At 65.6% G+C, this 57,671-nt stretch carries 25 protein-coding genes, 1 tRNA gene, 1 other RNA gene and 1 pseudogene (2 of these 28 running past the window's edge); 12 read left to right on the top strand and 16 right to left on the bottom strand.

Translation table 11 applies throughout. The features are described 5' to 3' along the window. From H7K34_RS10155 to H7K34_RS10145, 3 genes are all read right to left on the bottom strand, one after another. Positions 1–723 carry the 5' portion of a catalase gene (locus H7K34_RS10155; RefSeq protein WP_264061775.1) on the bottom strand. 729 nt of this gene lie to the left of the window's left edge, so 723 of the gene's 1,452 nt are visible here — the first part of the coding sequence; the start codon lies at positions 721–723; its stop codon lies off the left edge, out of view. A gap of 162 nt (positions 724–885) precedes the next feature. After that, complete coding sequence (locus H7K34_RS10150; RefSeq protein ID WP_264061773.1) at positions 886–1,284, bottom strand: hypothetical protein; 399 nt, start codon at positions 1,282–1,284, stop codon at positions 886–888. Between the two features lie 221 nt (positions 1,285–1,505). After that, positions 1,506–1,877: a hypothetical protein gene (locus H7K34_RS10145; RefSeq protein WP_372510731.1), complete on the bottom strand. Its 372-nt coding sequence runs from the start codon at positions 1,875–1,877 to the stop codon at positions 1,506–1,508. 670 nt (positions 1,878–2,547) lie between these two features. On the opposite strand from H7K34_RS10145, the gene H7K34_RS10140 reads away from it, so the two are divergent. After that, entirely contained in the window at positions 2,548–3,348 is an 801-nt protein-coding gene (locus H7K34_RS10140) for an MlaE family ABC transporter permease (protein WP_264061771.1), read from the top strand. A gap of 86 nt (positions 3,349–3,434) precedes the next feature. Here the strand turns inward: H7K34_RS10140 and H7K34_RS10135 are convergent, their stop codons facing one another. The 5 genes from H7K34_RS10135 to H7K34_RS10115 all read right to left on the bottom strand — a co-directional run bounded on the left by H7K34_RS10135 (position 3,435) and on the right by H7K34_RS10115 (position 9,417). Continuing rightward, positions 3,435–3,740: a hypothetical protein gene (locus H7K34_RS10135; RefSeq protein WP_264061770.1), complete on the bottom strand. Its 306-nt coding sequence runs from the start codon at positions 3,738–3,740 to the stop codon at positions 3,435–3,437. Positions 3,741–4,355: 615 nt separating this feature from the next. After that, a complete protein-coding gene (locus H7K34_RS10130; protein ID WP_264061769.1) occupies positions 4,356–5,840 on the bottom strand; it encodes a putative alpha/beta hydrolase in 1,485 nt (494 codons plus the stop codon). A 141-nt stretch (positions 5,841–5,981) separates the two neighbouring features. Continuing rightward, positions 5,982–7,109, bottom strand: coding sequence for a DUF4185 domain-containing protein (locus H7K34_RS10125; RefSeq protein WP_372510730.1), 1,128 nt, complete (start codon positions 7,107–7,109; stop codon positions 5,982–5,984). Positions 7,110–7,116: 7 nt separating this feature from the next. After that, positions 7,117–8,151 (bottom strand): aspartate-semialdehyde dehydrogenase, encoded by a 1,035-nt coding sequence (locus tag H7K34_RS10120; RefSeq protein WP_264061768.1) that lies wholly within the window; start codon positions 8,149–8,151, stop codon positions 7,117–7,119. Continuing rightward, the gene (locus tag H7K34_RS10115; protein ID WP_264061767.1) at positions 8,152–9,417 is read right to left on the bottom strand and encodes an aspartate kinase; all 1,266 of its coding nucleotides are present in this window, start codon (positions 9,415–9,417) and stop codon (positions 8,152–8,154) included. Between the two features lie 242 nt (positions 9,418–9,659). Between H7K34_RS10115 and leuA the strand changes: the two genes are divergently transcribed. Next, a complete protein-coding gene (gene leuA / locus H7K34_RS10110) occupies positions 9,660–11,531 on the top strand; it encodes a 2-isopropylmalate synthase (protein WP_264061766.1) in 1,872 nt (623 codons plus the stop codon). 42 nt (positions 11,532–11,573) lie between these two features. Here the strand turns inward: leuA and H7K34_RS10105 are convergent, their stop codons facing one another. After that, the gene (locus H7K34_RS10105) at positions 11,574–12,575 is read right to left on the bottom strand and encodes a DEDDh family exonuclease (RefSeq protein ID WP_264061765.1); all 1,002 of its coding nucleotides are present in this window, start codon (positions 12,573–12,575) and stop codon (positions 11,574–11,576) included. 172 nt (positions 12,576–12,747) lie between these two features. Between H7K34_RS10105 and H7K34_RS10100 the strand changes: the two genes are divergently transcribed. From H7K34_RS10100 to H7K34_RS10085, 4 genes are all read left to right on the top strand, one after another. After that, on the top strand, positions 12,748–14,013 hold the full coding sequence (locus tag H7K34_RS10100; RefSeq protein ID WP_264061764.1) for a Mur ligase family protein: 1,266 nt from the start codon (positions 12,748–12,750) through the stop codon (positions 14,011–14,013). Beyond that, the gene (locus H7K34_RS10095) at positions 14,006–14,713 is read left to right on the top strand and encodes a type 1 glutamine amidotransferase (protein ID WP_264061763.1); all 708 of its coding nucleotides are present in this window, start codon (positions 14,006–14,008) and stop codon (positions 14,711–14,713) included. The genes H7K34_RS10100 and H7K34_RS10095 overlap by 8 nt, the downstream gene beginning before the upstream one ends. A gap of 2 nt (positions 14,714–14,715) precedes the next feature. Continuing rightward, a complete protein-coding gene (locus H7K34_RS10090) occupies positions 14,716–15,159 on the top strand; it encodes a hypothetical protein (protein WP_264061762.1) in 444 nt (147 codons plus the stop codon). A gap of 122 nt (positions 15,160–15,281) precedes the next feature. Beyond that, positions 15,282–15,950, top strand: a complete 669-nt coding sequence (locus tag H7K34_RS10085; protein WP_264061761.1) for a C39 family peptidase — start codon at positions 15,282–15,284, stop codon at positions 15,948–15,950. Positions 15,951–15,965: 15 nt separating this feature from the next. On the opposite strand, the gene recR is transcribed toward H7K34_RS10085, so the two are convergent. Next, positions 15,966–16,577, bottom strand: coding sequence for a recombination mediator RecR (gene recR / locus H7K34_RS10080; RefSeq protein ID WP_108920183.1), 612 nt, complete (start codon positions 16,575–16,577; stop codon positions 15,966–15,968). Positions 16,578–16,590: 13 nt separating this feature from the next. Next, positions 16,591–16,950 carry a YbaB/EbfC family nucleoid-associated protein gene (locus H7K34_RS10075; protein ID WP_108920182.1) on the bottom strand — a complete coding sequence of 120 codons (360 nt, stop codon included), beginning with the start codon at positions 16,948–16,950 and terminating at the stop codon, positions 16,591–16,593. Between the two features lie 98 nt (positions 16,951–17,048). Between H7K34_RS10075 and H7K34_RS10070 the strand changes: the two genes are divergently transcribed. Then, positions 17,049–17,810 (top strand): Rv3717 family N-acetylmuramoyl-L-alanine amidase, encoded by a 762-nt coding sequence (locus H7K34_RS10070; protein ID WP_201263390.1) that lies wholly within the window; start codon positions 17,049–17,051, stop codon positions 17,808–17,810. 504 nt (positions 17,811–18,314) lie between these two features. After that, positions 18,315–49,511, top strand: a pseudogene (locus tag H7K34_RS26755) (non-ribosomal peptide synthase/polyketide synthase). 3 nt (positions 49,512–49,514) lie between these two features. On the opposite strand, the gene H7K34_RS10040 reads toward H7K34_RS26755, so the two are convergent. Then, positions 49,515–49,952: an SRPBCC family protein gene (locus H7K34_RS10040; protein ID WP_108920527.1), complete on the bottom strand. Its 438-nt coding sequence runs from the start codon at positions 49,950–49,952 to the stop codon at positions 49,515–49,517. A 72-nt stretch (positions 49,953–50,024) separates the two neighbouring features. Here H7K34_RS10040 and H7K34_RS10035 point away from each other — a divergent pair, with 72 nt between their 5' ends. Then, positions 50,025–51,416 (top strand): FAD-binding protein, encoded by a 1,392-nt coding sequence (locus H7K34_RS10035; RefSeq protein WP_372510761.1) that lies wholly within the window; start codon positions 50,025–50,027, stop codon positions 51,414–51,416. Next, positions 51,413–52,723, top strand: coding sequence for a class I SAM-dependent methyltransferase (locus H7K34_RS10030; protein WP_264061751.1), 1,311 nt, complete (start codon positions 51,413–51,415; stop codon positions 52,721–52,723). Before H7K34_RS10035 ends, H7K34_RS10030 begins: the two co-directional genes overlap by 4 nt. Here the strand turns inward: H7K34_RS10030 and H7K34_RS10025 are convergent. From H7K34_RS10025 to ffs, 3 genes are all read right to left on the bottom strand, one after another. Then, the gene (locus H7K34_RS10025; RefSeq protein ID WP_264062416.1) at positions 52,720–54,588 is read right to left on the bottom strand and encodes a DNA polymerase III subunits gamma/tau; all 1,869 of its coding nucleotides are present in this window, start codon (positions 54,586–54,588) and stop codon (positions 52,720–52,722) included. The two genes, H7K34_RS10030 and H7K34_RS10025, sit on opposite strands and share 4 nt — an antisense overlap. 198 nt (positions 54,589–54,786) lie before the next feature. Beyond that, the gene (locus H7K34_RS10020; protein WP_264062415.1) at positions 54,787–56,073 is read right to left on the bottom strand and encodes an aminotransferase class I/II-fold pyridoxal phosphate-dependent enzyme; all 1,287 of its coding nucleotides are present in this window, start codon (positions 56,071–56,073) and stop codon (positions 54,787–54,789) included. 85 nt (positions 56,074–56,158) lie between these two features. After that, an RNA gene (ffs, locus tag H7K34_RS10015) (signal recognition particle sRNA small type) lies at positions 56,159–56,255 on the bottom strand. Between the two features lie 78 nt (positions 56,256–56,333). On the opposite strand from ffs, the gene H7K34_RS10010 reads away from it, so the two are divergent. Together H7K34_RS10010 and H7K34_RS10005 are read left to right on the top strand one after the other, a co-directional pair. After that, positions 56,334–56,419: transfer RNA gene (locus tag H7K34_RS10010), tRNA-Ser, on the top strand. A 100-nt stretch (positions 56,420–56,519) separates the two neighbouring features. Continuing rightward, the gene (locus tag H7K34_RS10005; RefSeq protein ID WP_264061750.1) at positions 56,520–57,338 is read left to right on the top strand and encodes an ICP22 family protein; all 819 of its coding nucleotides are present in this window, start codon (positions 56,520–56,522) and stop codon (positions 57,336–57,338) included. On the opposite strand, the gene H7K34_RS10000 is transcribed toward H7K34_RS10005, so the two are convergent. Continuing rightward, positions 57,339–57,671, bottom strand: the end of a protein-coding gene (locus tag H7K34_RS10000; protein ID WP_264061749.1) for an enoyl-CoA hydratase/isomerase family protein. The gene runs 408 nt beyond the window's last position; the window shows 333 of its 741 coding nt (coding positions 409–741); the start codon falls outside the window, past its right edge — the gene reads right to left on this strand; the stop codon is at positions 57,339–57,341.

Below are 57,671 nucleotides of genomic sequence, written 5' to 3'. Positions count from 1 at the left end.
CCGCTGGTGGTAATCGCCGTCTTCGCCGGCCAATTGGTCGGCATCCTCTTGGGTCAGGAAGTCGACACCCTGATCGGTGATGAAGTGATACTTCACCCAGAAGATCTCGTCGGCGGCGTTGATCCAGCTATAGGTGTGGCTACTGTAGCCATTCATCTGCCGCCAGCTCTTGGGGATTCCGCGATCACCCATCAGCCAGGTCACCTGATGCGCGGACTCCGGCGACAGGCTCCAGAAGTCCCACTGCATGTTGTTGTCGCGCAAATTTGTTGCCTGCATCCGCTTTTGGGATCGGATGAAGTGTTGAAACTTCAATGGGTCGCGCATGAAGAAGACGGGCGTGTTGTTACCGACCATGTCGAAATTGCCCTCGGTCGTGTAGAACTTCAACGCGAATCCGCGTGGATCCCGCCAGGTGTCTGGGCTGCCGCGCTCGCCGGCCACGGTCGAGAACCTGGCCAGCATCTCGGTTTTGGTTCCGGGCGCGAACACCGCGGCCCTGGTGTACTTGCTGACGTCGTTGGTCACCTCGAAATGACCGAAGGCGCCGCCGCCCTTGGCGTGCGGTTGGCGTTCCGGGATGAGCTCCCGGTTGAATTGGGCCATCTGCTCGATCAGGTAGTGGTCTTGCAGCAGGATCGGACCATCGGGACCGATCGTCAGCGACTGGTCGTCACTGGGCGCAGCAATGCCCGCGTCGGTCGTGGTGAAGCGCTCCGTCATCTCGACATCTCCTCGCTAAATGGGCTGAATCCGAGGGCAGTGCGACGTGTACCCATTCAGTGTGAACCCAAATCGATGGCATGCGCTTCCACTGCACAAAAGCGAACGGTCCGGCGCCCCTTTCGGGGAGCCGGACCATAGCTATCGGCGTGCCTTCAGGTGCTATGGACGTGGTGCGGGAGCACTGCTCGACGGGGCCGCGGGTCCAGCCGGACCACTCGGTCCTGCGATCGGGCCACCGGGACCACCCGGTCCGTATCCCGGCGGCGGACCGTACTGATAGGGCGGCGGCATTCCGGGACCACCCGGTCCACCGTACTGCCACTGCGCGGGGCCGCCCGGGCCTGCGGGGCCGCCGGGCTTGAACATCATGCCGTGGTGATGGTGGCAGTGGTGGTAGTGATATCCGAAGATCATGGCGCCGGAGAAGAAGACGACCGACAAGATGAAGACGATCCCGGCAACGATCACCACCCACGCCGCGGCCGCGTAGACCTTGGGCGGCTTAGCCCGCTGGGGTGGTGGAGCCGTGGCTGTTGCGCGTTCAGGTGTTTCACTCATGTCTCGATACTGCCCCTGAATGCAACTGCTGCAACAATTTCCGGCAACAAAGTTGCTGTGAATTCATCCAAACGCGATCTGGGTTGCGCTCTCGCTGAACCACTGGTAGCCCGGCGCTCGGGTGAGCGCCGGGCTACTGCGTATGGAATTAGTGGCCCCCCGGGGATCCTCCTGTTACCCCGTGAGCATCTGAACAGGTGAGGTCTGTGGCCTCGTAGCGGCTACGGCGTGCGAGACGGAGCGACCGACGACGGGATCTGGCTCGGCCCCGGGGCGCCGGGAGCCACGGACGCAGGTGCACCCGGCTGGTTGGCTCCGGGCCAGCCCGGACCGCCCGGGCCACCCGGACCGCCGAATCGGTGCGGATGCACCATCGCGTGGTGCTTGTGGTGGTGGCCGTGGTGGTGGTGACCGGTCGACCTACCGAGCAAGAAGCCCGTGAAGAAGATGACCGCGATGACGAACACGGTCCCGGCCGCGATGGCGACCCAGGCCGCCGCTTGGAAGACCCTGGCGGGCCTGTGAACCACCGGCTCTGCCGGCGCAGTTGCGGTCGAGGACCGCACAGTGGGGGTTTCAGATGTTTCACTCATGAGACACATGATGCGGGGGTAAACAATAGTTATGGCTATGCGCTACTTATGTAGCAGCTGTGAGCCAAAACCCCCGTCTCACCAGGCGAAATCGTAATGGTGACGGGTGACCACGACGGGTTCGGGGGTCTATCTGGCGCCGGGGCTGACTGCTGGCCCGACCGAGGCGGCCGGCCGAGGTCGTCAAAGCGGATGATCAGGGGCCATACGAAAGCGGCTGCGGCCGAAACAGAACCCCGAGCCATCCGGCGGCGGTATCGCGCGCTCGTTGCTCGATATCGAAACCGTCCTCTCGCCACGGGCCCGATCATCTGACGCATCCACCGCGTCGAACTACCCATTCGCCGTGAGACACCCCTACCCCCAATACATTTCCGTTGCATATCGGGCGCGAGACATCAATATTGCTGTGGCACAAGGTATAACGACTACTGACAACCTACCTTGTCGACGTACTCCTCGGCCCGGGCGGAGTTGGCGAGAGTACTGGTTGCACGGCTCTCGATATCCGCTCAGCGATTACTTACAGCCACATAGCGCATTGAGCGCATTCAGATATCGCCGAATCTAGCAGCAAGCGATAACCGTTGAGCATGCGTTGAAATATCTGCTCACGTATCAGTGCTCTGTGCCCACAAACCCTACCGAATCGCGGCGCGAGGAACCGACCATGGCGACGAAGTCGACCGACCTCACCAGCTACCTGCGTGACCAACTCCATCCGGCACTGATGACGTTCGGCGGATTCTTCCTGATGTGTGCATTGACGGGAAGAGTACTGGTACGTAGACCAATTCACTGGCGCGAGTTCGTCCTGCAATGCTGGTTCATCCTGAGAGTGGCCTTGCTGCCCACGCTGATGGTGTCTATCCCATTGACGGTGCTGTTCGTCTTCAGCCTCAACATCCTGCTATCCGAGTTCGGTGCGGCCAGCCTGTCCGGGGTGGGGGCAGCTCTCGGTGCGGTCACCCAACTCGGGCCTGCGGTCACCGTTCTCGTAGTGGCCGGCGCCGGCTCGACCGCCATCTGCGCGGATCTCGGAGCGCGCACCATCCGAGGAGAAATCGACGCCATCGAAGGTATGGGCATCGATCCCATCTACCGGTTGGTGGCCCCCAGGGTGGTCGCCGCCATCGTCATCTCGACTCTTCTCAACAGTCTGGTGATCACCGTGGGGCTGGTCGGGGGATACCTTTTCAGCGTTTGCTTGCAAAACGTTTCGGGCGCCGATTACCTGGCCACCTTGACCACCATCACCGGGCTGCCGGAGGTCATCATTTCCATGATCAAAGCGGCGTCGTTCGGGCTGATCGCCGGCTTGGTCGGCTGCTATCGCGGATTGACCACTCGCGGTGGACCCACCGGACTTGGCCGGGCTGTCAACGAGACCGTGGTGCTGTGCGTGCTTGCGCTCTTTGCGGTCAACGTCGTGCTCAGCAGCATCGGTGTACGCTTTGGGACCGGGCGCTGAGGCAGTCGATCAGCCGTAATTCCAAGTCGCCATCCGGGTTTGGGCTGTGCAGCCCACCGACAGCCGGAGGCCGGGCTAGCCGTCATTCATTGCGGCGCTAGGAGTGCGCGGCCCTCGTCCTGACAACCGGCTATGAAATCTGTTCCAGAATCCACTCGGGCTATCTTGCCGCTTTTGAGATCGCTCATGAGAACCTTTTGGCAGTACTGATTCAGGTCGGTGCTGGGACTCAACTGCACGTGGTACTGCTGAACCTGTTCATCAATGGCCTGTTTGCCCTGACCGTAAGAAGGCGAGCCGGGATCGGCCGCTGCCGCAGGCGCGAAGACAAAGGCGACGGCGCCAATAACCGCTACCAACGTCGATCCGCGATGACAACTCACGGAGGACATCTTACCTCCACACTGGCAGAATCACGACAGGGATGTTTGCCACATGCTATGACCACTCCTAAAAGGTCCACGAACCGGAGGATTGAAGTACAAACCCGCGGTTCGTGATTGGGTCGATGCAAGCAGTCAGTCGGTCCGCACCCACCAAGCAGGTGGTGTTTGCGGCAGTGATTTTTTGACCGACGTTCAGCACAGGCGCGGTGATGACCGGGCAGGTGCCTTGATAGAAACCGTAGGGGCCCAGATCCGAGTGCAGCGAGCTTGCCACCCCAACCCTTTCGCAGCCAGCTTGTCCACGGGGGGCGTTTTCCGGCAGGCCCGGTAGTGGCCCGTTGCACTCGGCACTGATGTGATCTGCCGGCCCGTTAGCCAGTGAACCCCATCCGCACTGCAATCCGTCGGGGGTTGCGAAAAATACCCCGCCGCCACCCCGCCCGAAGTGCATTGTGTACGGCACGGGATCAATTGATTGAAAGGCGTTGAGGTCGGGGAATTTTGGAGGCGCTGCTGTCGCAACGACATTTCCGGCGTGGCAAGAGCCCAGCCCCAGAATCGCGAAGGTCCCGCTTGCTACAGCAATGGCCATCCGTATCAGCATGCGACGCCGCCTTCTGCTCAGTGTTGGACGGTAAAGGTTGTCGTCCACGTGTTGGGGTCGTAGAAATTGGGATCGGCCGGGTTGAAAGGCCAAGTGCTTACCCGCATTTGAATCGTCTCGAGCCCTGTCACCGGATCCAGCGTGGTGCCCGTGACGGTGGGTCCGTACACGCTCGGTAGGGTGCCCTGGGTCACCAGCGGAACCGGTGCAGCGGTAATCAGTCCTTGTGGGGTAGCCGCAGTTATCGCTTGCACTGCGTCGCCGTTGGTCGCGCCGACAAGCATGAAACCGCCACCCTTGAGTGAAACCAGTTGGCTTTCACGATCACCGGGAAGGCTGACATTGCCGGCGGGCTGCAACGAAGTGACCCAGCCGTTGGGGTTAGCCGGGTCGATTGGTCCGGACACCCACATGCCGCGGTTGAGATCGCCCGTCCTGTTGCTGGTGTTGCCGACGATCACCATCCGTCCGGTGGCAGGGTCATAAGCGCCGCTTGCCTGGAATATCCCTGGCAGGTCACCAACTTTCACGGGATGAGCGGGATCCGTGTAATCCCACACAGATCCGTTGGTCGCGAACTGGGTGACCCCTTCTTGGACACTGCCGTCTGGGTTGCTGAAAAACGCGTACCGGTGGCCATCTGGCCCGAGCGCGGTCCCCGTCGGCAGCGGCCGGGTGCCCGGGGGGCCTTGAGCCAGCTGGGAAGCCGGACTCCGGGGCAAGCCATCTCGGGGATCGCCACCGAAGATGGGACCTTGGCCGTCTTGGAATTGGTCTTGCAGGTCGTAGGTGTTCTGCTCGTGTTGAGGCTGGCCGGCTGGACCGGTGATCCTGGGGTCGCCGGGCGGATCTCCTTGGCCTTCGCCGAAGTCGGCAGGCTTGAACTCGGTGGTGAGGACAGCCTCCTGTGGGCTGAGGTTTCCGTTTGCTTGCGCTTGGTGCAGCAATCGCGTGTAGGTGTCCCGGGTTGACTGCAGATCGCCGAGCGCGGCCTTGGTGTCGCGGATGGCATCGTCTTCACGGCCGGTGATAAACGCATTCAGCGTTTGTCTATCCGCGGCGGTGAGGGTCGGGTCTTTCTCCATCTCCACCGCCTGGCCGATCATATTGTCGAGCGTCTGCAATTGAGTCTCGAGAGCGGCGATTCGTCCGGCCGCGGCCTTTTGTGCCTCGGCCAGCGCGGCGGCGATGTTTTCCAAGTCGACCCCGATCTTGGGCAACTGCAGCGACTGCGCACCGAGCAGCTTCGTCACCCGCTGCACTTCAGCGGAATCATTGATCGGGTGCTCGCCACCCTCCCGGTTCCACGAGGCCTCGAAGCGGCGACTGGCTTCCTCAAAGGCTTTGCTGGACTCCGCCGTACAGACACCCGCGGCGTGAAACGCCTCGGCAAGGTCAGAAATCTGAGCGGGGCGGCCAGCTTGCAGGCTTTGATTGAGTTTCCAGGGATCACCGCCGGCCTCTGCGACCAGAAGCGGAATGCTTATGTAGCGGAGCTGCATCGCGCAACCCGCAGTTTTGCGGCGTTGCGTAACATCGCCACCCCTCCCCTGCTGGCCGTAAGACTACCGCGACGGACTAGTCGCCGATTGCAAAATGGCGTTCAGGGATGGGAGGTGCCGGAGGCCACGAAAGGTCTCTGACTAAGGCTTGAACGGGTTGACCGCGAACTGGATCACCCGATAGGGCGCGGCCACCCGGGCCCGAGTGTCCCACTGGCTGACAAAGATTCGTAGCTCGTCGAGCATGGAGCCGGGCGAGATATACCCGCCATAGGGTTGTGCCAGCCGGTTATCAGTAGGTGGCGGAAGGCTTTCCGCCGGCTCCGGCCACTCGTCGTGCTGCACCACCGTGGTCACCGGAGCGTCGCCCAACCCCGTCGGGCCGTCCGCCACCCGGACCTCCATGTTGAGGGTGCTGGCATTGAAGTAAGACAGCACCGCCTTGCCGTCGATCTGCCTGACGGACATCTCGCCCACCTGATCGGGCCACAACGGCGTCGGTGGTTTGTTCCACCCGCCGCCCGGCCCGGCCGCCCAGCCCTGCCAGCGCGACCGGTCCGTGAAGTTCTGCGGCGTAACCCGATACAGCACCACCGGCTGACTGCGGGTGAAGCTGTTGGCCACGATGTACACCCACCCCGTCGTCGAATCGGCGGTCGGGATCGGGTCGTAGTACCCGCTGATCTGCGTCTGGGAGCCGCCCTGAAAGGAGCTGTCGCGCTTGGACCCCGGAACCGTCTGCCAACCGGCGCGCGCCGCTTCGGCCATCACCAGCCGCGAGCTCTGCGGCGCGAGGTCCTTCGTGGTCGTCACCATCAGGTAGTTGCGCCGGTTGATCTGCACCACACCGGCCGGCAACTGTGAGTCACCCGGGGGCGCGGGGTCGGCCAGCAGCGGCTTGCTGATCCCGGTGACGCCTGTGTAGCGCACCCCGGCCGGATCATCGACCGACGAGGTATCGACGTGCAGGGCGACCGGCGAATACCAGCCGCCGAACCCCACGCCCTGTCCTGCGAAGCTGTCGCCGCAGACCTGCAGCAGTTCGGTTGGAAACTCCAGGAATTCACAGAGATCTGTGGCTCCGATTCCGTAATCCTTTGTGGGAGTGCCAGTTCCGGCCGTCGGGCCGATTCGCAGCACCTGACCCGGCGCCAGCGGTGCCACGATTGGCCCCGGAGCGGGTGCCGGAGGATCGGCATGCACGACCCAAACAGATTGTGAGACAAGCAAACACAGCGTAGCGAACAGCGAGATCCGCGCGCTGCTCACCCGCACGTCACAGCTGGGCGGCCAGCAGCTCGGCGATCTGAATGGTGTTGAGCGCGGCACCCTTACGCAGATTGTCCCCCGAGACGAACAGCGCGAGTCCCCGCCCGTCCGGCACCCCTTCGTCGCGGCGGATCCGGCCGACCAGCGATTCGTCGACTCCGGCGGCATCCAAAGCGGTCGGTACGTCCACGACCTTCACGCCGGGTGCGACACTGAGCAGTTCGGCCGCCCGCTGCGGCGAAAGTGGCCGGGCGAACTCGGCATTGATCGACAACGAGTGCCCGGTGAACACCGGAACCCGCACGCAGGTCCCGCTTACCAGCAGCTCGGGAATGCCGAGGATTTTGCGGCTCTCGTAGCGCAGCTTCTGGTCCTCGTCGGTCTCCCCGGAGCCGTCGTCCACCAACGACCCGGCCAGCGGCAGCACATTGAACGCGATGGGCGCGACGTAGGTCTTCGGCACCGGAAAATCCAGGGCCCGCCCGTCGTGCACCAGTTGCTCGGCGTCGTCGATGGCCGCACGCGCCTGCGTCACCAGCTCCTCGACACCGGCCACCCCGCTACCGGACACCGCCTGATAGCTCGACACCACCAGGCGCTGCAGCCCGGCTTCCTCGTGCAGCGGCTTGAGCACCGGCATCGCGGCCATCGTGGTGCAGTTCGGGTTGGCGATGATGCCCTTCGGCCGGTTGGCAGCGTCACGGGCGAAGTTGACCTCCGACACCACCAACGGCACATCCGGGTCCTTGCGCCAGGCCGAAGAGTTGTCGATGACAATCACCCCGGCTGCCGCGAACCGCGGGGCCTGCACCAGTGACATCGTCTTTCCGGCCGAGAACACCGCGATGTCCAGGCCGGTCGGGTCCGCCGTCGCGGCGTCTTCAACCTCGATCTCCTGGCCGCGGAACGGCAGTTTGCGGCCCTGCGAGCGGGTGGACGCGAAGAACCGCACCGTCGTCGCCGGGAAATCGCGCTCGTCGAGCAGATTGCGCATCACCTGGCCCACCTGACCGGTGGCGCCTACTACCCCTATTGCAACCATCTAACGGCCCGTCCCCGCATACACCGTGGCCTCCTCGTCGCCGCCGAGCCCGAACGCCTCATCCAACGCCACGACGGCCTTATCTAGTTCGGTGTCGCGGCACAGCACCGAGATGCGGATCTCGGAGGTGGAGATCAGCTCGATGTTGACGCCGACGGCGGCCAGCGCCTCACAGAAGGTCGCGGTAACGCCGGGGTGGCTGCGCATGCCCGCACCGATCAGCGACACCTTGCCGATGTGGTCGTCGTAAAGCAGTTGGGTGAAGCCGATCTCGTCTTGGAGTGAGTCCAGCTTGGCCACCGCGGTGGGCCCGCTGTCGCGCGAGCAGGTGAACGTGATGTCCGTCTTGCCGTCCTCGACCTTGGACACGTTCTGCAACACCATGTCGATGTTCACGTCGGCCTCGGCGATGGCGCGAAAGACCCGGGCCGCATAGCCGGGGATGTCCGGAATCCCGACGACGGTCACCTTGGCCTCGCTGCGGTCGTGCGCAACTCCGGTCAGCAGGGGGCTTTCCATAGTTATGTCCTTGATCGATCCGACGACGACGGTGCCTAGTTTGTCCGAGTACGACGACCGGACGTGTACGGGCAAGTTGTACCGGCGGGCGTATTCCACGCAGCGCAGCATCAGCACCTTGGCTCCGCACGCCGCCAGCTCAAGCATTTCCTCGAAGGTGACGGTGTCCAGCTTGCGAGCGGTACGCACGATCCGCGGGTCCGCGCTGAAGATGCCGTCCACGTCGGTGTAGATCTCGCAGACGTCGGCATTCAGGGCGGCGGCCAGCGCGACGGCCGTGGTGTCCGAGCCGCCGCGGCCCAGCGTGGTGACGTCCCGGCTGTCCTGGCTGACGCCCTGGAAGCCGGCGACCAACACGACGTCGCCTTCGTCGAGCGCGGACCGCAACCGGGTCGGCGTGACGTCGATGATCTTCGCGTTCCCGTGCGTGCCGGTGGTGATGACACCGGCTTGCGAGCCGGTGAACGACCGGGCGCGGGCGCCGAGCGATTCGACCGCCATGGCCACCAGCGCGTTGGAGATGCGCTCACCGGCCGTGAGCAGCATGTCCAATTCGCGGGCCGGTGGCACCGGGCACACCTGCTGGGCCAGATCCAGCAGGTCATCGGTGGTGTCGCCCATCGCTGAGACCACCACGACGAGGTCGTTGCCCTGCTTCTTGGTCTCGACGATGCGTTCCGCGACACGGCGGATCCGGTCGGCGTCGGCCACCGAGGATCCGCCGTACTTCTGTACGACGAGCGCCACTGTTTCTCTGCCTGCCCTTCCACACCCACAGACGTGGTTCAAGTTCACAACAGGATACGTGGCGGCGCATCTTGTTTTTTGACCCGATGGCGAGTGCCACAGCCTGCGGTTTTGGTCTCGATGCGGCGTAGTTTTCGCCCAGGCGCTGATCGCGGTAGAGTTCACAACGTGCAGCGGATGCTCCTTCTCGGACGCCGCGACGGGGTCTGATCCAGACCGGCCTCCCGTCGCGGGTGTTCGCGATGCGCCGGTTTGAAGCCCCTTCTGACACCCCCGGAGCAATTACCGTGACCAACTTCTCTGAACCTGCCCACCCCGACGCGTACACGTCGTCGCCTGTCAGGGCCCGCACCATCCAAAAGCCCGCGGGCCCGCACCGATCTGATCAGCCCACGTGGAACCCCCAGCGTGGCTCGTCGATGCCGGTGAATCGATACCGACCGTTTGCCGACGAAGTCGAGCAGATCCAGGTCGCCAACCGCGGCTGGCCGGACCGCGTCATCAATGGCGCCCCGTTATGGTGTGCGGTGGATCTGCGCGACGGCAACCAGGCGTTGATCGACCCGATGAGCCCAGCTCGTAAGCGCCGTATGTTCGAACTGCTGGTTACCATGGGCTACAAGGAGATTGAAGTCGGATTCCCGTCGGCCAGCCAAACCGACTTCGACTTCGTTCGCGAGATCATCACCGACGGCGCCATTCCCGACGACGTCACCATCCAGGTGCTGACGCAGTGCCGCCCGGAGCTGATCGAGCGCACCTTCCAGGCGTGCCAGGGCGTGCACCGGGCGATCGTGCACTTCTACAACTCGACGTCAATCCTGCAGCGGCGCGTGGTATTTCGCGCCGATCGCGCCGCGGTGCAGGCCATCGCGACCGAGGGCGCGCGCAAGTGCGTCGAAGAGGCGGCCAAATACCCGGACACGCAATGGCGATTCGAGTATTCGCCGGAGTCCTACACCGGAACGGAATTGGAGTACGCCAAGCAGGTGTGCGACGCCGTTGGCGAGATCATCGCGCCGACACCACAAAACCCGATCATCTTCAATCTGCCCGCCACGGTGGAGATGGCCACCCCGAACGTCTACGCCGACTCGATCGAGTGGATGAGCCGCAACCTGGCCAACCGGGAGTCGGTGATCCTGAGCCTGCATCCGCACAATGACCGCGGAACCGCTGTTGCCGCAGCCGAATTGGGCTATCAGGCCGGCGCTGACCGGATTGAGGGCTGCCTGTTCGGCAACGGGGAGCGCACCGGCAACGTGTGCCTGGTGACGCTGGGGCTGAACCTGTTCTCTCGCGGCGTGGACCCGCAGATCGACTTCTCCAACATCGACGAGATCCGCCGCACGGTGGAGTACTGCAACCAGCTTCCGGTGCATGAGCGTCACCCGTACGGCGGCGATCTGGTCTACACCGCGTTCTCGGGCAGCCACCAGGACGCCATCAACAAGGGCCTGGACCAAATGAAGGCCGACGCCGACGCCGCGGACAGCGATGTCGAAGAGATGCTCTGGCAGGTGCCGTACCTGCCGATCGACCCGCGCGATGTCGGCCGCACCTATGAGGCGGTGATCCGGGTCAACTCCCAGTCCGGCAAGGGCGGGGTGGCCTACATCATGAAGGCCGACCACGGTCTGGCCCTGCCGCGACGGCTGCAGATCGAGTTCTCGCAGGTGATCCAGAAGATCGCTGACGGCGAGGGCGGCGAGGTGTCGCCGAAGGAGATGTGGGGCGCGTTCTCCGAGGAGTACATCGCCCCGATCCTGCCGCTGGAGCGGATGAAGCAGCGCGTCGACGCCGATGAGGAAGACAGCGGAACGACCAGAATCGCCGCGACCGTCAAGATCAACGGCGTCGAGACCGAGATCACCGGCACCGGCAACGGCCCGCTCGCCGCGTTCGTCGACGCCCTGGGAGACGTCGGGTTCGACGTTGCCGTCCTGGACTACTCCGAGCACGCGATGAGTTCCGGCGACGACGCGCAGGCCGCGGCGTACGTGGAGGCGTCCGTGGGTGGCCGCACGGTGTGGGGGGTGGGCATCGCCCCGTCGATCACCACCGCGTCGCTGCGTGCCGTGGTGTCGGCGGTCAACCGGGCGTCGCGCGGCTAGCGGCGCTGGGCGTCGAAGAACGCGTGCACCGCAAGGTTCGGTCTAGAACAACGCGAGCTGGTCGTCGGCCGTCGTAGCGTCGACGAACTCCTCCATGTTGGTGCCGCCGATCACGGCCCCGACGCCGTCCATGAACTGGGCGTCGGATACCACCGGAACCCCCAGCTGCTGGGCCTGATAGCCCTTGCCCTGCTCGGGGGCATCGTGGTTGCAGACCACCAGCGAGGTCTCGCGGTCGACGACATCGGTGTAGGCCAGCCCGGCGTGCAGGATCCGTTCGACAAGCTCCTCGTGGGTGCGCCGCACCTCGGCGGCCAGCGCCACCCGCATGCCCTGGACCAGTGGCCGGCCGCGGACATAAGGCCCCGGGTTGAGATATGGGCAGGGCATCCGGGATGCCAGCGACTTCAGCGGGCGCAGCTCGTCATGGGTCACGCGGCCGTTGGGCCAGCGGCGCCGGGTGACCGGATGCACCGGCAACCAGATGTCATGTTCGCGGGCGCGGGCGAGCGCCGACGCGAGCACCCCGGTCAACACCATCGCGTCGTCGAAGGCGTCGTGCGGCCGCTCCTGGATCACGCCCCAATGCGCGGCGAGGGTCTCCAACCGCAGGTTCTCGACGCCCAGATTGAGTCGCCGGGCCAGCTCGACCGTGCACATGACACTGTCGACGGGCAACTCGGTGGCGGTGAGCTCGGCCTCCGCGGCCAGGAATGCGTAGTCGAATGCGACGTTGTGCGCCACCAGCGTGCGGCCGCGCAGCACCCCGATCACGTCGCCGATGATGTCGCCAAACTGCGGCTGATCCTCCAGCATGGCGGCGGTCAGCCCGTGTACGTGGGTGGGGCCGGGGTCGACGCCGGGGTTGAGCAGGCTGACGACGGATTGCTCCACGCGGCCGTCGACGTCGAGTCCGAGCACCGCAAGGCTGATGATCCGGGCCTGACCAGGCCGGAAACCCGAAGTTTCGACGTCGATGACGGCCCAACCCGCGTCCGGATCGCTCGCGGGCCGGCCCCAGGGCGTCGGATTTTTGGGGCTCATGAACTGAGAATGGCACGTCTAACCGACATCATCCGGTCGCTGCGCAGCCGTGTCGGCCGTTAACTCGAGCTGGCAAAAGGTGCCGCGCTGGCGATCGCCCTCGACTTGCTCAGGGCGACCCGCTGCACCCGGCAAAAAGCGCCGCGCTGGCGATCGCCCTTAAACTGCGCGGGTGGTCACCACCCGTGCGCGTCTAGCCCTCGCCGCAGGGACGAGCGCGCGCTGGGCATCGCGGGTGACCGGGCGCGGCGCCGGGGCGATGATCGGCGGCCTGGTCGCGATGACACTGGACCGCTCGATCCTGCGCCAGCTCGGTGCGGGACGGCGCACGGTCGTCGTCACCGGCACCAACGGAAAATCCACGACCACCCGGATGGCCGCGGCGGCCTTGGGCACGCTGGGGTCGGTGGCCACCAACGCCGAAGGCGCCAATATGGACGCTGGCCTGGTGGCCGCGCTAGCCGCCGACCGCGGCGCCGGGCTGGCGGCGCTGGAAGTCGACGAGATGCACGTGCCGCACGTGTCCGATGCCGTCGAGCCCAGCGTCATCGTGCTGCTCAACCTGTCGCGCGACCAGCTGGACCGGGTCGGCGAGATCAACGTCATCGAACGCACGCTGCGGGCCGGCCTGGCCCGCCACCCGAATGCGGTCGTCGTCGCCAACTGCGACGACGTGCTGATGACGTCGGCAGCCTACGACAGCCCGAACGTGGTGTGGGTTGCCGCCGGCGGCGGGTGGGCGAACGACTCGGTCAGCTGCCCGCGCAGCGGTGAGGTGATCGTCCGCGACCAGGGCCACTGGTATTCCACCGGCGCGGACTTCAAACGGCCCAGCCCGCAGTGGCGTTTCGACGAGGACACGTTGTATGGACCCGACGGGCTGGCCCTGCCGATGCGGCTGGCGCTGCCGGGCGCGGTGAATCGGGGCAATGCCGCCCAGGCCGTCGCAGCCGCCGCCGCGCTGGGCGCCGACCCCGCGAAAGCCGTCGCCGCGGTGTCGGGAGTCGACGAGGTCGCGGGTCGCTACCGGACCGTGCGGGTCGGCCGGCACGACGCGCGAATTCTGCTGGCCAAGAACCCGGCCGGCTGGCAGGAAGCGCTGTCGATGGTCGACAAGCACGCGGCCGGGGTGGTCATCTCGGTCAACGGGCAGGTGCCCGACGGCGAGGACCTGTCGTGGCTGTGGGATGTGCGCTTCGAGCATCTCGCTGGTGAGCCTCGTGCGCCACGAGGCGAATCAAGCGAGGAGACCGCCGTGGTGGCCGCCGGCGAACGCGGCACCGACCTGGCGGTGCGGTTGGGGTACGCAGGCGTCAAGCACACGCTGGTGCACGACACCCTGGCGGCGATTGCGTCCTGCCCACCGGGGCGAGTCGAGGTCGTCGCCAACTACACCGCCTTCCTGCAGCTGCACCGAGCATTGGCCCGGCATGGCTGAATCGGCGGTGCGGATCGGGCTGGTGCTGCCCGACGTGATGGGCACCTACGGCGACGGCGGCAACGCGGTAGTGCTGCGCCAACGGCTCCGGCTGCGGGGTATCGACGCCGAGATCGTGGAGATCACGCTGGCCGACCCGGTGCCGGAAGACTTGGACCTGTACACCCTCGGCGGCGCCGAGGACTACGCCCAGCGGCTGGCCACCCGGCACCTGCAGCGCTACCCGGGCCTGCAGCGCGCGGCGGAACGCGGCGCACCCGTGCTGGCGATCTGCGCCGCCGTCCAGGTGCTCGGGCACTGGTACGAGACGTCGTCCGGGGAACGGGTCGACGGTGTGGGCATGCTGGACGCCACGACCTCCCCGCAGGATGCGCGCAAGATCGGCGAGCTGGTGAGCAAGCCGCTGCTGGCCGGACTGACCCGGCAGCTCACCGGCTTTGAAAACCACCGCGGCGGCACGGTGTTGGGCCCGGCCGCCGCACCGCTGGGCGCGGTCGTCAAGGGGGCCGGCAATCGGCTCGGCGACGGCTTTGACGGCATGATTCAGGGCAGCGTCGTGGCGACGTACATGCATGGGCCGTGTCTGGCCCGCAACCCGGAGCTGGCCGACCTGCTGCTGAGCAAGGTGGTGGGCGAGCTGGCGCCGCTGGAGCTGCCCGAAGTGGACCTGTTGCGCCGCGAACGACTGGCGGCGCGCTAGCCGTGCGAGCAGCGACGACGAAGATCAGCCCGAGACTGGCCGCCGGTGCCGCACTGCTGGCAGGTGCCGCGTTCATCACGTCGTCAACGCCGGCGAACGCCAACCCCGAAGTCCTGAACGGCCGGTACAACGTGCGCTACGCGGACAACGACAAATCGACGGCCTGGCTTTTCGTCCCGTGCGGATCGGACTGCATCCTGGCGACGTCGCAAGATGGCGGGACATTCGTCATCAGCTGGGAGTTCCACCTGGCGAATGGGCGATGGACTCACACCGGCACGGCCCAGGTGCCGTGCCCGAACGGGGCATCGGCCCCGGTGACCGTCGACTACAGCTTCGATGCCGTGTCGCTTGCCGGCGAAGGCCAGCAGACGACGACGTCCGATGCGTGTGGTGCAGAGCCGGGCAAGACCTTTACCAGACCATTCCAATTGAGCAAGGCCTGAACCGCCGGCTCGCGGCCGGCGAGTACTCGGCCCTACCTGCACAACAAGATTCCTTATAGGCCCATATCGAATCCTTTCCTCGACACCGACGCGTCTCGCGGCGGCTCGAGAAAGGGGCTCCGATGACCAGCACCGCAGGAACCGTGGCCCCGACGGCACGCCTCGGCGCACTCGCGGCGTTGTTGACCGCGGCCGCCGCCGGCTGGGCGATCGGAATCACCGGTGTGGCCAACGCCGCTCCGAGAGTGCCCGCCCCACACATCGCCCCCGGGATGCATAGCGACCCGGCCGCCGCCGCACCCTACTGGCGCTATCAGCAACAGAAACTCGACTGTGGGGAGATGGCGGTGGCCGACGTGATCGGCCAGATCAGCGGGCACGAGCCCAGCGAGGACGAGATCACCGCCGCGGCCGAAAACATCCCGAGCGCCGCCCATCCCGGGCCGATCTACCACCCCGGCGGCCGGACGAGCAATCGCGACATCGTCCCGCTACTGGCGCACTACGGCATCCACGCCGACGCACTGCACCCCGACACCGACACGCTGGCGCGCGATCTGGACCGCGGGCGCAAGGTGATCATCGGGGTCAACGACAACGTCATCTGGAACAGGCCCGGCGATCGCACCAGGGAAAACCACTTCGTGGTGGTCATCGGTATCGACACCGACGCCGGTGTGGTGCACCTCAACGACAGCGGCGTGCGCACGGGCCGCGACGAGCAGGTTTCCCTCGCGACATTCGAAGAAGCGTGGGCCGCCAGCGATAACTTCGCCGTCGTGACGACGTGACGGACGGCCCAGCGATCAGACCATGGACCGGCGGCCGGTGAGCGCGCGCCCCAATGTCAGCTCGTCGGCGAACTCCAAGTCGCCGCCCATCGGCAGCCCGGACGCGATTCGCGTCACCGTCAGACCGGGGATGTCGCGCAGCACCCGGACCAGGTAGGTAGCCGTCGCCTCCCCCTCGGTGTTGGGGTCGGTCGCGATTATCACCTCGGTGATGTCCACTCCGTCGACTCGCTCACCGATGCGGCTCAGCAGCTCGCGGATCCGCAGCTGATCGGGGCCCACGCCGGACAGTGGATCAAGCGCACCGCCCAGCACGTGGTAGCGGCCGCGGAATTCGCGAGTGCGCTCGACGGCCGCGACGTCCTTGGGCTCCTCGACGACACACACCTGCGAGCCATCCCGGCGAGGATCGCCGCAGATCCGGCAACGCTCGTCGTCGGAAACGTTGCCGCACACCGCACAAAAGCGCACGCCGTCGCGGACCTTCGACAGCACGGCGGTGAGTCGGTCGATGTCCGGCGGTTCGACCGACAACAGGTGAAAAGCGATGCGCTGCGCGCTCTTTGGCCCGATACCCGGCAGCTTGCCGAGCTCGTCGATCAGATCCTGGACCGGTCCCTCGAACATGGCGGTAAGTGAGTTAGAGCCCCGGGATCTGGGTCGGCGAGCCGGGGGGAGCCGGTGGGGCCGGCGGGCCGCCCAAGCCGGCCGTCAAGGACCCCAACTGCTCCTGTGCCATCCGGGTGACCTGCTTGGAAGCATCGACCATGGCGCCGACGATCAAGTCCTGCAAGGTCTCGATGTCCGAGGGGTCGACGACCGAAGGATCGATCTTCACCGCGATGACCTCGCCGCTGCCTTTGACGATGGCCTCGACCAAGCCGCCACCGGCCTGACCGCGGATCTCGGCGTTCGCGAGTTGTTGCTGAGCCTCCATTAGCTTTTGCTGCATCTGCTGCGCCTGGGCGAGCAGCGCCGACATATCGCCTCCGGGTTGCATGACAATCCCCTCGCATCTTGGTCTCGAGTTGGTTTCGCCTGTGGGTGTCGGGCGATTCGAAACACCCAGCGTAGACCGCGCGGCGTTACCTTTGCGCCGTGGACCTACCAGTGAGCAGGCGTGTCGGGATCCGAACGCTCGTCGGCATGATTGTTGCTGTTTCGACGATCATCATCCCGACCGCCACCGCAACCCCTTCCAACATCGCGGGCATGGTGGTCTTCATTGACCCCGGCCACAACGGGGCGAACGACGCGTCCATCGGCCGACAGGTCACCACCGGTCGCGGCGGCACGAAGGATTGTCAGACCAGCGGCACCGCGACCAACACCGGCTACATGGAGCACACGTTCACCTGGGACACCGCGTTGCGGGTGCGCGCCGCGTTGACAGCACTCGGTGTCAGGACCGCATTGTCCCGCGGCAACGACAACGCGCTGGGGCCGTGTGTCGATGAGCGCGCCAACATGGCCAATTCGTTGCGGCCCAACGCGATCCTGAGCATCCACGCCGACGGCGGCCCATCGTCGGGGCGCGGGTTCCACGTCAACTATTCGGCCCCGCCGCTTAACCAGGTGCAGGCCGGCCCGTCAGTGCAGTACGCGCGGATCATGCGCGACCAGATGGCGGCCGCCGGCATCCCGCCGGCCACCTACATCGGCCAGAATGGGCTGTACGGACGCTCGGACCTGACCGGTCTCAACCTGGCGCAGTACCCCTCGATCCTGGTCGAGTGCGGCAACATGAAGAACCCCGTCGATTCGGCTCTGATGGAGTCCGCGGACGGCCGCCAGAAGTACGCTGACGCGCTTGTCCGGGGCGTCGCGGGCTTCCTGGCCACCCAGGGCCAGGCGCGCTGAACCCCGGGGCGGGGCTGCAGCATGACTGTCCGGGTGGCGGACACGCCTTACAGTCGGTAGCCTGGACACAACTTTGCAGGATCTTCGCTCCTGCCGACTAGGAGGCGGGATCACTTGCGACGCTGGCACTTTCGCAACGCGAAATTGGCCGGGCAAAATACTGCGCCGTACGCCGAGCGAAGATCGCGAACTTTGCCGAATCCTTGTTCGTGCCCGATTTTTTCCACTAGCGTTTGTTCCACTCATGTCGATTAGACGTGTGGGGAGTACTGGTGAGCAACAATTCGTCGGCGCCGACAAGGACAGCCTCGAGGCGAGGGTCAACGACGACCAGCGGCACCGCCCGGAGTGAGCTTTCGCAGATATCAGTGCCCATGGTGAAGCGGTTAGCCAAGCGGCGAATCATGCCGCCGTTTGCGACTGCGCCGCACGCTATTGCACCGAAGTACGGCCAACGAATCTGCGGAACCCGGCACCAGATAAGGCCGTTATCACGTAGGCCATTTGGGTAGGGGCAATCGAATGAAACTTGACGCCCGTGCCCTTCCGCTGACGCGCCGGCAATTAGATATTTGGCTCTCGCAGGAAACGGGTCGCTCCGGCACTGACTGGCAACTCGGCCTATTCATCAGAATCGAAGGCTCAGTTGAGCCCGATTTACTCAAGCAGGCAATCAGCAAAGCCCTGCAAGAGGCCGAGCCCTGTCGCGCTACCTTTTTCGAGGCCGACGGTCAGGTCTTCCAAAAGGTGATCGATTACCCGGATTTCGAGCTGGCCGTCCACGATCTCAGAGGTTCGCGCGACGCCGTGGCCGAAGCCCGAGAAATTGCGTCATCTATCCAACACACACCGATGCCGCTCACCGGCCGGTTACTCAAATTTGCTTTATTCCGAACGAAACTCGACGAATACTATTGGTTTGCCTGCTGCCACCACATAATCCTCGACGGATTGGGTATTGGACTGGTTGGCCGCCGGATTGCAGCTATCTACACCGCAATTGTTTCGGGTACGCCCGCCTCTCCGCCGTTCTTCGGCTCACTGCAGGACCTGGTTCGCAGCGAGCTGGAGTACGAGGCGTCGACCGACTACTCCGAAGATCAGGCCTACTGGCGAACAAACCTCCCGCCGGAAACCGGCCCAGACTATCGATTGCCTCAGGCCACCGGCCGGCAGCAATCGAATCAGCCGACCACACCGGTTCAGTTGGACCCGTCCCTCGTCGGCCGAATCAAACAGCTAGCCAAGGCGCTGGGTGTCCGTCGAACCTCGATCATCACGGCCGCGTGCGCCCTGTTGGTGCGGGGGTGCGCCGGCGGTTCGGAGGTCGTGCTCGACTTCCCGGTCAGCAGGCGCGTGGATCCCAAGTCGAAGACGCTTCCCGGGATGGTTGCCGGGGTGGTGCCACTCGTCCTGAAGGCGCCACCAGGGTTGACGGTGGCCGACTTTTGCAAGCATGTCGACGCCCAAGTACGAGAAGCGTTGCGGCATCAACGATTCCCGGTGCAGGTTGCTGGGACCGGTCGGGTGGTAGTCAATTTCATCCCGTCCAGACTCACCCTGAATTTCGCCGGGGTACCGGCGACGGCGACCTACACGAGTTTTGGACCAATAGGCCACTTCGGGCTTTTCTTCGTCGGTGCCGGTGACGAACAGTTCCTTACCACGGCCGGCGCGGGACAGCCGTACGCGAATTTCGCCGTCGCGGAACTGACGCAGCGGTTGCAACGCGTGTTGGCGGCGATGATCGCCGACCCCGGCCTGGCGCTTTCGTCGATGGACCTGCTCGATGTAGACGAGCAGGCACGCCTCGACGAGATCGGTAATCGGGCGGTGCTGACCCAACCCGCCCCGATAGCGGTATCGATTCCGGAGTTGTTCGCCGCGCAGGCGACCCGTACTCCCGATGCGGTGGCGATCACCTTCGAAGGCCGCTCGATGACTTACCGCGAGCTCGAGGCCGCGGCAAATCGGGCGGCGCACCTGCTCGCCGACCGGGGAGCAGGTCCGGGACAGTCAGTGGCGCTACTGTTTTCGCGTTCGGCCGAGGCCATCGTCGCGATACTAGCGATATTGAAGACCGGCGCGTCCTATGTGCCGATCGATCCAGCTCACCCCGCGGCGCGGATCGAGTTCATGCTCGCCGATGCGGCGCCGACGACCGCACTGACCACCGCCGCGCTGTCCGACCGATTGGGCGGCTACCACCTGCAGGTCATTGATATCCGAGACCCCGCCGTCGCTGCTCAAGCCGCCACCGCGCTGCCGATGCCGGAGCCCGACGATATCGCTTACATCATCTACACCTCTGGCACCACCGGCGTGCCCAAGGGCGTGGCCATCACCCAACTCAACGTCACTCAGAAGCTCGAGTCCTCAGATGCCGGCCTGCTACCGGGACAGGTGTGGACTCAGTGCCACTCCTATGCGTTCGACATCTCGGTGTGGGAGATCTGGGGTGCGCTGCTGCACGGCGGACGGCTGCTGGTGGTGCCCGAGGCGGTGACCGCCTCGCCGGAGGACTTCACCACCCTGCTAGTCGACGAACGCGTGACCGTGTTGACCCAAACTCCCTCCGCCGTGGGGGCGTTGTCTCCGGAGGGCTTGGGCTCGGCGGCGTTGGTGATCGGCGGGGAGGCCTGCCCGGCCGAGGTGGTAGATCGCTGGGCGCCCGGGCGGACGATGATCAACGCCTACGGCCCCACCGAGACCACGATCTATGCCGCGATGAGCGCGACCCTGACCCCGGGGGCAACGGTGCCGATCGGTGCGCCGTCGTCGGAGGCGGCGCTGTTTGTGCTCGACGACTGTTTGCACCCGGTGCCCGCCGGGGTGGTCGGCGAGCTGTACGTAGCGGGCCGCGGCGTGGGATATGGCTATATGGGCCGAGCTACGTTGACCGCATCACGGTTTGTGGCCTGTCCCTTCGCCGGCGCCGAAGAGCTCGGGCAACGGATGTATCGCACCGGGGACCTGGTCCGGTGGCGCGCCGATGGGCAGCTGGACTATATCGGCCGCGCCGATGACCAAGTCAAAATCCGCGGTTACCGCATCGAACTCGGCGAAATTCGTTCCGCCCTAGCCGAATTGGATGGGGTGGAGCAGGCGGTGGTGCTCTGTCGCGAAGACCGCCCCGATGACTTGCGCTTGGTGGGTTATGTCACCGGAACCGCCGATCCGGCCGTGCTGCGCGGCGCGTTGGCCCAACAGTTGCCGGCGTACATGGTGCCGGCCGCGGTGATGGTGATCGACGCATTGCCGTTGACGGTCAATGGCAAACTCGACACACGAGCCCTGCCGGCACCGGACTATCGCGACATTGAGCACTACCTCGCGCCGGCCACCGCGGTCGAGGAGATCTTGGCCGGGATCTACGCCCACGTCCTCGGTGTCGAGAGGGTCGGAATCGAGGAGTCCTTCTTCGATCTGGGTGGTGACTCACTCTCGGCCATGCGGGCGATCGCCGCGATCAATCATGCACTCGAAGGCGGACTTTCGGTGCGGACATTGTTCGAGGCTCCCACGATCGCGGAGCTGGTACCCCGCGTCGGCACGGGCCACGACAGGCTGGAGCCGTTGGTGGCTTTCCAGCGGCCCGCAATGGTGCCGTTGTCGTATGCCCAATCGCGGTTGTGGTTCCTGGGCCAGTTACAGGGACCATCCGCGGTGTACAACATCGCGGTGGCATTGCGGCTGTCCGGCCACCTTGATTCCGGCGCATTGGCCACCGCACTGGCCGATGTGATCGCCCGTCACGAGAGTCTGCGGACGGTGTTCCCGGCGGTCGAGAGCACCCCACGGCAAGAGGTGCTCGCCGCTGGTAGCGCCGAGTTCGGTTGGCAGATTATTGATTCCAATGGATGGACCGCAGCCCGGCTAGCTGAGGCTGTCGACGCGGCGGCAAGCTACGCCTTCGACCTGTCCACCGAGATCCCACTGCGAGCAACCCTTTTCCACCTCGACAAGGACGAGCACGTGCTGGTGGGCGTGGTCCATCACATCGCTGCCGACGGCTGGTCTATCGCTCCGCTGGTGCGGGATCTGGGCGAGGCCTATACCGCCCGATGTGCGGGACAAGCACCGGGTTGGCCCGCATTAGCGGTGCAGTACGCCGATTACACGCTGTGGCAGCGTACGCAATTCGGCGATCTCGACGACCCCGCCAGCCCGATCGCGACGCAGTTGGCCTATTGGGAAGATGTCCTGGCAGGAATGCCCGAGGTGTTGGCGCTGCCCAGCGATCGGCCTTACCCACCGGTGGCCGATCAGCGCGGCGCCAGTGTGGCCGTCGCGTGGCCGGCCGAGTTGCAACAGCAAATACGTGCGCTGGCACGCGAACACAATTCGACTAGCTTCATGGTGGTCCAGGCCGCCCTTGCCGTGCTGCTGTCCGCGCTGTCCGCGAGTAGTGACGTGGCAGTGGGATTCCCGATCGCGGGACGCAGTGACCCCGCTCTCGACGAGCTGGTGGGCTTTTTCGTCAACACGCTGGTGCTGCGTGTCGACACGGCCGGAAATCCCACTGTCGGCCAGTTGTTGGCCCAGGTTCGCCAGCGAAGCCTGTCCGCCTATGAACACCAAGACGTGCCCTTCGAGGTCCTCGTCGAACGCCTCAACCCCATCCGGTCCCTGGCCCATCACCCACTCGTGCAAGTGATGTTGGGCTGGCAGAACGCCGATCCAGCCGAACTGACGTTGGGTGATCTGCAGGCCACTCTGATACCGATCGAAACCCACACCGCACGAACGGATTTGGCTTTCACCCTGACCGAACGCTTCACCGCATCCGGTGAGCCCGGCGGGATTTCCGGAACAGTGGAGTATCGGACCGACGTGTTCGACACGGGAACCATCGAGGCGCTGCTCGGGCGGCTGCATCGGGTGTTGGTGGCGATGACCGCTGATGCGGCACAGCGACTTTCCTCGATCGAGATGCTGGGTGCCGACGAGCGCTCCCACCTCGACGAAATCGGCAACCGCGCGGTCCTGACCCGGTCAGCGGCCTGGGTATCTGTTCCGGCGCAGTGGGCCGCGCAGGTTACCCGCGCTCCGGAGGCGGTGGCGATCACCTTCGAGGGTCGATCGATGACCTACCGCGAGGTCGATGTGGCCGCCAACCGGTTGGCGCACCTACTTGCCTCCGAAGGGATAGGCCCCGGTCAGTTTGTCGCACTGCTATTTTCACGATCCGCCGAAGCAATCATCGCAATCTTGGCGGTGCTCAAGTCGGGCGCGGCATACTTACCGATCGACCCGGCCCACCCCGCGGCGCGAATCGAGTTCATGGTGGCCGATGCCGCGCCGATCGCCGCGATCACCACCCCCGAGCTGCGACCGCGGTTGCAACAGTGCGGCCTACGGATCATCGATGTCGACGACCCGCGCATCGACACCCAGCCCGACACCGCGCTGCCCGCGCCGTCGCCCGATGATACCGCCCACATCATCTACACCTCGGGTACCACCGGCGTGCCCAAGGGTGTTGCGGTCAGTCATCACAACGTCACTCAACTGTTCGACTCGTTGGATGTCGGGCTGGACCTGTCGGCCGAACAGGTGTGGACACAGTGCCATTCGTATGCGTTCGACTTCTCGGTGTGGGAGATCTGGGGCGCGCTGCTGCACGGCGGACGGTTGGTGGTGGTACACGAGGCTGTGGCCGGTTCACCAGAAGAGTTCCACGCCCTACTCGTCGCCGAACAGGTCACCGTTCTCACCCAGACCCCGTCGGCGGTCGGGATGCTCTCGCCACGGGGGTTGGAGTCGACCGCGCTGGTGATCGGCGCCGAACCCTGCCCGCCCGACTTGGTCGATCGGTGGGCGCGCGGACGGGTGATGGTCAACGTCTACGGCCCGACCGAGACAACGATGTGGGCATCCAAGAGTGCACCGCTCGTACCGGGTTCGGGTGTGCCGCCGATCGGTTCGCCGGTGACAGGTGCGGCGTTCTTTGTTCTCGACGAATGGTTGCGCCCGGTACCCGTCGGGGTGGTCGGTGAGTTGTATCTGGCCGGCCGCGGCGTGGGACACGGGTATTGGCACCGGGCAGGGTTGACCGCGTCGCGCTTCATGGCGTGCCCGTTCGCGGAGGCCGGCTCCCCGGGACAAAGAATGTATCGCACCGGGGACCGGGTGCGATGGCGCACCGACGGGCAGCTCGACTACCTGGGCCGCACCGATGAGCAAGTCAAGATCCGCGGCTACCGCATCGAACTCGGCGAAATCCGGTCAGCTCTAGCCAATTTCGCGGGAGTGGAGCAGGCCGCCGTCGTCGCCCGCGAGGACCTTCCCGGGACGAAGCGCCTCGTCGGCTACATCACCGGGACTGCCGACCCCGCCCAAGCACGCGCGGCACTGGCCGATCGGTTGCCCACGTATATGGTGCCGTCGGCAGTGGTCGTGATCGACGTGTTGCCGATGACGGTCAACGGCAAACTTGACACCCAAGCCTTACCCCCGCCCGAGTATCACGATGCGGATCACTACCGCGCTCCCACCGACGCCATCGAGGAGATCCTGACCGAGATCTACGCCCAAGTTTTGGGGTTGGAGCGAGTGGGGGTCGATGAGTCCTTCTTCGACCTGGGTGGCGACAGCATCTTGTCGATGCAGGTGGTGTCCCGGGCGCGCGCGGCCGGGGTGGTGTGCCGTCCGCGGGATATCTTCGTCGAACAGTCCGTCGCCCGGGTGGCTCGAGTAGCCAGTGTCTCGACGGATGAGGCCGGTGTAGTTGACGAGGGTGTGGGCGAAGTCCTGGCCACACCGATCGTCCGCTGGCTAGAGGACGTAGCGGGTCACGTCGAGCAGTTCAACCAGGCAGTGGCCATTGCGGCCCCGGTCGCGGCGACTGAGGCCGACGTGGTGGTGGTGTTGCAAGCGTTGCTCGATCGACACGCGACGCTGCGGCTGCGCGTCGACGAAGACGACGCCGGGAGCTGGTCATTGTGGGTCCCCGACCCCGGCGTGGTGGATGCGCGCGGCTGCCTGAACACCGTCGAAGAGCTATCCGACGAGGCGCTGGTCCGGGCGCGGGCCCGGTTGAATCCGGCCACCGGAACGATGCTGAGCGCACTGTGGGTGGCGCCGATCGGTGAGCTGGTGTTGATCATTCATCATCTGGCCGTCGACGGAGTCTCGTGGCGAATCCTGTTGGAAGACATCAACCTTGCCTGGGCCCAGCTGTGCGCCGAGCAAGAGGTGGCCTTGCCGGCGCCGGGGACCTCGTTTGCCCGGTGGGCGTCGTGGCTCAATGAGCACGCGCGGGCTCCCGAGGTAGTAGCTCAGGCCGAGGTGTGGCGGCAGGTGGCCGCGACCCCGGCATTACTGCCCGCACCCCAGCCCGAGCTGGATACCTACGCCAGCGCGGGACGCTTATCGGTGGATCTGGACATCGAGACAACCCGGATGCTGCTGAGAGAGGTGCCCGCGGCGTTTCACGCTGGGGTGCAAGACATTCTGCTGGTCGCATTCGCGTTGGCCTGGGCCGAGTTCTTGGGTACCGGCCGTGCGCCGATCGGCATCGATGTGGAGGGCCATGGGCGCTACGCCGATCTGGCCGGCGACGTGGACTTGTCGCGCACCGTGGGTTGGTTTACCAGCAAATATCCAGTAGCCCTGAACGTTGGCGGGCTGAGCTGGGCGCAGGTGATCTCAGGTGAGTCGGCACTGGGCGCGTTGATCAAAGACGCCAAAGAGCAACTGCGCGCGCTGCCCGACGGCCTGAACTACGGACTGCTGCGCTACCTCAATCCGGAGGTGAATCTGGATTCGGCCGACCCGGCGATCGGGTTTAACTATTTCGGGCGCCTGGGCGCCGGTGCCGTCGAGCACTCCGACGACTTGTGGCTGATCAGTGAGGACGGTGTGTCGGTGGCCGCCGTGGCCTCGGCGATTCCAATGCCGTTGGGGCACAGTGTGGAACTCAATGCCGGCACGCTCGACACGGACGCCGGGCCGCATTTGCACGCAACCTGGACCTGGGCAGTCTCGGCGCTCGACGTCGAGCAAGTCAGCCGGCTGAATCAATTGTGGTTTACCGCTCTGGCCGGGATCTGCGCGCATGTCCGCGGCGGCGGCGGCGGCTTGACGCCGTCCGACATCTCGCCGGCCCGACTCAGCCAGCAGCAGATCGATGAGCTGTGCCGGCGCGAGCACATCGCCGACATCTTGCCGCTGACTCCGCTGCAGCAGGGTCTGCTTTTCCACGCCAATAGCCACGGCCGCAGCGCTTTGGGCGAGTTGTATGCGGTGCAGCTGGACATCACCGTCGCCGGCTCGCTGGAGCCCGACCGGCTGCGGAAGGCGGTCGACGTCGTGGTCGGCCGCCATCCCAACCTGGCAGCCCGATTCTGCCCGGAGTTCGATCCGCCGATCCAGGTCATTCCCGCCGATCCCGTATTAGCTTGGCACTACCCCGAACTCGCTGACGACGTCGATATCGAGGAACAGATCCAGCGGCTATGCACCGCCGAGCGTGCCGCGGTCGCCGACCTGACCAATCCGCCCGCATTCCGAGTCGCGTTGACGCTCATCGACAAAGACTTGCACCGATTGGTGCTGACGAACCATCACATTGTGCTCGATGGCTGGTCACTGCCAATCCTGTTGCAGGAGATCTTCACTACATACTGCGGACAGCGGCTTCCCGCACCCGCGCCCTATCGCCGGTTCGTGGCCTGGCTGAGCGAACAAGACCGTCACAGCGCCGCGACGGCCTGGCGTGAAGTTTTCGCCGGCTTCGAGGTCCCCACCCTGGTAGGTCCGCCCGGCCGGGTCGGGCTCGGCCGGCGAGAGGTGGCCACATCGCGGGTCTCCGCCGAAACGACGCGGGCCGTGGTCGAACTGGCGCGCGGGCACCACACCACCATCAATACCGTCTTGCAGGCGAGTTGGGCGCAGCTGCTGATGTGGCTGACCGGTCAGCGTGACATCGCCTTCGGCACCGCGGTATCCGGGCGCCCCGTCGAGCTGGCCGGTTCGGATTCAATGGTGGGCCTACTGATCAACACCATTCCGGTCCGGGCCACCATCACCACGACCACCACCACCGCCGACCTACTCGAGCAGTTGCACCGGGCCAACAACCACACACTTGAGCACCAGCACCTGGCGCTACCCGACATTCACCACGCTGCCGGACACGACCAACTCTTCGACACGCTGTTCGTCTACGAGAACTACCCCGTCGACCCCGCTCTTTTCGGCGTCGACGGTTTGACCGTCACCGGGTACACCGCCCGCGAGAACAACCACTATCCCCTGACGCTGCAGGCCATGCCCGGCGACGAACTCGGCCTGCGCGTCGAGTACGACAGCGAGATCTTCACCGCCGACAGCATCGACACACTTATCCGGCAATTGGAGCGAGTGCTGGTGGTCTCGACCACCGTACCTACCCGCAGGTTGTCGTTGATGGACCTGCTCGACGCCGAAGAGCACATCCGCCTCGACGACATCGGCAACCGGGAAACCTTGGCCAGGAACGGTATTGGTGTATCGATCCCGGAGTTGTACGCCGCGCAGGCCGCGCGTACACCCGATGCGGTGGCGATCACCTTCGAAGGCAGCTCGATGACTTACCGCGAGCTCGACGAGACGTCCAACCGGCTGGCACACCTGCTCGCCGACCGGGGAGTATGCCCGGGACAGTCTGTGGCGTTACTGTTTTCGCGTTCGGCCGAGGCCATCGTCGCGATATTGGCGGTATTGAAGACCGGGGCGGCGTATGTGCCGATCGATCCGGCTCATCCCGCGGCGCGAATCGAATTCATGCTGACCGACGCCGCACCGATCGCCGCACTGACCACCACCGAGCTGCTCGTGCGGCTCGACGGGTACGACTTGGTCACGGTTGATGTCCGCGACCCCGCCGTCGCTACTCAACCTGCCACCGCGCTACCGATGCCGGCACCCGACGATGTCGCCCACATCATCTACACCTCAGGTACCACCGGTGTCCCCAAAGGCGTCGCGGTCAACCACGCCAACGTCACCCAGCTGTTCGACTCGCTGGAAGCCGGACTGGAGCTGACAGAGGAACAAGTGTGGACGCAGTTCCATTCGTATGCGTTCGACTTCTCGATCTGGGAGATCTGGGGTGCCCTGCTACACGGCGGACGGCTGGTGGTGGTGCCCGAGCCGATGACCCGCTCACCGCAGGACTTCCACGACTTACTCGTCAACGAACACGTCACCGTGCTTACCCAGACTCCGTCTGCGGTGGCGGCGCTTTCGATCGACGGTCTGGGCTCGGCGGCATTGGTGATCGGTGCCGAGGCTTGCCCACCCGAGGTGGTGGATCGATGGGCGCCCGGTCGAACGATGATCAACGTCTATGGCCCCACCGAGACGACGATGTGGGCATCCAAGAGTGCGCCTCTGGCCCCGAAAGCCGGTGCAGTGCCAATCGGTTCGCCGATTGCCGGCGCAGCCTTCTTTGTGCTCGACGGCTGGTTGCGCCCGGTGCCCATCGGGGTGGTCGGCGAATTGTATCTGGCCGGCCGCGGTGTGGGACACGGGTATTGGCGCCGGGCGGGTTTGACCGCGTCGCGGTTCATAGCGTGTCCCTTCGCCGGCGACGAAGCGTCTGGACAACGGATGTACCGCACCGGGGACCTGGTGCGGTGGGATGCCGACGGGCAGCTGCAGTACGTCGGGCGGGCCGATGAGCAAGTCAAAATCCGGGGCTACCGCATCGAGCTCGGCGAAATCCGGGCGGCCCTAGCTGGTTTGGAAGGTGTCGAACAGGCTGCCGTGATCGCCCGTGAGGACCGCCGCGGGATCAAGCATCTCGTCGGGTATGTCACGGGAACCGCCGATCCGGCCCTGGTACGCACTCAACTCGCCGAGCAGCTGCCGCCCTACATGGTGCCGGCCGCGGTACTGGTGATCGACGCGTTGCCGATGACGGTCAACGGCAAACTCGACACACGGGCCCTGCCGGCACCGGACTATCGCGACGCCAATCACTATCGCGCGCCGGCGACCACCGTCGAGGAGATCCTGGCCGGGATCTATGCTCAAGTGCTCGGTGCGGAGCGGGTCGGAATAGACGATTCCTTCTTCGACCTGGGTGGAGACTCGCTATCGGCAATGCGGGTGATCGCCGCCATCAATACCCTCCTCGACGCCGATCTGAAGGTGGGCAAGCTTTTCGACGCACCGACGGTCGCCCAGTTGGCATTCCAACTCGACGTAGAGGCGAGTCACCGTGAGCCGCTGGTGGCTTTCGAGCGGCCGGCGGTGCTTCCCTTGTCATTTGCCCAGTCGCGGTTGTGGTTCCTGGAGCAGTTGCAAGGGCCTTCTGCCGTCTACAACATGGCGGTGGCGTTACGGCTGTCCGGCCGGCTTGAGGTCGACTCACTGGCTGCCGCTCTGGTCGACGTGGTGGCACGGCATGAGAGTCTGCGAACAGTGTTCGTGGCTCCCGACGGCATACCCGAGCAAGTGGTGGTGGCGGCCGATCGGGCCGAATTCGGTTGGCAAGTAATCGATGCCAGCGACTGGTCCGCAGCCCGACTTCACCGGGCAATCGACGCCGCGGTGAGCCACCCATTCGATTTGACCGCCGAACTCCCACTGCGGGCCACGCTCCTGCGCGTTAGCGAAGACGCGCACGTGCTGGTGGGAGTCGTGCACCACATTGCCGCCGACGGCTGGTCGATCGCACCACTGGTGCGCGATCTGGGCCAGGCGTACGCCGCCCGATGCGCAGGACAAACCCCCGGGTGGGCCGGACTGCCCGTGCAGTATGCCGATTACGCCCTGTGGCAGCACACCCATTTCGGCGATCTCAACGATGCCGACAGCCCGATCGCCGCCCAGCTGGACTTTTGGCAGGATGCCCTGGCCGGGATGCCCGAACGCACCGCGCTGCCAACCGATCGGCCCTACCCGCCGGTGGCCGACCAACACGGGGCAACTGTGGCCGTGGATTGGCCCGCCGAACTGCAGCACCGGGTGCGCGAGGTGGCTCGCGAACACAACGCGACCAGTTTCATGGTGGTCCAAGCTGCCTTGTCGGTTCTGCTATCGGCCGTCAGCGCGAGTTCAGATGTGGCCGTCGGGTTTCCGATAGCCGGACGCCGCGACCCCGCACTCGATGAGCTGGTGGGCTTTTTCGTCAACACCCTGGTGCTGCGCCTCGACGTGGGCGGCAACCCAACGGTCGCAGACCTGCTGGCTCAAGTCCGCCAGCGCAGCCTCTCCGCCTACGAACATCAAGACGTGCCCTTCGAGGTCCTCGTCGAACGCCTCAACCCGATCCGGTCCCTGGCTCACCACCCGCTGGTACAGGTGATGTTGGGCTAGCAGAACACCGAGCCCGCAGACCTGGCTTTGGGCGAAGTACGGGCCACCCCGCTGCCGATCGACAGCCATACCGCCCGAATGGATTTGTCGTTCTCACTGACCGAACGCTGGACCCAAAGTGGTGAGCCCGGCGGCATCTGCGGGATGGTGGAATACCGCACCGATGTGTTCGACGCCGAAACCGTCGAGGCACTCGTCAGCCGGCTGCAGCGGGTACTGACGGCCATGACCACCGATGCGGCGCTGCGGCTTTCCTCGATCCAGTTGCTGGGCGCAGACGAGATCGCACGGCTGGATATCCAGGGCAATCGCACGATGCTGGCGTTGCCCGCTCCAGCGACGGTGTCGGTGCCGGAGTTGTTCGGCCAGCACGTGCAGCGGACCCCGGATGCGGTGGCGGTGACTTTCGAGGGCGGCACGCTGAGCTATCGGGAACTCGATCGAGCCGCTAACCGGATAGCAAATCTCTTAGCCAGCCGCGGCGCCGGCCCGGGGCAGTTTGTGGCGCTGCTGTTTTCGCGCTCGGCCGACGCGATTATCGCGATGCTGGCGGTACTCAAATCCGGCGCGGCGTATCTGCCGATAGACCCGGCCCACCCTGACGCCCGCGTCGACTTCATGCTCACCGACGCCGCCCCGGTCGCCGCGCTGACCACCGGCGAGCTGCGGTCACGCCTGGACGGGAACGGCCTGGCAGTCATCGATGTCAACGACCCGGTCGTCGACCGCCAGCCCGTGAGCCCGCCACCGGCACCCGCACCCGCACCCGCACCCGACGATCTCGCCTACCTGATTTACACCTCGGGCACCACCGGCATTCCCAAAGGCGTTGGTGTCAGCCACCGCAACCTTGCCCACCTGGCTGTGTCAACACCAACCCAGCTGTGTGTGGCGCAGGTGTGGACGCAGTGTCACTCGTATGGCTTCGACTTCTCGGTCTGGGAAATCTGGGCCGCGCTGCTCAGTGGTGGACGCCTCGTCGTCGTACCAGAATCGGTGACTGCCTCACCGGAAGACTTCCGCGCCCTGCTCATCACCGAGCACGTGAATGTGCTCACCCAAACACCTTCGGCCGCAACGGCATTGAGGCCGGACGGGTTGGAATCCGTGGCGCTGTTGCTCGGCGGAGAGGCCTGCCCCGCCGAAGTGGTGGACCGGTGGGCTCCCGGCCGGGTGGTGCTCAACGCCTACGGCCCCACCGAAGGTACGGTGTACGCATCCATGAGCGCGCCGTTGGCAGCGGGATCGGGCGCCGCACCCATCGGCGCAGCGGTGGCCACCGCGGCCCTGTTCGTCCTGGATCCTTGGCTGCGCCCGGTACCGCCGGGGTGATCGGCGAGTTGTACATTGCCGGTGCCGGAGTGGCGTGCGGATATCTCGGCCAGGCCGAGTTGACCGCATCGCGGTTTATCGCCTGCCCGTACGGCTACCCCGGCACTCGGATGTATCGCACCGGCGACCTGGTTCGCTGGCGCACCGACGGCCAACTGGACTACCTCGGCCGCGCTGACGAACAAGTCAAGATCCGCGGCTACCGCATCGAACTTGGCGAAATCCAAACGGCTCTAGCCGGTTTGGAAGGCGTGGAGCAAGCTGTCGTCATCACCCGCGACGAGCACGCCGCAACCCGTCTTGTGGCCTACATCACCGGCGCCGCCGACCCCACTGCGATACGTGCGCAGCTGGCCGAACAACTCCCCGCCTATATGGTCCCGTCTGCTGTCATGGTCCTCGACGAGCTACCGCGAACCGTCAACGGAAAACTCGACACTCGCGCCCTACCCGCCCCTGACTACCACAGCGCCGATCACTTCCGCGCGCCCACCGATGCCATCGAAGAAATCCTGGCCGGCATCTACGCCCAAGTACTCGGCCTCGAACAGGTCGGCGTCGATGACTCATTCTTCGACCTGGGCGACGACAGCATCCTGTCGATGCAGGTCGTCGCGCGAGCGCGGGCGGCCGGCGTATTGTGCCGTCCACGTGACATTTTCGTCGAACAGACGGTTGCCCGACTGGCGGGCGTAGCCAGCGTGGTCACCGGTGACGGCGACGTCGTCGATGAGGGCATCGGTCCCCTGCCGGCGACACCGATCATGCGCTGGCTGCAGGGCGTGGATGGCCCCATCGAGCAGTTCAACCAGACGATCGTGGTGCAAGCACCCGCCGGAGCGACCGAGACTGATGCGGCGGTCATGTTGCAGGCCTTGCTGGATCGGCACGCCATGTTGCGGTTGCGTGTCGACATCGACGACAACGGTGTCTGGTCGTCTCATGCACCCGAGGCCGGGTCGGTCGATGCGCAAGGCTGCCTTCAATCCGTGGAAGTGTTCTCCGGCGAGGCGCTGGCGGGAGCACGGGCCCGGCTGAACCCGGCCACCGGGGCGATGGTGAGCGTGCTCTGGGTTACCTCGACGTCGCAATTGGTGTTGATCATTCACCATCTGGCCATCGACGGGGTGTCATGGCGAATTGTGTTGGAAGACCTCAATATCGCCTGGTCTCAGCATCGCAGTGGGCAGCCGGTGGTGCTGCCGGCTCAAGGAACCTCATTTGTCCGGTGGGCGTCGCTGCTTGAAGAACACGCCCGCACCCCGGAAGTCCTAACCCAGGCCGAGGCCTGGCGTGAAGTGGCGGCTGTGCCGGCCGCACTGCCCGCAACCCAGCCCGAGGTGGATACCTACGCCAGTGCGGGACAGCTGTCGGTGAAATTGGATGTCGAGACCACCAGCATGCTGCTGGGTGAGGTTCCCGCCGCGTTTCATGCTGGGGTGCAAGATATTCTGCTGATCGCATTCGGGCTCGCCTGGGCCGAGTTCTTGGGTCTGAGCTCGCCAATCGGTATCGATGTCGAGGGTCATGGCCGCCACGAGGAGCTAGCTCCGCACGTCGACCTGTCGCGCACCGTGGGGTGGTTCACCACTAAATATCCAGTGGCCCTGGGTTTTACGGGCCTTAACTGGGCGCAGGTGCTCGCGGGAGATACCTCCTTAGGCGCGGTGGTCAAGGACGCCAAAGAACAATTGCGCGCGCTGCCCGACGGACTGAACTACGGCCTGCTGCGCTATCTGGACCCCGAAGCGGATCTGGACGGCGCCGACCCCGCGATCGGGTTCAACTATCTTGGGCGACTTGGCGCTGGGGCCGCCATGCTGTCCGACGATGTCTGGCGGGTCAGCCAGGACGGCGCGTCAGTGGCGGCCGTGGCCGCGGCGATTCCAATGCCGTTGGGGCACAGTGTGGAACTCAATGCCGCCACCATCGACGCCGATACCGGCCCACATCTGCAGGCGACGTGGACATGGGCAACTTCCGCGCTCGATGATGAGCAGGTCGGCCGCGTGAGCCGGCTGTGGTTCGAGGCCTTGGCCGGGATCTGTGTACACGTGCGGCGCGGCGGCGGCGGGCTCACTCCGTCCGACATTCTCCCGGCACGCTTGAGCCAGCAGCAGATCGATGAACTGTGCCGGCACGAGCGCGTCGCCGATATCCTGCCGCTCACCCCGCTGCAGCAGGGGTTGTTGTTCCACGCCAACGCAACCACTGGTAATGCCGACGACCTCTATGCGATGCAGCTCGATATCACCATCACCGGTCCGCTGGATTCGGACCGGCTACGTGCGGCCGTGCACACCGTGGCCACTCGCCATCCCAACCTGACCGCGCGCTTCTGCCACCAATTCGACGAGCCGGTGCAGATCCTGCTCGCCGAACCCGTTGTGCCCTGGCGGTATTGCGAATCGCACTCCGAGGAACAGATCCAGCAGATCTGCGCAGCCGAACGCGCCGCTGTCTGCGACCTCAGCCAACCGCCGGCCTTCCGAGTGGCGTTGATCCGCACCTCCGACGGCCTGCACCGGTGCGTGCTGACCAATCACCACATCGTGCTGGACGGCTGGTCGCTGCCGATCCTGGCGCAAGAGATCTTCGCCAGTTATTTCGGGCAGCGACTCCCCGCCCCCACGCCCTATCGTCGATTTGTCGGCTGGCTGGCCGAGCGAGACGTAGCAGCCGCAGAGGCGGCCTGGCGTAAGGCGTTGGCGGGCTTCGATTCCCCAACACTGGTGGGTCCGCCGGACCGCGTGGGGCTAGGACGACGCGGCATCGCCACCTCTTCAGTTTCGGCGCAGACAACCGGGACTCTGGGTGACTTGGCGCGTACGCATCACACCACCGTCAACACGGTGTTGCAGGCCGCCTGGGCGCAGCTGCTGATGTGGCTGACCGGCCAGCACGACGTCGTCTTCGGCACCGCGGTCTCCGGCCGGCCCACCGAAGTTCCCGGCGCCGACGCGATGGTGGGCCTGTTGATCAACACCGTTCCGGTCCGGGCAGTCGGCACGGCGGGCACGACGACCGCCGACTTGCTCGACCAATTGCACCGGGCCAACAATCACACTTTCGACCACCAGCACCTGGCGCTCACCGATATCCACCGCGCCACCGGACACGACCAACTCTTCGACACGCTGTTCGTCTACGAGAACTATCCGATAGACGCGTCGACGATGCTCGGCGACGGGCTGGCCATTACCGCGATGACCGCCCGCGAATACAACCACTACCCGCTGACCCTGCAAGCCATGCCCGGTGACGAAATCGGTCTACGCGTCGAATACGACACCGCCCTGTTCGACGCGGAAGTCATTGAGTCACTGGTACGACGGCTGCACCGGGTGCTGGTAGCCATGGCCACCGCGGCGGCACAACCGCTTTCCTCAATGCAGCTGCTGGACCACGACGAGCACGCCCACCTCGACGAGATCGGGAATCGCGAGGTGCTGACCCGACCCGGCCCGGCAATCGCGTCGGTTCCGGCGTTGTTCGCCGACCAAGTCGCGCGCGCTCCCGATGCGGTGGCGGTGAGCTTTGCGGGCCGCTCGCTCACCTACCGCCAGCTTGACGACGCAGCCAACCGAATGGCACATCTATTGGCCGATCGGGGAGCCGGCCCGGGACAGTCCGTGGCACTGCTGTTTTCCCGGTCCGCCGAGGCCATCGTCGCGATGCTGGCGGTGCTCAAGGCTGGGGCAGCGTACCTGGCGATCGACCCGGCCCACCCCGACCCTCGGATCGGGTTCATGCTCGCCGATGCCGCGCCGATCGCCGCGCTCACCACTGCACAGCTGCGACCGCGGCTGCACGGGTATGATCTACGGATCATCGACGTTGATGACCCCGCTATCGACCGCCAACCCGCCGCGCCACCACCGTCACCGAGCCCGGAAGATATCGCGTATCTGATTTACACCTCGGGTACCACCGGCGTCCCCAAAGGCGTTGCGGTCAGCCACCGCAACCTGGCTCACCTGGCTGCATCAACACCCCACGAGCTACCCGTCGCACAGGTATGGACGCAGTGCCACTCCTATGGCTTCGACTTCTCGGTGTGGGAGATCTGGGCCGCCCTGCTCGGCGGCGGACGGCTGGTGGTGGTACCCGAATCGGTGACTAGTTCACCGCGGGACTTCCATGCACTGCTTGTCGCCGAACACGTCAATGTGTTAACGCAAACCCCCTCGGCTGCAGCACTATTGAACCCAGAAGGCGTGGAATCCGTGGCGCTGTTGCTCGGCGGGGAGGCCTGCCCCGCCGAAGTGGTGGATCAGTGGGCGACCGGCCGGCTGGTGATCAACGCCTACGGCCCGACCGAAGCCACCGTGTACGCCTCTATGAGTGTGCCGTTGACACCGGGTACGGCCGTGGTGCCGATTGGCGCGCCGGTATCGACCGCCGCGATGTTTGTACTCGACGGCTGGTTGCGCCCGGTGCCGGCGGGGGTCGCCGGCGAGTTGTATGTGGCCGGCGCGGGAGTGGCGTGCGGATATCTCGGCCGGTCCGACCTGACGGCGCCGCGGTTTATCGCCTGCCCATACGGCGACCCCGGCACCCGGATGTATCGCACCGGCGACCTGGTTCGCTGGCGCACCGATGGCCAACTGGACTACCTCGGCCGCGCCGACGAACAAGTCAAGATCCGCGGCTACCGCATCGAACTTGGCGAAATCCAAACGGCTCTAGCCGGTTTGGAAGGCGTCGAACAAGCTGTCGTCATTACCCGCACTGACCGTCCCAGCGCCACACGTCTGGTTGGCTACATCACCGGAACCGCGGACCCGGCCGTAGTGCTCAGCGCGCTGGCCGAGCGACTGCCGTCTTACATGGTGCCAGCCGCGCTGGTGTCGTTGGAGGCGCTGCCGCTGACGCCTAACGGCAAACTCGACACCCGCGCGCTGCCCGCACCTGAATACCGAGGCGTTGCGGTGGATAACCGCCCTCCGGCCAGCGCCATCGAAGAGATCCTCGCCGGCATTTACGCCCAGGTCCTAGGTGTCGAACAGGTCGGCGTCGACGACTCGTTCTTCGACCTGGGCGGTGACTCGCTTTCGGCGATGCGCCTGATCGCCATGATCAACTCTGGCCTCGACCCGGGCCTGCAAGTGCACACTTTGTTCGACGCGCCCACCATCGCCCGGTTGGCTCCCCTCATCGGCTCGGGCCGTGGATGGCAGGAACCGTTGGCGGCCGGGGAGCGACCCACGCTGGTGCCGTTGTCGTTTGCCCAATCGCGACTGTGGTTCTTGGATCAGTTGCAGGGGCCTTCCCCGGTCTACAACATGGCTGTCGCACTGCGGCTCTCCGGCCGCCTCGACGTCGATGCACTAGACGCCGCGCTCGTCGATGTGATCGCACGCCATGAGAGCCTGCGAACACTGTTCGTGGCGCCCGACGGCATACCCCAACAAGTCGTTGTCGCCGCCGATTCGGCGCAGTTCAGTTTGCAAGTAGTGGATTCCGCCGCCTGGTCCGCCACGAAGCGTGGCCAGGAGATCGAAGCCGCGGCGCGCTACACATTCGACCTGACTACCGAAGTTCCCTTACGTGCAACGCTTTTCCGCCTTAGCGCCGATGAACACGTGCTGGTCGGTGTAGTACACCACATCGCCGCTGACGGATCGTCGGTCGCGCCGCTGGTGCGAGATCTTGGTGAGGCATACGCCGCGCGGCGAGTAGGGGAGCCACCACGCTGGGCACCACTGCCGGTGCAGTATGCCGACTACACCCTGTGGCAGCGCGTCCAGTTCGGGCGCCTCGACGACCCGGGCAGCCCGATCGCGGCCCAGCTGTCCTACTGGGAAGAAGCCTTGGCCGGCATGCCAGAGCGCTTAGCGCTTCCCGTCGATCGGCCTTACCCGCCGGTGGCCGACCAACACGGCGCCACCGTCGAGGTGGCGTGGTCAGCTGAATTGCAGCTGCAGATACGCCAATTGGCTCGCGAGCACAACGCGACGACCTTTATGGTGGTCCAGGCCGCATTGGCGGTGCTGCTATCGCATGTCAGCGCGAATTCGGATGTAGCCGTGGGCTTCCCGATCGCCGGGCGCCGCGACGCGGCCCTCGACGATCTGGTGGGCTTCTTTGTCAACACCCTGGTGCTGCGCGTCGAGATCGACGGCGACCTTACCGTTGCCGAGCTGCTGGCCCAGGTCCGCCAGCGCAGCCTGGCCGCCTATGAGCACCAGGACGTGCCGTTCGAGGTCCTCGTCGAGCGACTCAACCCCACCCGAAGCCTGACGCATCACCCGCTCATCCAAGTGATGTTGGGCTGGCAGAACCTGCACGGCGAGGACCCCATCTCCGAATTGGCGCTAGGCGATGTCCAGATCGCCCCGCTAGCGATTGAGACCCACACCGCACGAATGGATTTGGCGTTCTCACTGGTTGAGCGCTACACCCGGGCCGGCGAGCCGGCGGGAATCTCCGGGACGGTGGAATACCGTACCGACGTGTTCGATCGCCGCAGCATCCAGACTCTGGTGCAGCGGTTCGAGCGGGTACTCGAAGCCATCACAGCCGACTCCGGCCGCCCGTTTTCCTCGATCCAACTGTTGGATGCCGATGAGCACGACCGCCTCGACGAAATGGGTAACCGCGCGGTCTTGGCTCGACCCACACCAGCCGCGGTGTCAGTCCCGGCGCTGTTCGCCGAATACGTAGCCCGGGCACCCGACACGACGACAATCACATTCGAGGGCCGCTCACTGACGTACCGTGGCCTCGACGAGGCGTCTAACCGGTTGGCGCACTTACTGACTGCTTATGGCGTGCGGCCGGGCCATAGTGTGGCGCTACTGATGCAGCGGTCGGCCGAGGCGATCGTCGCGATGCTGGCAGCACTCAAGGCGGGCGCGGCCTATCTGGCGATCGACCCCACCCTGCCCGACGCCCGAATCAAATTCATGCTCACCGATGCCGCCCCAGTTGTCGCGATCACCACCGCCGAGCTGCGCCTCCGGCTCGCCGGATACGACCTCGCGGTCGTCGCTGTCGACGATCCCGCCGTCGCCGCCCAGCCCAGCAGGTGGCTACCGGGTCCGTCGGCCGAGGACATCGCCTACCTCGTGTACACGTCGGGCACCACCGGTGATCCCAAGGGCGTGGCCGTCACACACCGCAATCTCGCCCACGTAGCGCAGTCGACTCCCGAAGAGCTGCCGGCGGCGAAGGTATGGACGCAATGCCACTCGTATGCGTTCGACTTCTCGGTGTGGGAAATCTGGGCCGCCCTACTCGGCGGGGCGCGTCTGGTGGTGGTGCCCGAGTCGGTGACGACCTCGACCGAAGACTTCCACGCCCTGCTGATCGCTGAACAGGTCAACGTCCTCACCCAGACCCCCTCCGCGGTAGCGGTATTGGCGCCGCAGCAATTGGAGTCAACGGCGCTGCTGCTCGGCGGGGAGCCGTGCCCGGCCGAGATAGTGGATCAATGGGCGGATGGCCGGGTAGTGATCAACGCCTACGGCCCCAGCGAGGCCACCGTGTACGCGTCGATGAGCGCACCGTTGACACCGGGCACAGCCTTAGTGCCGATCGGCGCGCCGGTGTCGACCGCGGCGCTGTTTGTCCTCGATGCATATTTGCGGCGGGTACCCATCGGCGTGGTCGCTGAGTTGTACATCGCCGGTGCCGGTGTGGCATGCGGATACCTCGGCCAGGCCGAGCTCACCGCGTCGCGATTCGTCGCCTGCCCGTTCGGCCGGCCCGGATCGCGGATGTACCGCACCGGGGACCTGGTGCGGTGGCGGGTCGATGGCCAACTGGAGTACCTCGGGCGTGCCGACGAGCAGGTTAAAATACGCGGCTATCGCATCGAACTCGGCGAAATCCGCTCGGCCCTAGCAGATTTAGATGGTGTTGATCAAGCTGCGGTGGTCACTCGCGAAGACCATCCCGGCGCAACTCGTCTGGTCGGCTACATCACCGGCACCGCCGATCCGGCACGTGCGCGCACGGCCCTGGCCGACCGGCTGCCGCCGTACATGGTTCCGTCGACGGTGGTGCTGATCGACGCGCTGCCGCTCACGGTCAACGGGAAACTCGATACCCGTGCCTTGCCGGCACCGGAATACAGCGACATCGACCGCTACCGCGCTGCGGGCACCGCGACCGAGGAGATCCTGGCCGGGATCTACGCCGACGTGCTCGGCGTAGATCGAGTCGGCGTCGACGACTCCTTCTTCGATTTGGGTGGGGACAGCATTTTGTCGATGCAAGTCGTGGCCCGAGCGCGGGCGGCCGGCGTATTGTGCCGTCCGCGTGACATCTTCGTCGAGCAGACCGTGGCCCGACTGGCTCTGGTAGTCAACGTCACGTCCGCAGACAGCGGCATCGTCGATGAGGGCATCGGGCCGGTGGTGCCCACCCCGATCATGCACTGGCTGCTGAACATTGACGGCCCGGTCGAGCAGTTCAATCAGACACTGGTGGCACAGGCACCGGCCGGCGTCACCGAGGACGACGTGGTGGTGGTGCTCCAGGCATTGCTGGATGCGCATGCCATGCTGCGGCTGCGCATCGACGACGATGGCTCGCTACGGGTGCCCGAGGTCGGCACGGCGGATGCCCGCGCATGCCTGAACACCGTTGACGGGCTGACGGACGCCGCACTGATCGAGGCGCGGGCACGGTTGAACCCGGCGAGCGGGACGATGCTGAATGCGGTGTGGGCTAGGTCCACCCGTCAGCTCATGCTGATCATTCACCACCTTGCCGTCGATGCGGTGTCATGGCGAATCCTGTTGGAAGACCTCAATATCGCCTGGGGCCAGCAGCACAACGGGCAGCCCATCGCGCTACCCACGGGCGGCACCTCGTTTGCCCGGTGGTCGTCACTGCTTGCCCAGCACGCGCGCGCTGCCGACGTGGTCGCCCACGCCGACACGTGGCGGCAGTGCCAAGCGCGCTGCCCGCGCCCCACCCCGAGCTCGACACCTACGCCAGCGCTGGTCAGATGTCGATGGAGCTGAACGCCGAGACCACCCGGATGCTACTGGGTGAGGTACCCGCGGCGTTTCACGCTGGCGTACAGGACATTCTGTTAATCGCGTTCGGATTGGCCTGGGCAGAATTTTTGGGCACCGACTCGCCGATCGGCATCGACGTCGAAGGTCACGGCCGTCACGACGAGCTGGCACCTCACGTCGACCTATCGCGCACCGTGGGGTGGTTCACCACTAAATACCCTGTGGCCCTGGAGTTTACCGGACTAGACTGGGCGCAGGTGGTCTCCGGTGACTCCGCGCTCGGCGCGGCGGTCAAAGCCGCCAAAGAGCAACTGCGCGCGGTGCCCGACGGCCTCAGCTACGGCCTGCTCCGTTACCTCAACACCGAGGTGGAGTTGAGCCGGACCGATCCCGCGATCGGGTTCAACTATCTGGGCCGACTCGGCGGCGCGGCGGAACTCTCCGACATGCTGTGGCGGATCAGCCAGGATGGCCTGCTGACGGCGGCGGGTTCCTCCGCGATCCCAATGCCGTTGGGACACAGCGTCGAGCTCAACGCCAGCACCCTGGACACCGAAGCCGGCCCACACCTGCATGCCACTTGGACCTGGGCGCCCTCGATAGTCGACGGCCCCGCGATCAGCCGGATCGCCCAACTATGGTTTGACGCCCTCGCGGGAATCTGCGCTCACGTCCAACACGGCGGCGGCGGGCTGACCCCGTCGGATATCCTGCCGGCCCAGCTGAGCCAGCAGCAGATCGATGAGCTTTGCCGGCAAGACCGCGTCGCCGATATCCTGCCGCTCACTCCGTTGCAGCAGGGACTATTGTTCCACGCCAACACAATCCGTGGAAGCAGCGACGACATCTATGCGATGCAGCTCGACATCACCATTACCGGACCGCTGGACCCGGACCGGTTGCACAATGCCGTCCACACCGTGGTCGGCCGCCATCCCAACCTGGCCGCCCGCTTCTGCGGGCAATTCGACCAGCCGGTCCAGGTCGTTCCGGCCAACCCCCAGCCGGCGTGGCAATACATCGAGCTCGGCGAGGATACTCAACGAGTCGATGGGGTGGCCGCCGCCGAACGCGCCGCGGTCTGCGATCTGACTGAGCCGCCGGCGTTCCGGGTCGCGTTGCTGCGCACCGCTAAAGAGCGCCACCGGTTGGTGCTGACCAATCACCACATCGTGCTCGACGGCTGGTCGCTGCCGATCCTGGCGCAGGAGATCTTCGCCAGTTATTTCGGGCATCAACTCCCCGCACCCACGCCCTATCGCCGATTTGTCGGCTGGCTGGCCGAGCGAGACCTTGACGCCGCCCACCGGGCTTGGCGAGAGGCGTTCGCGGGCTTCGAGACTCCTACGCTGGTGGGCCCGCCGGCGCGGCTCGGGCCGGGACGGCGCGCAGTGCAGACGTCTCGCGTCAGTGAGCAGACCACGCGGGCGCTGGGCGCGCTGGCTCGCGCACACCACACCACCGTCAACACCGTGTTGCAGGTCGGCTGGGCACAGCTGCTGATGTGGCTGACCGGTCAGCACGACGTCGCCTTCGGCACCGCGGTCTCCGGCCGGCCCACCGAAGTTCCCGGTGCGGACGCAATGGTGGGTCTGCTGATCAACACCGTGCCGGTTCGGGCCAACTGCACACCGCTGACCACCACCGCCGACCTACTCGACCAACTGCACCGCGCCAACAACCACACCCTCGAGCACCAACATCTGGCACTACCCGAGGTCCACCGTGTCACTGGCCACGACCAACTCTTCGACACGCTGTTCGTTTTCGAGAACTACCCCGTCGACGCCGCCAACCTCGCCGGGGTCGACGGGTTGGCCATCGGCGAGATAACCGCCTGCGAGTACAACCACTATCCGTTGACCTTGCAAGCCATACCCGGCAGTGAGCTCGGCCTGCGGGTGGAATACAGCACCGACGTTTTCGCCGCCGACTGCATCGACACACTCCTTGTGCAACTTCACGACGTGCTCTTGGCTATGATCGCAGATCCCACTCGCAGGCTGTCTTCTATCGACCTATTGGATGCCGACGAGCAAGCCCTGATGGCTGCGATGGGTAACCGGGCGGTGTTGACCCGACGCGCGGTTGCGCCGGCATCCATCCCGGAGTTGTTCGCCGAACAAGTACAGCGCGGCCCGCACGCGGTGGCGGTGAGCTTCGAAGGCCGCTCGCATAGCTATCGCGAGCTGGACGAGGCCGCTAATCGGTTGGCGCAGCTGCTCTTTGCCCACGGTGCCTGCCCGGGGCAGTACGTGGCACTGGTGTTTTCGCGCTCTGCCGAGGCCATCATCGCGATGCTGGCGGTGTTGAAGACTGGGGCGGCGTACCTGGCGATCGACCCCACCCTCCCCGACGCACGGATCGGCTTCATGCTGGCCGACGCCGCCCCGATCGCCGCACTCACCACGATCGAACTGTGCCCCCTGCTGGACGGACACGACGTACGCATTATCGACATCTACGACCCCGCCGTAGTGAGCCAGCCGGCTACCGCACCGGCGGCACCATCACCCGACGATATCGCGTACCTGATTTACACCTCGGGCACCACCGGTGTGCCGAAAGGTGTTGCGGTCAGCCATCGCAACGTGGCACACCTGGCCAGCTCCGGGCCCGCGCACCTGCCGCTGACTCAGGTGTGGACGCAATGCCACTCCTACGGATTCGACTTCTCGGTGTGGGAGATCTGGGGGGCGCTGCTGCACGGCGGACGACTCGTCGTGGTACCGGAGTCCGTGACCGCATCACCCGACCGCTTCCAGGCCCTACTGGTCGACGAAGGCGTAAACGTCCTGACCCAAACCCCGTCCGCGGTAGCCGCATTGACGCCACGGCAGTTGGATTCGGTCGCGGTGCTGCTGGGTGGAGAGGCCTGCCCCGCCGACGTGGTCGACCAATGGGCGAATGGCAGGGTGGTGGTCAACGCCTACGGCCCCACTGAAGTCACCGTCTACGCGTCGATGAGTGCGCCCTTGACCGCAGGGTCGGGAGCGGCGCCCATCGGCGCACCGGTTTCGACCGCGGCGCTGTTCGTGCTCGATGGCTGGCTGCGTCCGGTGCCCATCGGCGTGGTGGGTGAGTTGTACGTCGCCGGCGACGGCGTGGCATGCGGGTATCTGAGCCGACCGGAGTTAACGGCGTCGCGGTTTGTGGCCTGCCCCTATGGCGAACGTGGCGCCCGGATGTACCGCACCGGCGACCTGGTGCGCTGGCATCCCGACGGGCAGCTGGACTATGTCGGACGCGCCGACGAACAGGTCAAGATCCGCGGCTACCGCATCGAACTCGGCGAAATCCAAACCGCCCTGGCCAGTTTGGACGGCGTCGAACAAGCCGCCGTGATCACCCGCAAAGACGGGGCCGGCACGACCCGTGTGATCGGGTATGTCACCGGAACCGCCGACCCGGCGGAGCTACGAACTGCGTTGGCCGACAAGCTGCCCGCCTACATGATTCCCGCGATCGTCGTGGTGCTCGACACCCTGCCCCTGACCGCGAACGGCAAACTTGACACCCGCGCCCTGCCCGCGCCGGACTATCGCGACACCGACCACTACCATGCGCCCGCCAATGCCGTCGAAGAGATCCTGGCCGGCATCTACTCCCACGTCCTGGGCATCGAACAGGTCGGCACGGACGATTCCTTCTTCGACCTCGGCGGCGACTCCCTCTCGGCGATGCGCCTGATTACCGCCATCAACTCCGTGCTGGACGCCGATCTCCAAGTGCACAGCCTGTTCGACGCACCCACCATCGCTGCGCTGGCGCCGCGCATCGGCACAAACCAGACCGGCCGGCGGAAGCCGTTGGCGGCCGGCCCACGGCCCGCACTGATTCCGCTGTCCTTCGCTCAATCCCGGTTGTGGTTCCTTTACCGCTTCGAAGGTGGGGTGGCGACCTACAACATGCCGACCGCGTTCCGGATCAGCGGGGCACTGGATGTCGAGGCGCTGGACGCGGCGCTGGACGATGTAATCGCCCGCCACGAATCGCTGCGCACCATCTTCGTCGACATCGACGGTGTGCCTTATCAGGAAGTGCTGCCTGCCACGCCTGGACTGTGGCGACGCGGTGGCGACGCGGCGGTGTCGCTGGCGCCGCACCAGATGGTGCCCAACCTGGTGGCGCTGGCCAAATACAGCTTCGATTTGTCTGCCGAGATCCCGATTCGCGCGCAGATCTATTCGGTGGGACCCGAGGATTACGTCGTCGGAATTGTAGTGCACCACATCGCGTTTGACGGCTGGTCACTGGCGCCGATGGTCTCCGATATCAGCGCGGCCTATCGGATTCGACGGCAACGCCAACTTCCGCAGCGGGTGCCGCTGGCGGTGCAGTATGTCGACTACACGCTTTGGCAGCGCGCCCAATTCGGTGATCTGGCCGACGCCGACAGTCCGACCGCGGCCCAGCTGGCCTATTGGGAACACGCTCTGGCTGGAATGCCGGAGCGGCTACCGCTGCCCACCGATAGGCCCTATCCGTTGGTTGCCGACTACCGCGGCTACAACGTGGCGCTTCAGTGGCCGGCCGAATTGCAACAGCGCATCCGCGAGGTGGCTCGCGAGCACAATGCGACCAGCTTCATGGTGATCCAGGCCGCTCTGGCCGTGCTGCTGTCGGCAGTCAGCGCCAGTTCCGATGTGGCAGTTGGTTTCCCGATCGCCGGTCGGCGCGACCCCGCACTCGATGCGCTGGTCGGCTTCTTCGTCAACACCCTGGTGTTGCGCGTCGAGGTAGCCGGGGATCCCACCTTCGCCGAGCTGTTGGGTCAGGTCCGACGGCGCAGTCTGGCCGCATACGAAAACCAGGACGTGCCCTTCGAGGTCCTCGTCGAGCGGATCAACCCCGCTCGATCGCTGACCCATCACCCGCTGGTCCAGGTGATGCTGGCCTGGCAGAGCGTCGTGGGGCACCGAGTCGATCCGGCATCCGGGTTGGCTTTGGATGATGTGCAGGTCACCCCGCTGCCGATGGACACCCACACCGCCCGAATGGATTTGGTCTTCCACCTCGCCGAACATTGGAGCGACGCCGGCGAGCCCGCCGGGATCGAGGGGATGGTCGAATTTCGTACCGACGTATTCGACGCGGCCACCATCAGCGCCCTGATCGAGCGGCTGCATCGGGTGTTGGTCGCGGTCACCACCGACCCCACCCGCCGACTATCGTCGACGGATCTCCTCGAGGCCGACGAGTACGCGCGGCTCGATCGCTGGGGCAATCGGGAGGTGTTGAGCCAGAACGTATTACCAGCGGTGTCGATTCCGGCACGGTGGGCCGAGCAGGCCGCGCTTACCCCACGGGCTCTGGCCGTGACCTTCGCGGGCCTGTCGATGACCTATCGGGAAGTCGAGGATGACGCGAACCGGTTGGCGCACCTGCTGGCCGCGCACGGAGCGGGCCCGGGACAGCCGGTGGCGCTGCTGTTCACCCGTTCCACCGAAGCGATCATCGCGATCCTCGCGGTGCTGAAGACCGGGGCCGCCTACCTGGCGCTCGACCCGGCTCACCCGGATGCCCGGATCGGATTCATGGTGGCCGATGCCAAACCGGTCGCCGCGATCACCACTGCCGCGCTGGCCGACCGGCTCGACGGGTACGGCCTGGCGGTCATCACCGTCGACGATCCCCGCATCCCCGGCTACCCGTGCGGCCCATTGCCGATGCCGGCGCCCGATGACATCGCCTACATGATCTACACGTCGGGCACCACCGGCACCCCCAAAGGTGTAGCAGTACCGCACCGCAACGTCACCCAGTTGCTGGCATCGCTACACGCCCATCTGGATATGAAACAGGTTTGGGCACAGTCTCATTCGCTGGCCTTCGACTTCTCGGTCTGGGAGATCTGGGGTGCGCTGCTGCACGGCGGCCGGCTGGTGGTGGTGCCCGAATCGGTGACCCGCTCGCCCGAGGACTTCCACGCACTGCTCGCCGCCGAACACGTCGGCGTGCTGAGCCGAACCCCCACGGCTTTCTACGCGTTGCAAACCGCCGATAGGTTACAGCCCGAATTGGCACGGCAGCTCAAACTTCAAACGGTGGTGTTCGGCGGTGAAGCCCTTGAACCCCAACGCCTTCGGACCTGGCTGCAGCATCACCCGGGACCGCCACGGCTGATCAATATGTACGGCATCACCGAGACGACGGTGCATGCCTCGTTCCGCGAGCTCTCCGACGGCGACATCGACAGCAGTGTCAGCCCGATCGGTGGGCCGCTCGCGCATCTCGCGTTCTTCGTGCTGGACAAGTGGTTGCGCCAGGTGCCGCCGGGGGTGGTCGGCGAGTTGTACGTGGCGGGCGCCGGGCTGGCGGACGGCTATCTACGCCGGCCGGATCTGACGGCGGCACGGTTCCTGGCATGCCCGTTCGCCGGTGCGGAAGCGCCTGGACAAAGGATGTACCGCACCGGGGATCTGGTCTCCTGGGGGCCGACGGGCAGCTGCGGTACCTCGGGCGCGCCGACGAACAGGTCAAGATCCGCGGCTATCGCATCGAACTCGGCGAAATCGAAAGCGCCCTGCTGGACTGCCCGCAGGTAACCCAGGCCGTCGCCACCGTGCACCACGGCAATGCCGGCGACCACCTCATGGCCTACATCACCCTCGGGCACGAGATCAGCGCCGACCACGGCGCCGAGATCGTCGAACAGCGGCAAGGCGTCTACGACGAGCTGTACGACGATCGCGACGCAGTGCCGCAGTTCGGCATGGACTTCCGGGGTTGGAACAGCAGCTACACCGGTGAACCGATTCCTCTCGAGGAGATGTTCGAATGGCGCACGGCTACGGTGGATCGGATCATGGCCCTGCGGCCGAACCGATTACTGGAGATCGGCGCCGGCTCGGGGCTGCTGCTGTCGCAGATCGCCCCGCACTGTGAGCACTATGTCGCGACCGACATGTCGGCGGTGGCCGTCGACAACCTCGCCCGCTCGCTGGAGCGGTTGCAGATCCCGTGGCGTGATCGGGTCGAGGTGCTCACCCGGCCCGCCCACATCACCGAGGGTCTGCCGCACGGCTACTTCGACACGATCATCGTCAATTCGGTCGTACAGTACTTCCCCAACAGCGCATACCTGGCCGGCCTGATCGAGAGCGCCATGGAGCTGCTGGCTCCCGGCGGCGCGATGTTCCTCGGCGACATCCGCAACTACGCCCTTCAGGACGCCTTCCAAACCGGAGTCGCGCTGGCCCGCACCCCCACTGCCGACGCCGCCGAGATCCGGCAACGGGTCCACCGTGCCGTCGTCAGCGAACCCGAATTGTTATTGGCACCAGACTTTTTCACTGCCTGGGCGGCCGACCACGCATCTGTTGCCGGACTCGAAGTCCAGGTAAAGCGCGGGTTGGCCGACAACGAACTCAACCGGTACCGCTATGACGTCGTCATCCGCAAGACTCCCGCGCCCGTGCGTTCCGTCACGACCGCACCCACCTGGACGTGGACCGATTGCGCGGGTCTGCTCGGATTGCACGCCCGCTTGACCTCGCGACGTCCCGCCGCGGTGCGCATCACCGAGATCCCGCACGCCGGGGTGGCCACCGACGTCCGCATCGAACACGCCCTCGCCGAGGGGCTGCCGCTGGCCGACGCGCTCACCCCGCCCCCAGCGGCGGCCGACATCGTCACGCCCGAACAGCTACATCGGCTCGGCGAGAATGCCGGATACCGCGTCGCCGTGACTTGGGGCGCCGAGCCCGGCACTCTCGACGCCGTCTTCCTCAGCCCCGCCGAGCCGGACACTGCGCTGACCGACCTCTACCTGTCCAGCGCCGGAACCCGGCACCGCGGCACTCACGCCAACAACCCCAATACCAACATGGAGATCAGCACGGTGCGCCAGCGTTTGGCCGCGCGGTTGCCCGAGTACATGGTGCCGGCGCAGATCGTCGTGCTCGAGGAGTTCCCGTTGACCTCCTCCGGCAAGATCGACACCAAGGCGCTGCCCACACCGCTGTTCGCCGCCACGCCTTTTGCGGCCCCGCACGGCGAGACCGAGCAGCTCATCGCCGGCATCTACGCACAGGTGCTGGGCATCGAGCGAGTCGGGGTCGAAGACTCATTCTTCGATCTCGGTGGCGATTCACTCTCAGCGATGCGGGTGATCGCGACAATCAACGCCGCACTCGACGTTCACCTTGCGGTGCGCACCATGTTCTATGCCCCCTCTGTCAGGAGCCTGACCGAGCAGTTGAGCCGGCAGGACAATACGTCTGAGGTGGTCGGAGTCGAGGTGTTCCAGGAGGGCACCGGCGCTCCGCTGTGCTGCATTCACGACGGCCTCGGACTGAGCTGGCCGTATCGGGCTCTGGGCAACTATCTGGATTGCCCGATCATCGGGATCAACCAAATCGCGCAAGACGGTGAACCCGAGGCCGCCTCGATCCGCGTCATGGCGGCAAACTACGCGGACCGGCTACAAGCCCGCTATCCGGACGGGCCATACAAGATTCTCGGCTGGTCGTTCGGCGGCGTCGTAGCGCACGAACTCGCCGTTGAACTCCAGCGGCGTGGATGTGAGGTCCAAAGCCTGGTCCTGCTCGACCCGGTTTTCAGCGCGCACAAGCTCATGGCAAAGATGACCGCCAACCGGGCCGTGGCAAAGAATCACACGCTGGACGAAAGCCAAGTCCTGGAACACATCCTGCGGACCAATCGCATCGACATTCCGGAGCGGTCCGAGCCCCTGACCTACCGGCAGGCCGCGGAACTGGCTCAGCAGCAAGGGGGCATGTTCGGACTTCCGCCCCAGCAGCTGCTGGCGTTCATGGCGCAGAGCGTCACGGCGAATCAGCTACATCTGGCCAAGCACGAACCCGGCGTATTCGACGGCGACATGGTCATCTTCTCCGCGGCCCGAGCCAGAAGCGACAACGGCGATGGCCACCGACGCCGGCGAGGACAGCGCATCGGGCGGGTAGCCCGGTCCCAGCAACGGGTTTGGCGGCCTTATGTCGCCGGGGAGATCGCCACGTACTCCGTCGACAGCACGCATCTTGAGATGTTGACCGCCGATTCGCTGAGCGAGTACGGCGAACAACTCAAGCTGTTCCTGGAAACCAGGGTGACACCGCGCTGAGGCCTAGCTTTCGAGTTCTCTCTTCAGGTTGGCCAGCACCTCGCCCTGAATTTTCTTCAGCCCCAACGGCGCAAACGTCTTTTCAAAGAAGCCCTTGACGCCGCCCGCGCCGGTCCAGCTAGTTTTGACGGTCACGCTGGATCCGGGGCCCGCCGGCGCCACCGTCCAGTTGATCACCATCGACGAGTTCGCGTCCTTCTCGATGACGCTGTGACCAGCGACGTCGACGCTGGCCGCGACGTTGCGGCTACGTGATTTGGTGGCCTGCAACTTCCACTTGACGACAGTGCCCTGGCCCTGTCCGCCCTGCAGCACCTGGTACTCGCTGTACTGCGGGGACAGGATTTTCGGGCGGACATTCTGGTAGTCCGCCACTGCGGCGAGCGTGGCCGCCGGATCGACGTTGATCAAGATGGTGCTGGCTGCGCTGACCTGTGCCATCAGGCGCGACTCCTCTGTTGTGATGCCGTCCGCGCGCGGATGCACGTGGTGTGGTCGAAGACTAGGGTATATGTGGTGCCAGGTTCGGAATCTGCACTCTCGGCTCACAGGTCGGGCGTCGATCGGTTGGTGGCGAGTTATCGAACCATCCCCGTGACATCCGCGGTCCGTCTCGCTAAACCCACGTCAAACCTGTTCCGCGCCCGCACCAAACGCGATGGGCGCGGCCTGGACACGTCCGGACTGACCGGAGTCCTGGGCATCGATGCCGCAGCACACACCGCCGAGGTGGCCGGCATGTGCACGTACGAGCACTTGGTGGCGGCGACCCTCCGCTACGGATTGTCGCCGCTGGTAGTCCCGCAGCTCAAGACCATCACCGTCGGCGGCGCGGTCAGCGGCCTGGGCATCGAGTCGGCATCGTTCCGCAATGGTCTGCCACACGAGTCGGTACTGGAGATGGATATCCTTACCGGCGCTGGCGAATTGGTCACCGCATCACGTAGCCAGCACTCCGAACTGTTCCGGGCTTTCCCCAATTCCTATGGGACACTGGGATATTCAACACGAATGCGGATCGAGCTGGAGCCTGCCGCACCGTTCGTGGCGTTGCGGCACATCCGTTTCCGCTCGTTGCCGGAACTGGTCGCCGCAATGGACCGCATCATCGACACCGCCGGACAGGGCGGCACCCCGGTCGACTATCTCGACGGCGTGGTCTTCAGTCCCGACGAGAGCTACCTGTGCGTGGGCAGACGGACCACCACACCGGGACCCGTCAGCGACTACACCGGCAAAAGGATCTACTACCAGTCGATGCAGCACGATCGCGCCGGCCCGGAATACACCAAAGACGACCGGCTGACGATGAACGACTACTTCTGGCGCTGGGACACCGATTGGTTTTGGTGCTCACGGGCATTCGGCGTGCAGAACCCCCGGCTGCGGCGCTGGTGGCCGCGCCGTTACCGGCGCAGCAGCATCTACTCCAAGCTGGTCGCCGCGGATCGCCGCTTCGGTGTGTCCGACCGGATCGAGGCCCGCCACGGACGCCCGGCACCCGAACGGGTGGTCCAGGACGTCGAGGTGCCGATCGCACATTCCTGTGAATTCCTGGAGTGGTTTCTGGGCAACGTGCCGATCACACCGATCTGGTTGTGCCCGTTACGACTTCGTGATCGCGTGAGTTGGCCGCTGTATCCGATACCGCCGGAGGTCAGCTACGTCAACATCGGCTTCTGGTCTTCGGTTCCCGGCGGCGACGGCCTGGGCGCCACCAATCGGGCGATCGAGGCGAAGGTCAGTGAACTCGACGGGCACAAGTCGCTGTACTCCGACTCCTTCTACACCCGCGAAGAGTTCGATCGGCTCTACGGCGGCGAGGCCTACAAAACAGTGAAGAAATCCTACGATCCCGACTCGCGTCTGCTTGATCTGTATGCAAAGGCGGTGCAACGGCGATGACGACGACCAGAGAGTCCGACCACCCGACTGCTGGCAAGCTCAACATGGCCGAGGTGCTGGCCATCTTCACTGCCACCGGCGACTGTCCACTCAAGTTCACCGCGTATGACGGCAGTACCGCCGGAAATGAAGACGCCGTGCTCGGCCTGGACCTTTGCTCACCGCGCGGCACTACCTATCTGGCGACGGCACCCGGCGAGCTCGGCATCGCCCGCGCCTACATAGCCGGCGACCTGCAGACCTACGGCGTGCATCCTGGCGATCCCTACGAGCTGCTCAGGATGCTGGCCGACCGGGTGGATTTCAAACGGCCGTCGGCGCGGACGCTGGCGCAGGTGATTCGGTCGATCGGCATCGAGCATTTGGTACCGATCCCGCCGCCTCCGCAGGAGACGCCGCCGCGATGGCGCCGGGTCGCTGATGGCTTGCTGCACAGCAAGACTCGTGATGCAGAGGCGATCCACCATCACTACGACGTTTCGAACACATTCTACGAATGGTTGCTCGGGCCGTCGATGACTTACACCTGCGCGGTCTACCCACACGCCGGCGCGACGCTGGAAGAGGCGCAGGAGAACAAGTACCGGCTGATCTTCGACAAGCTGAGGCTCGCGCCGGGCGACCGGCTGCTCGACGTCGGCTGCGGCTGGGGCGGCATGGTGCGTTACGCAGCACGCCATGGTGTCCGGGCGATCGGCGTCACCCTGTCGGGAGAACAGGCGAAGTGGGCGCAACAAGCGATCGACGAAGACGGGCTGTCGACGCTGGCCGAGATGCGCCACTGCGACTACCGCGATGTGCCCGAAGCGGAGTTCGACGCCGTCTCGTCGATCGGGCTGACCGAGCACATCGGAGTCAAGAACTACCCGGCTTACTTCGAGTTCCTCAAGTCGAAGTTACGCACCGGCGGCCTGCTGCTCAATCACTGCATCACCCGCCACGACAACAAGCAGACCTCGTTTGCGGGCGGATTCACCGACCGTTACGTCTTCCCGGACGGCGAGCTGACCGGCTCGGGACGCATTCTGACCGAGGTCCAGGAGAGCGGCTTCGAAGTGCTGCACCAGGAGAACTTCCGCCATCACTACGCGATGACACTGCGCGACTGGTGCCGCAATCTGGTAGAGCATTGGGATATCGCGGTCGCCGAGGTGTCGCTGCCGATCGCGAAGGTGTGGGGTCTGTACATGGCGGCGTCACGAGTTGCGTTCGAGCAGAACAACCTTCAGCTTCATCACGTGCTGGCCGCCAATGTCGAGCGGCGAGGCGCCGACAGCCTGCCGCTGCGGCCCTGGTGGCAGCCTTAGCTGCCGTCGATCCGGCGCGCGCCTAACTCGTTCTGCAGTAGTTCGAGTGCGGCTTCTTCGGGGTCGCGACGTGGCGCCGACGGATCGGTGCGACCGGCCTCGGCGAGCATGTGCTCCTCTTCATCGCGCTGCGCGGATTCCGCAGCGGCAGCGATGTTTACCGGAGGTTCCTCTTCGGCGGGCGGTGGGGCCGCTTCGGTGGGCGCCGGCCCCCCTACCTCACAGCGCACCCGCCAATTGACGCCCAGCACTTCCTTGAGCGCTTCGGCGATGACGTCGGAGTTGCGCTGTTCGCACAGCCGCTTGGCCAGCGGCGCCGAGGCGTGGCTGAGTACCAGCGTGTCGCCGTCTACCGCGCGAACGGTGGCGCCGGCCAGCATCACCTCAGTGGTGCGGCTGCGCTGACGCACCTTGTCGCGCACCTCCGGCCAAATGGATCGCACCGCTGTTGCATTGAGTTCGCCTGGGGCAGAAACTGGTTCGGGCGTGGGATCCGGTGCCGGCGACGGTGGCGGCGGCGCAGGCGGCGGCGGTTCACTGGCCGGCTCGGGTACCGCGGTCGGCCGACGGAATCTGACAGGTTCGGCCGGGCGTTCGGCCGGCGGTTCGGCCGGGGCGAGTGGCCGGGATGGCTGACGCGGCGTGGCAGCCACCGCCGGTGCGGTCACGGGTGGCGCAGCCGCCGGTGTGGCTTCGGCAGCAGCGACGGAGATGGCCAGCCGGGTCTCGATGCGCTCGATACGTTGCAGCAGCGCCGATTCGGCGTCGCTCGCCGAGGGCAGCAACAGGCGTGCACAGACCACTTCGAGCAGCAGCCGGGGCGCGGTCGCACCGCGCATCTCCCCCAGTCCGGCTTGCACCACTTCCGCGCACCGGGTCAGCGTCGCCGCGCCGATTCGGGCCGCTTGCTCGCGCATGCGGTCCAGCACGTCTTCCGGCGCGTCCACCACACCGCGGCTGATCGCATCCGGAACCGCTTGCAGCAGAAGGAGATCACGGAACCGCTCGAGCAGATCGGTGGCGAAGCGCCGCGGGTCGTGGCCGGCGTCGATCACCGATTCGACGGCCCCGAACAGCGCCGCGGCATCCCCGGCTGCCAGCGCGTCGACGGCGTCGTCGATCAAGGCGACGTCGGTGGCACCCAGCAATCCCAACGCGCGCGGGTAGGTGACGTGGCCGTCGTCGGCCCCGGCGACCAATTGGTCCAGCACCGACAACGTGTCGCGGGGCGAACCACCGCCGGCGCGGATCACCAACGGGTACACCGCATCGTCGACGACGACACCTTCTTGTTCGCAGATCCGCCCGATCAGCGAACGCATGGTCTTGGGTGGCAACAACCGGAACGGGTAGTGATGGGTGCGCGACCGGATCGTCGGCAGCACCTTCTCCGGCTCGGTGGTGGCGAAGATGAAGATCAGGTGTTCGGGCGGTTCTTCGACGATCTTAAGCAGCGCGTTGAACCCGGCCGTGGTCACCATGTGCGCCTCGTCGACGATGAACACCCGGTAGCGCGACTGCGCCGGCGCGTAGAAGGCACGGTCACGCAGCTCGCGGGTGTCGTCCACGCCGCCGTGGCTGGCGGCGTCGAGCTCCACTACGTCGATGCTGCCCGGCGCGTTTGGCGCCAGACCCTGGCACGAATCGCAAACCCCGCACGGGCTGGCCGTCGGCCCCTGCACGCAGTTCAGCGACCGGGCCAAGATGCGCGCCGACGAGGTCTTTCCGCAGCCGCGCGGACCGGAGAACAGGTACGCGTGGTTGATCCGGCCGGCTTCCAGTGCAATGGACAGCGGCTCGGTGACATGCTCCTGCCCCACCACTTCGGCGAAGGTTGCCGGTCGGTACTTGCGGTAGAGAGCCACGGTCAGCAGGCTACCGGCGCGGCCCGACGACGATGCGGGCACCGCACGTCCCACTGTGCAGTCGGGCGGTGGTCACTGTGACTAGAGCCCGGCGTCGAGTGCGCATGGCTTCGGGTGTGGGTCAGCGGCTTCGAGGGTGCAGCCCGGGCGCGATTTCGCCGGATTTCCCGCCCTCAGCGCACACCCGACACCGTCAGTTCACGCTCGGCGCCGGGCACCCAGCCGGGCCTCGGAAGCCGCCAGCAGCGCGCAGGTGGCCAGCCCGTCGACCGCGTCACGCAGATCCGGCAGCGACGGGAAGGTGGGCGCGATCCGGATGTTCTTGTCCTCCGGATCCTTGCGGTACGGGAAGGTCGCTCCGGCCTCGGTGACCGCGATACCGGCGTCCTTGGCCAGCGCGACGGTTCGGCGTGCCGTCCCGGGCCACACGTCCAAGCTGATGAAGTAGCCCCCCTTGGGCTCGGTCCACGAGGCGATCTTGGAGTCCCCGAGCCGCTGCTCGAGGATCTCCAGCGTCAGGTCGAATTTCGGTGCCAGGATCTGCTGGTGGCGCTGCATCTGCAGGCGGACGCCGTCGGCGTCGCCGAAGAAGCGCAGATGCCGCAGTTGGTTGATCTTGTCCGGGCCGATCGACTTCTTCCCCGCGTACTGCAGGTACCAGGCGATGTTGCCCAGCGACCCGCCCAGGAAGCTGACCCCGGCGCCGGCGAAGGTGATCTTCGAGGTCGACGCGAAGACGTACGGCCGGTTCGGGTTGCCGGCCGTGGCGGCCAGCCCGAGGATGTCGACCTGGCGCAGGAAGTCATGTGTCAGGGTGTGCACCGCGTACGCGTTGTCCCAGAACAGCCGGAAGTCAGGCGCCGCCGTCCGCATCTGCACCAGCCGGCGAACGGTTTCCCAGGAGTACGTGACGCCGGTGGGGTTGCCGAATACCGGCACCGTCCACATGCCCTTGATCGCGGGGTCGACGGCGACGAGCTCCTCGATCAAGTCGACGTCCGGACCGTCGTCACGCATCGGGATCAGGATCATTTCGATGCCCATGGTCTCGGTGATGGCGAAGTGCCGGTCATACCCGGGCGCGGGGCACAGAAACTTGATGCTGGGCTCGTCCTTCCAGGGCCGTTGCGAGTCCACGCCGCCGTACAGCATCGAGAACGCGACGAGATCGTGCATCAGCTCCAGGCTGGAGTTGTTCCCGGCGATCAGGTTGGGCACCGGAATACCAAGCAGCTCTCCGAAAATGGCTCGCAGGCCGGGCAGGCCGTGCAGGCCGCCGTAGTTGCGGGTGTCGGTGCCCTCGGCGTCGCGGAAGTCGTCGCCGGGCAGGCTCAGCAGCTGGTTGGACAGATCGAGCTGCGCCGGAGCCGGTTTGCCGCGGGTCAGATCCAAGTGCAGCTTCTTAGCTTGCAGCTCCGCGTAGTCCTGCTGGTTGCGGGCGTGCAGTGCGGTGAGCTCTTGCACGCTCAGGGAATCGAACGCCACCATGTTTTAACAGGGCCCCTTCGCTGTCGAACGCCGGAGAGTGACGGGCCGGCTACCGGCGAAAGCACTTGTCGCGCCGCCCCACACATGGGGGACCCCGCGCACCCGACAGAGCCCATTGACCCTTGCTGCCTTCCGGCCCTGGGGGAGTTCACAGGATAGACGCCGCGCGGGGTCCACCGCGAGTGTAATACCTGGCCCGCATCCGCCGATGACGGCCGACCGACATTCCGCGTTGACCCAGCCGCTACCATTGCGACGGAGGATTCGCCTAGTGGCCTATGGCGCTCGCCTGGAACGCGGGTTGGGTTAATAGCCCTCGCGGGTTCAAATCCCGCATCCTCCGCAAATCGGGTGCACTCGGTTCAAGACGCGGCCAAGCGGTTGTTTGGAATCGGTTTGGCTGCCTCTAGGCTGACGTGGGCTCACCAGCATGAGGGAGGCGTATGGGGCGCAAGGTTGCCATACCGTGGCACTTGGCGTTTTCGATCGGTGCCGGCGTCCTCTATTTCCTCTGTGTGTTGCCCCGCTGGTCGGAATTGCTGGGCGACACCTCACGCGCATTGGGGATGGCGGGCCGGATCGGGTCGGGCGCGCTGTTTGCCCTGGCCGCGCTGCCTGTGGTGTTTACCCTGCTGAGGACCCGTAAGCCGGAACTGGGCGTCCCGCAGATGGCTCTCACGCTGCGGCTCTGGTCCATCGTGGCCCACATCCTGGCCGGGGTGCTGATCATCGGCACCGCGATCAGCGAGATCTGGCTCAGCCTGGACTCCGCCGGACAGTATCTGTTCGGTATTTACGGCGCTGCGGCCGCGATCGGCATCATCGGATTTTTCGCGTTCTATCTGTCTTTCGTCGCCGAGTTGCCGCCTCCGCCGCCGAAGCCGATCAAAGCGAAGAAGCCCAAGCGCCGTGGTACCCGCCGCAAGAAGGGCGACGAGTCGGAGGCTGAGGAAGCCACGGACACCGCCGAAGACACCGAGGATACGGAATCCGGCGAAGCCGAAGATGCCGAGACCGTCACGGCGGACGAAGCTGGAGACGAAGCCGACGAAGAGACGGAAGAACCCGTCGAGCCCACCGCGAAAGCCGTCGAAGCCGTCAAGGCCGAGAAGCCGGCGACCGAGGAGCCGGCGGCGGACGCCGAGATTACCGAGGACAACGAGGAATCCCGCGGCGGGCTGCGCAACCGCCGGCCCGAGGGCAAGGGTTCGCATCGCATGCGGCGCCGGCGCACCCGTGGCGGCGTCGCGCTCGACGAGTGATCAGTCGCGGCGCTTAAGGCTTTCGACGTATGCGGCGATGCGCTGCTGTGTCTCGTCGGCACCCCACAGCTCGCGAACGTCGGCGTCGGTAGCGCCACCTTGGCGGATCCGCGCCACGGCCGGCGCTCGTAGCTGGGCTTTCGTGTCGCGATAGGCCGCGACCGGGATGCTGCCCAGATCTGCGGCCTCCGCAACCGCCGCCTCGAGCAGATCGTCGGCGACGACGCGGTGGGCAAGCCCGCGGGTGATGGCGTCGGCCCCCTTGTAGGTGCGGGCGCCGAGCAGCACTTCCTCGGCGCGATCCCCGCAGGCGTAACGCATGACTTCCAGCGC

The organism is Mycobacterium montefiorense (assembly GCF_025823255.1).
Taxonomy (GTDB): Bacteria; Actinomycetota; Actinomycetes; order Mycobacteriales; family Mycobacteriaceae; genus Mycobacterium; species Mycobacterium montefiorense.
This window is presented reverse-complemented; position numbering and strand designations above follow the sequence as displayed.

Coding starts and splice junctions, on each gene's coding strand:
- H7K34_RS10150 (WP_264061773.1), bottom strand. CDS start 1,284: ATGAGTGAAACACCTGAACGCGCAACAGCCACGGCTCCACCACCCCAG.
- H7K34_RS10145 (WP_372510731.1), bottom strand. CDS start 1,877: ATGAGTGAAACATCTGAAACCCCCACTGTGCGGTCCTCGACCGCAACT.
- H7K34_RS10140 (WP_264061771.1), top strand. CDS start 2,548: ATGGCGACGAAGTCGACCGACCTCACCAGCTACCTGCGTGACCAACTC.
- H7K34_RS10135 (WP_264061770.1), bottom strand. CDS start 3,740: ATGTCCTCCGTGAGTTGTCATCGCGGATCGACGTTGGTAGCGGTTATT.
- H7K34_RS10130 (WP_264061769.1), bottom strand. CDS start 5,840: ATGCAGCTCCGCTACATAAGCATTCCGCTTCTGGTCGCAGAGGCCGGC.
- H7K34_RS10120 (WP_264061768.1), bottom strand. CDS start 8,151: ATGGTTGCAATAGGGGTAGTAGGCGCCACCGGTCAGGTGGGCCAGGTG.
- leuA (WP_264061766.1), top strand. CDS start 9,660: ATGCGCCGGTTTGAAGCCCCTTCTGACACCCCCGGAGCAATTACCGTG.
- H7K34_RS10105 (WP_264061765.1), bottom strand. CDS start 12,575: ATGAGCCCCAAAAATCCGACGCCCTGGGGCCGGCCCGCGAGCGATCCG.
- H7K34_RS10095 (WP_264061763.1), top strand. CDS start 14,006: ATGGCTGAATCGGCGGTGCGGATCGGGCTGGTGCTGCCCGACGTGATG.
- H7K34_RS10085 (WP_264061761.1), top strand. CDS start 15,282: ATGACCAGCACCGCAGGAACCGTGGCCCCGACGGCACGCCTCGGCGCA.
- recR (WP_108920183.1), bottom strand. CDS start 16,577: ATGTTCGAGGGACCGGTCCAGGATCTGATCGACGAGCTCGGCAAGCTG.
- H7K34_RS10075 (WP_108920182.1), bottom strand. CDS start 16,950: ATGCAACCCGGAGGCGATATGTCGGCGCTGCTCGCCCAGGCGCAGCAG.
- H7K34_RS10040 (WP_108920527.1), bottom strand. CDS start 49,952: ATGGCACAGGTCAGCGCAGCCAGCACCATCTTGATCAACGTCGATCCG.
- H7K34_RS10030 (WP_264061751.1), top strand. CDS start 51,413: ATGACGACGACCAGAGAGTCCGACCACCCGACTGCTGGCAAGCTCAAC.
- H7K34_RS10005 (WP_264061750.1), top strand. CDS start 56,520: ATGGGGCGCAAGGTTGCCATACCGTGGCACTTGGCGTTTTCGATCGGT.